Source organism: Lysinibacillus sp. JNUCC 51 (assembly GCF_015999525.1).
GTDB classification, from domain to species: domain Bacteria; phylum Bacillota; class Bacilli; order Bacillales_A; family Planococcaceae; genus Lysinibacillus; species Lysinibacillus xylanilyticus.
In genome coordinates this window covers 4,275,788-4,333,458 of the sequence record NZ_CP065545.1, presented here as the reverse complement: position 1 = coordinate 4,333,458, position 57,671 = coordinate 4,275,788, and the positions used below count along the sequence as shown (strand labels likewise).

The following is a 57,671-nucleotide window of genomic DNA, read 5'->3' as shown; positions in this document are numbered from 1 at the left end:
CACTTACTACAATTGCTTTTGCATAAGGCAAAAAAGCTAATGTCTCAAGCAATTGCTTGATGAATGGCAATAGGAGTGTCGAGAACAACATACCGAACAGCAAAAACGAAAACATAACACTAATTAGCGCATGGAGTGGCTTTATGACTTCTTTTATAAGCAATAATAAAAGCAGCATGACAACAGCTATGATGACAATTTCCATTTACACTACCCAGAAGAGGTCAGCCATTGGAAGAATGTAAGGATTTCATTGAAAAATAGACGTAAAAAACGCAGTAATTCCGCTGTCATATATAAGTAGGCAATGAAAAATAGGAAAAATGAAAATTCTTTTTTTCCTGTTTGATCAAAGAAGACATGAAGAAGCGCAACTACTAGTCCCACTCCAGCGACTCTTAATACGTCTTGTAATTCCATTTCATACGCCCCCTCGTGTACAGCAATATATGTTGCTACCCACAAAAAAAGACCTCCATACTTACGTATAGAGATCTTTGTATTTTTATTTAATTAATGATGCCTCGGCATAATTGGCGTCCGGAATCAGAAAGAAACTAAAGTAGCTTTTCAATGATGCTTTTCACAGTACCTGATTGATTCACTAAATAGCTCTTTTCACCCATCCACATCGATAAATAATCGCCTTTGCCCTGTTTAGCACTTTCTTTACGAATAGTTGTAGTTAGATCATTTTGTAGTGGATAAGGTGCTACAACAGCATCCTTCATACGTTCCGTAAAACCATTCGTTAAACCTCTTGCTGGTTTACCAGAAAAAGCACGAGTAATCGTCGTCTGCTGTTCTTTAGATTCAAGCAAGGCATTTTTATAAAGAGGTGAAATTTCACACTCATCCGCTACTAATAAAGCTGTACCGATTTGAACCGCTTGAGCACCAATTGCTAGAGCTTTGCTTACATCTTCCTTTGTGACAATGCCTCCAGCAGCAATAATCGGAATGGAAATTTGTCCTACTACTTGCTGCAGTAAATCATGCAAATCAATTAATTGCATAGGTTCAGTGAAAGAACCACGATGACCACCAGCTTCACCACCCTGAAGGACAACAGCTTGCATCCCCGCTTGCTCTACACACTTTGCTTCTTCTAATGTAGTAGCTGTACCAATAACATAAACATTGTTGTCCTTTAAACGATCAATGACATCTGCTGAAGGAATACCAAACGTAAAGGAACAAACGGCTACATTTTCATCAAGAACAGCTTGTACTTGTTCTTCAAATACTTCCTTGGACGTGACACTTTGTACAGGTGAAAGTCCAAGCTCATCATAAAACGGTTGTAAAGCCATTCGAGCTTTCTGTAGTACATCAATATCAATACGCGGTTCTTCCTGTACAAATAAATTAACTGCAAATGGCTTTTTCGTTAGCTTTTTAACTTCCTGAATAAAGTTTTTTGTTTGCTCCCCATCTAAATAGCCCGCTCCAATCGAGCCTAAAATGCCTTCCTGTGCACAGGCAGCCACAAATTTTGGCGTAGTTACACCAGCCATTGGTGCCTGTATTATTGGAGAAGTTGTTTCAAAAATTGTTTGTAACATAGCATTCACTCCTTACTATTATTGTAAACAACTCTTCCAAATATGGCCATACACCAAATGATAGAACCATATTTTTATACTAGTAATAACGGCGGTTATTTCACTATCTATTGTCACAAAGTTAGATTTCTTTAGCTTTTTATGTAAAAGTAAAAACCTACCCTTTTGTTAGAAAAGAGTAGGCTGAATGTTTTTATTTATTACGCACGAGAAACGTAAGAAGCTTCTTCTGTATTGATGATTAATTTATCACCTTGGTTTACGAAGAATGGTACTTGTACAATAAGACCTGTTTCAAGTGTTGCTGGTTTTGTACCACCAGAAGCTGTATCACCTTTGATACCAGGTTCTGTTTCTGTTACTTCTAGCTCAACAGTGTTTGGTAATTCAACACCTAGCATTTCACTTTGGTATGATTGAATATGAACTTCCATGTTTTCTGTTAGGAATTTTAATTCATATTCAATTGCAGCTGAAGAAAGTTCAGTTTGCTCATATGATTCTAAATCCATGAAAACATGATCGTCACCTTGTGCATAAAGGTATTGCATTTTACGGTTATCGATTTGTGCTTTTTCAACTTTCTCACCAGCGCGGAAAGTTTTTTCATTTACTGAACCGTTACGTAGGTTACGTAATTTAGAGCGTACGAACGCAGCACCTTTACCTGGTTTAACGTGTTGGAAATCTAACACGCGATATAATTGGCCATCTACAATAATTGTTAGACCAGTACGGAAATCGTTTACTGAAATCATTTGTGTTCCTCCATAGTTTATAAAATAATAAGTTCTTTTGACGAATGAGTTAGTAGTTCATTTCCTGTCTCTGTGATTAAAATATCGTCTTCGATACGAACACCACCGATTCCAGGTACATAAACTCCTGGTTCAATCGTTACGGCCATACCTGGCTCTAGCACCGCTTGTGAACGCATTGATAAGCCAGGGCCTTCATGTACTTCAAGACCAATCCCGTGTCCTAATGAATGACCAAATGCCGCGCCATATCCCTTTTCTGTTAAGTAGTTACGTGCAATCGCATCTGCTTGAATCCCTGTTAAGCCAGGGCCAACCTTTTCAAGTGCTAAAAGCTGGGAAGCAAGTACTGCGTTATACATATCCACTAATTTTTCAGATGGCTCGCCAACTGCCACAGTACGTGTAATATCCGAGATATAGCCATTGTACAGCGCCCCATAGTCTAAAGTGACAAAGTCGCCTTTTTCAATCACTTTATTCGTTGCAACACCATGTGGTAAAGCTGAGCGAAGACCAGACGCAACTATTGTATCAAACGAGGATTGAGTTGCTCCTTGTTTACGCATGAAAAATTCTAATTCATTCGAAACCTCAAGCTCTGTTTTTCCTGGCTTGATGAAGTTTAAGATATGTGTATATGCGTGATCAGCAATTTCACACGCAACCTTAATAATATTAATCTCTTGTTGCGTCTTAATCAAGCGAATTTTTTCAATTAGCCCAGAAATCGGCACTAAATCAGCTTGAATTTTATTTTTATACAGCTCATATGTTCCATAGCTAACAGTATCTTTCTCAAAGCCCAATAATTTGATACCCATGTTTTTTACTTGTGTTGCAATTTCTTCAATAATCGTCGCCTCATGCTTTACAATTCGGAAGTCCTGTACTTGCGCAGCTGCTTGCTCTGTATAACGGAAATCCGTGATAAACACAGCATCATTTTGAGACACAATCGCTACGCCCGCTGTTCCTGTAAAACCAGTCATATAACGACGATTGTACTCGTTCGTAATTAAAATGCCATCCATGTTTTGTTCCTGAAGTGCCTTACGTAGCTTTTGTAATTTCAACATAATCAATTCTCCCTCTCGATAAATGTGCGTAGTGCCAGTTCATAGCCTTTCGTACCTAGTCCACTAATTTGACCAAGGCATGCCGGAGCGAGATAAGAATGATGACGGAAAGCCTCACGTTTATGGATATTTGAAATATGTACTTCTATAACCGGCACAGAAATCCCTGCTATTGCATCATGTAACGCAATGCTTGTATGGGTATATGCACCAGGATTAAAGATTATACCATCATATTTTTCGTCCTCTGCTTCATGCACCCAATCAACAAGTACCCCTTCATGATTAGTTTGACGAAACTCGACAGTGGCGCCTAAAGATGCCGCAAGATTCTGAACATTATTTTTCACATCTTCTAATGTCTCATGACCATATATATGTGGCTCTCGTTTACCTAGTCGATTTAAATTAGGTCCATTCAAACACAATAACTTCACGCATATTCGCCTCTTTCTATGTACTTGCCATTATTTTATCATACAAGGCGCATACAGCAACTAATTTCCTTTTTGTGCTGTGTGCTCCTTTTGATGAAAATTAGCAGTTTCAAGTAAGAAACGTAATAGACAAATAACAATGACTATGAAAGGGATTGATAGTTTTTTAAAAGAAGAAGATTGTAAAGGCAAATCAAGAACAATCCATTCTAACGTGATGGACAAAAAAAGGCCGAGCAAAAAAGAAGATAGCACAGCTGGGATTATATAGACATATCTCAACGTAATATATAACACAAATCCAATAATAAATAAGACTAGGATGAGAAAGCTCCATTGAAATAATTTTGAGCTACCTTCGAATAAATCCCATTTCTTATAAAAACCTATTGGATTCCATTTAATGAGATGAAAGTATTGAAACCCCTTTAAACACAATGCTAAAACAAGTGCACTAACGAGCGATGTTATACTAGCTACTTTCAAGCAAAAGTCCTCCTAACTTGTACCACGAGTCTATTTTCTAATGCTAATCATTTCCTGAACTATACGATTAGTGTAACCATTTAGAAATTTTACTATGCGTAACTCTAGAGGTTTTTCACTAAATTTAGTACAATGGTACAGTTGAAATATAAAAAGAGAGTGGTGTTAGCCTTGAGCAATTCACCTGTTTACGGGGGACAAGCACAATTAGAGGGTGTAATGTTCGGCGGAAAGGAACATACGATTACTGCGATTCGCCGTAACGATGATTCCATTGATTATTATCATTACAAAAAAGTTCAAAATCCTATTTTACAAAAGCTTAAAAAAATTCCATTGGTGCGAGGCGTTGTAGCACTGATTGAATCAGCTGGTTTAGGCTCTCGCCATATGCAGTTTTCAGGTGACCGTTACGACGTTACACCTGGCGAAGAAGAAGAACATAAAGAGGAAGGCTCGAGACTTCAAATGATTTTAGGAGTTGCAGTTGTAGGTATTCTTTCCTTTTTATTTGGTAAATTTGCCTTTACACTAATTCCAGTATTTATTGCGGATTTTTTCTCTAAATGGATAGAGGGCAAAACCGGTCAAATTTTACTTGAAAGTGGCATTAAGCTAATTTTACTACTAACCTATTTATATTTTATTTCTTTAACTCCACTAATTAAACGAGTGTTCCAATATCATGGTGCAGAACATAAAGTTATAAATTGCTATGAAGCTGGTATGGACGTAACAGTAGAAAATGTGCAAGCACAATCACGCTTACACTATCGTTGCGGTAGTAGTTTTATGCTGTTCACTGTATTTGTAGGCATGTTTTTATATTTCTTCGTGCCAACTGATCCACTTTGGTTACGCATCTTGGACCGTATTCTATTAATTCCAGTTGTTCTTGGTATTTCATTCGAAGTGCTTCAAGCGACAAATACATGCCGTAATGTTCCCGTGTTACGCTTCCTTGGCTATCCAGGCTTATGGCTGCAATTACTGACAACACGCGAGCCAAAGGACGACCAAGTAGAAGTAGCCATCGCATCCTTCAATATGTTGCTTCAAGTTGAGCAACAACCAGAAATCGCAGCAACTTTAAATCATGATTAATAAATCAATTATGCCTCGGCATAATTGCGTCCGGAATCTGCTTTGTGCTTAGGCCTGCTGGATGCAGGTCAGTTAGCCGTTATCGCACGGATGCGATGATTTTAGGCTAAAATCCTTTATTAACTCCTTTCCGATTCCGTAACATCCGCCGGAGGCTTTGGGCCAACAAATGTTTTTTGCGCGAAAGCGTAGTGCTAACGTAGCGTCAGCAGCATGATGTTGGTCACTCAGTCGTCGCCACAGGACGTGGCGTTCTTAGACTGAGTTCCTTTATTTCAGCGGATGTTTGAACACACGCTGAAAAAAGTTAAAGAGCAAGTCCAACTAATTGCATCAGTTGGACTTGCCCTTTTTTATAGTTTTTACAATGGCTGTACTGAAACTATTTGCTGTTTTGCTTTCTCGTACTCCGCTTCCAATGTTTTAAATATTTCACGAACCGACTCTCGTTTGACAATATTAGTAATACCATGTCCAGCAGACCAAATATCTCGCCATGCCTTGACATTCACAAGATGTGTTAAATCAATGTCCTCTCTTGGCTTCAATGTCGCTGGATCAATGCCTTCCTTTAATAAGGATGGAATTAACACATTAACATGGACACCGCTAAAAGCATCAGTATATAAAATATCAGAGGTATCACTTTCAATCACCATATTTTTGTACTCTTCAGGTGCATTTCCTTCATCACAAGCTAAAAAACGAGTACCCATATAGGCATAGTCTGCTCCCATTATTTGAGCAGCTAATACGTCTGCACCGCTAGAAATGGAGCCTGATAAAATGATTGTCCCTGTAAAGAATTTCTTTACCGCAGATACAAAGCCAAATGGGTTTAGTTGCCCGCCATGCCCACCAGCTCCTGCACAAACAAGGATTAGTCCGTCTACACCTATGGCAGCAGAGTTTTTAGCATGCTTGACGTTCGCAACATCTGCATAGACCTTCCCTCCATAGCCATGAACAATGTCTATAACTCTCTTTGGATTACCTAATGAAGTAATGACAATTGGTGGCTGGAATTGTTCAATTAACTGTAAATCTTCCTCAAAACGTGTATTCGCTACAGGGTGACATATAAAGTTGACTGCCCATTGCTCAGTAGGTAGCGCCTCTTTTATTTCTTCAAGCCACTCAGCACATGCTGAAGCGGGTCTTGCATTTAATAACGGAAAAGAACCGATAGCCCCTGCTCTACTAGCTTCAATAACCATTTTTGGGTTAGAAACTAAAAACATCGGAGCTACTATAATTGGTAAACTATTCATACACTCTCCCCCTTTATACTTAAATAATTCGAGAGATTTCCTGAAAATCCTACTAAAAAAATCAATTATCCCTCTGCATAATTGCGTCCAGAATCGGCTTTGTGCTTTGGCAGATGTTTCTTGCGCGAAAGCGTAGTGAAACGTAACGACAGCAGCACATGTTTTTTGCGCGAAAGCGTAGTGCAACGTAGCGACAGCAGCACATGTTTTTTGCGCGAAAGCGTAGTGCAACGTAGCGACAGCAGCACATGTTTTTTGCGTGAAAGCGTAGTGCTAACGCAGCGGCAGCAAATTGTTTTTGTCTGTGCAAAAGCGAAACACAGCAAGAGGGTTTCATCTGCGAGAAAGCGAAGCGGCAGCGGCAACAACAAGATGTTGGTCACTCAGTCGTTGCGACAGGACATGGTGCTCTTAAACTGAGTTCCTCTATTTCAGTTGGTGTTTGGACATATACTAAAAAGTAGCTTATATCCTGATTCGTCTCATCACCTATAGAGGTGGGAGAATTCTGTAACTGCCGTTTCACTTACGTTACATAAAACATCTGTAACTGCCGTTTCACTTACGTTACATAAAAACATCTGTAACTGCCCTCTACGCTTTCGCTACAAACGACATTTGCTGAAAGAAGTTAAATTTTAGCTCTCCCCTCGTATCTTACGTTGAAATAACAGGATTGAAATCATGAAAATAAAGACCGTATAACCTAAAACGATAGAGAGCGGGACGAAAAGATCTGAATATGCCCCACTTAATACTGCACGTGCCGCATTAACAGCATGGACAAAGGGCAAAAATTGCGTGATAGATTGAAATGTTCCACCTATTATGTCAGGCTCAAACCAAGTACCGCTAAACCACGTTGATAAATTTACAAATATCGCAAAGATACCTCCTACTTGCTTATCCGTAAAAATTGTTCCAAGTAATAAACCAAATCCTATATACAATAAAGAGATTACAATAAGGACGCCTACCATTAAAAGGACAGATATATTCAAGGACAAGCCTAAAAATACAGCAGCAAGCAAACAAAAAATGATTTGTAATAATGCAATCGGTAGCAGAGGCAGGACATAACCCAAAATATAATCACTTGCTGACATAGGAGAAGCAAAAATCCGCATTAAAAACGATGAGCTTTTATCCTTGCCTAATAACATACCAGAAAAAAGAGTGAGAAATGAGAAACTAAAAACAATAACTCCTGGCGTGAGATTACCAATTTCATATAATGCGAACGGCATATTTTTTTGCATGACAGAAAATAGCCACATAAGAAGCATTGGCAAGCCCATGCCAAAAAGGAGTGTTAATGGATCACGTACTATTTCCTTATGATTTCTTGTTGCAAATACACTTGCTTTCAAAGTGCCCCCTCCTCTGTAAGCTCTAAAAATACATCTTCTAAAGAATTCTTTTTTGTTTCATGTTTTAATTGCTGGACTGTACCAAGAGCGCGTAATCTGCCCCGATGCATAATTCCCACACGATCTGCCAGCACCTCGACTTCTTCTAAGTAGTGAGTCGTTAATACAATCGTTACTTGACCTTTTAATTGATTTAGTATTTTCCATAAATCATGGCGTGCACGTACATCCATACCTAATGTTGGTTCATCTAAAAAGAGTATTTTCGGATTAGACATCATAGCCATCGCAACACTTAATCGACGCTTATAACCGCCCGATAACGTTTTGGCTTTATTAGACTGACGAGGAGTCAAACCAAATAAATTCATTTGTGCGCTTGCTCGTTTATTTGCCTCTGTTTTTGAGCACCCATAAATCCGGCCCATTAATAGCAAATTTTCTAATACCGTCAAATTTGGTGCAACTGCTGTTTCCTGCGGAGAAATGTTTAATTTCTTTTTAGCAGCGACCTGATGATGAACAATACTTTCACCATCCAAAAGTGCATCTCCAGCTGTTGGTGATAAAAGTCCACAAAGCATTTTAATAGTTGTCGTCTTGCCGGCAGCATTTTGACCGAGAAGTGCAAAGAATTCCCCCATTTTTATATTTAAAGATAACTGATCCACTACTACATGTTCCTTATACTGCTTTGTTAAACCGTTAATTTCAATTGTCATATACCTCACCTCTCTTTTGTTAACATTGCATTTATTTTTTCAATATCACGCTTTGAAAGCTTATATTGAAATAGCCAAGTCACGACATATGTTCCTAAGAAACTCGCTAATAACGAACAAACATTAGCCACTGTTTTCGGCATCCATAAAATCATCACTATCGGTATCCAAATAATTGCCGTTACAAAAAAGTGCACAATATACTGCTTCAACATTCCCCATCTTGCCATTTCAAAAAATAATGCAGCTAAAGCGAAAGTTATCCCAATCAAACCAGTCAATAAAACTTGAGTAATAATTGCGAATATTTCTTTTGTAAATAACGCTCGAAATTCAGGAACTACCCAAGCGTAACTCCCTTGCGCTATCCCCTTTGATACAAAAAATTGCACTACTTGCCCAAGTACAACCCCAATGATAAATCCACCTATAATCCGAATTAAAATGTCTTTTCGCATGTTTTTCACCTCAAAACCCTAATTGCTTCTTAATTTTCGTTACATAGCGCCTTGAAGCGTATGTTTTAATCCCGCCTTTTAGCTCAACCCCGATTGTTCCTGTCTTGCTTATATCCATATGTATAATCATATTTCGATTGACAATTTCAGCATTTGAAATACGTACAAACATCTGTGTATTCAGCTTTTCTTCAAGCTCGTACAAGCGAAAGCGTACATTGTATATACTAACCATCGTTTGAACGAAAACTTTCTTTTGTTCCGTATAAATGCGCACAATGTCCCCACAGTTAATAAACTCAACACCTCTATGTGATAAAACCGATAATGTGTTCATTTCAGCGGAAGTGAAACACTGCATGATATTCTCTATTTCATCGGTCATTTTATCTGTGTGAATAATAACTTTCGGCTCTTTGCATACCGGGTCAATCGACACTTCTACCTTCATATCATCACAATCCTTTCTTTCGTTTTTACTATAAAATTTTCATCTAGTTATGTAAATGGATTTTCGATGACTGGTCGTTTAGACGGGATAAGTGGTCGGGACCTAAAAGGTGTGAGAGTTCCGTAGCTGGCGTTTATCTAATGAAGAAAAAAGGTGCATATCGGTCTTTGATAGCGTTGCTTTGAAATAAAGTTTGATCAAAAATTCCACACCACCAGTATTTAAGATAAATAAAAAGAATCCATTTTGAAAAAAAGATTGATCAAAATGGATTCTTATTCAGACGATTTAATTATCAGTTTTATAAAAAGCTTTGATCTTTTTCTACCTGTGCCCTTCACAATCATGCCTTTTAATGGAATATCATATTATTTTTATTATGTGGTTTTGTTAAAGATCATTGCTTAAACCTAATTCAAGATAAGCACCTGTTTGTGGCAAGATAATCTTTATAGTCTATAGGTGGAGTAATTCATTAGAGCGTGATTTCAATATTCGAATTCGTCAATGCGAAGGAATTAATTTAGCGAAAAAGGAAGGGAGATACCGCAGATTAGTTAAAAAGTATCATAAGCATACCGGGATTAATTACGCAGTGATTCGGCTTAAGTCAGTTATTTTGATGTGATTAGAGGAAAAGAGAAACAAAAAAACTTGGATACTTTTACCAAGTTCTTTAATATTGCACAAAAGCAGACACGAATATATAATTATATCACAACCGCTATCTGTCGCGTGCGCATAGTTGCCCTATCTTATATTTTTATGTTATCACGCCGGTAAGCTCTTGTCAAATATTTTTTCTCAATAGAATGGTTAGGAGAGATGTAGAATGAGTTCTTTGGTTCTTAGTTTTCAGGAAATGGATAAAACACAGCTTTTGCTCGTTGGTGGAAAAGGGTCAAATTTAGGTGAATTATCAAAAGTTGAAGGAACACAAGTACCTGAAGGATTTTGTGTTACGACAGAGGGTTATCAAAAAGCCATCGAACAAAACGAAACCTTTCAAGTATTGTTGGATCAACTATCAACGCTAAAAGTAAATGATCATGATCAAATTGGTGAAATCAGCAGGAAGATTCGACAAATCATTTTGGAAGTAGAAATTCCTTCCGATGTTGTAAAAGAAGTTGCTCACTCACTCTCTCAGCTTGGTGATGATCATGCTTACGCAGTGCGTTCTAGTGCGACTGCTGAAGATTTACCACATGCCTCTTTTGCTGGTCAACAAGACACCTATTTAAATATCATAGGCAAGGAATCCATCTTGCAGCATATTCGTAAATGTTGGGCTTCCCTATTTACGGATCGCGCGGTAATCTACCGTATGCAAAATGGATTTGATCACAGTCAAGTGTATTTATCCGTCATCATACAACGGATGGTTTTCCCACAGGCATCAGGGATTTTATTTACCGCTGATCCGATTACTTCTAACCGAAAACTACTATCAATCAATGCCAGTTTTGGACTCGGCGAAGCACTGGTCTCTGGCTTGGTCTCTGCAGATTGTTATAAAGTACAGGAAGAAAAAATCATCGATAAAATGATAGCGGCCAAGAAATTAGCTATCTATGGCCTAAAAGGAGGAGGAACAGAGACACAACAGATCGATCCGGATCAGCAAAAGACACAAACACTTACTGATCAACAGATTTTACAACTAGCACGTATCGGAAGACAGATCGAAGCTTATTTTGGTTGCCCACAAGATATCGAATGGTGTTTGGTGGATGATACATTTTATATTGTTCAGAGTCGCCCAATCACAACTCTTTTCCCCATCCCTAAAGCGGCTGATCAAGAAAACCACGTCTATATATCTGTCGGTCATCAACAAATGATGACAGATCCCATGAAACCGTTGGGATTGTCTTTTTTCCTATTAACAACTTCTGCGCCAATGCGAAAAGCAGGTGGAAGATTGTTTGTTGATGTCACACATCAACTGGCTTCACCGGTCAGTAGAAACAATTTATTAAATGCTATGGGACAACACGATCCGCTCATGAAAGACGCACTTATGAACATCATTGAGCGTGGAGATTTTATTAAATCGTTACCTAATGATAATAAAGCACCGAGTCCCAACAGAGGCAATACAGATACGTTACCACAAATCGAAAACAATCCATCAATCGTTTCTGAATTGATCAAGCGTAATCAAACATCCATAGAAGAGTTAAAACAAAACATCCAAACGAAATCAGGAATAGATTTATTTGATTTTATTCTAGAAGATATTCAGGAATTAAAGAAGATTTTATTTGACCCACAAAGTTCAGCTGTATTTATGTCTGCTATAAATGCTTCAATATGGGTCAATGAAAAAATGTACGAGTGGTTAGGTGAAAAAAATGTAGCAGACACGCTTTCTCAATCTGTACCAAACAATATTACTTCGGAAATGGGTCTAGCACTTTTGGATGTAGCAGATGTGCTCCGTCCTTATCCAGAAGTAATTGCATATTTACAACACACACAAAATGATAACTTTTTGGATGAACTAGTTAAGTTTGATGGCGGACAGGAAGCAAGAGACGCTTTCCATGTTTTTCTCAACAAATACGGAATGCGATGTGCTGGAGAAATCGATATTACGAAAACTCGTTGGAGCGAAAAACCAATTACACTTATCCCTATGATTCTTAATAATATTAAAAACTTGCAGCCTAATGCCAGCAATCGAAAATTTGAGCAAGGGCGACAGGAAGCTTTGAAAAAAGAACAAGAGTTACTAGAGCGTTTGAAGCAATTACCGAATGGTGAGCAAAAAGCCAAAGAAACAAAACGAATGATCGACCTAATCCGGAATTTCATAGGCTACCGTGAATATCCAAAATACGGAATGATTAATCGCTACTTCGTTTATAAGCAGGCTTTACTGAAAGAAGCCGAACAACTTGTTCAAGACAACGTTATTCACGAAGAAGAAGATATATACTATCTCACTTTTGAAGAACTTCGTGAAATCGTACACACAAATAAACTAGATTACCAGATTATCAACGAACGAAAAGACGAATACAAATTATATGAAAAACTTACTCCCCCACGCGTTATCACGTCTGATGGTGAAATTATTGTAGGTGAATACAAACGAGAAAATCTCCCAGCCAAAGCTATTGTAGGGCTACCTGTTTCATCCGGAGTTATAGAGGGGCGTGCTCGTGTCATCTTAAAAATGGAAGATGCTGATTTAGAAGAAGGAGATATATTAGTTACCTCCTTTACTGACCCAAGCTGGACACCATTGTTTGTATCCATAAAAGGTCTAGTCACAGAAGTTGGCGGACTGATGACACATGGAGCAGTTATCGCGCGTGAATATGGCTTACCAGCAGTTGTTGGGGTGGATAATGCCACTGAACTGATAAAAGATGGGCAACGAATTCGCGTACACGGAACAGAAGGGTATATTGAAATATTGTAATAGCTGAATACGTCAAGTAAGAGCCTTTGTCATAATGGACGGCAGTATACGCAACCTGTCATGGATAAAGGGACGCTCCCTTTCTATTCTTTGTTAGGTAATTGATAGTAAATCCATCGCAAAATTTGGGATTTTATTCAATAACGGAAAGTCGATTCTTCCTTACTTTGGGTAAGAATAATCGATATTGAGCTTCTCTCGAATAAGATTTAGGCATTGATCTTCAACCATTGAACGCATTATATAGTACGAAAAAAGGCCAATTTCTCGACTTTAATGCCGAGGAATTGACCTTTTTTTATATTAACGTTGTAAATCCTTATTTAAATACAAGGTAGATCATACACTTATTCGATTACATTCATTTCTAATTTTTTCTGTACAGCTTTAATCATTCGAGCAGATCCATAGCAAGTTTCTCCATTTTCCATTAGAATTTCTTTCTTTTTTAAGTCCACTTCCTGAATATTGTCGATATTTACAACGTAAGAATTATGGCAACGAATGAAGCCTTCATACTCTTTTTCAATGTCTTTCAGCTTCCCATAAAACTCCACTTGACGATTATCCAAATGTAAAACAACTTTATGTAATGGGGAGGATTCAAAAAACATGATATCATCATAGTTGACACTAATAATTTTATCTGCAACTCTTTGAACGAATTTTTTATTGGATGCGTTGTTCATTACTTGCTTTCTTTCATTTGTCACCTTCAAACAGCTAACAATCTTGCTCTGTACAGAATCGACATCATCTTTAATAATAAAATCCATCGCAGCTACTTTATAAATGAAATTTAAATATGTAAGTTCTGAGTGGGTTGTGATAAAAACAATATCACCAATTGGATCAATTTTTCTGATTTCCGAGCCAAGTGTGATACCATTCATCTCATGATTCAAGTCGATATCAAGAAAATATAAACCAGGTCGATTACTCTCCTTTATATAGGCTAATACTTCTTCTGGATCTGCAGTTGTTAGTACCAGTTGCATATCAAGGTTTTCAATCATTATGTAATTTGAAACATACCTGGCTATCTTTTCTCTTTGTTCCTTTTGATCTTCACAAATAAAAACATCAATCATCTCAATCCCTCACTTTAAAATTACAATTTCTTGTTTAAAAAATTCATCCTCTATAACTGTATCCAACTGTGTGTTATTTTCTTGATCAACCATTTTTTTGAGGCTAGTCAGCCCCAATCCTCGATTTTCTCCTTTTGTTGAGAAACCTTTTTCGAAATATTGAAAGAGCTTATGTCCTGTATCTCGAAACGTATTCCAAACGACAAAGGACACGGATTGTTCAAACTCCACAAACCCCACTCGAACCGTACCCTTTTCTACTTCTTCTGCCGCTTCAATGGCATTGTCTAAAATAATTCCGATACAGCGGCACAACAGTACACTATCCATATTCAGATAATGAATTTCGTTAGGACATTCAAAAACCACATCTATCCCTTTTTCCTGTGCTGTAATTAGTTTGGCGGATACCAAACCTTTTACTTCTGGGATTTTAATTTGAGACAATCCCCTCATTTTAAAATCATTGTCACGAATCTGTTGACTTACGCGCATAATATTGTCATTAAAATAGCTTTCTAAAGCATTCATATCCCGATTGGTAATGTATTCTGACATAGAAGACAGGATATTGATGTAATCATGGCGGAAAGTTCGCATTTCATTATAGTTTTTTTCCAGCTGTTCGGTATACATTTGTAGACTGTTTAGCTCAATTTCCTTTTCCCTTATCTCAAACTGCTTTCTGAAGGTATATACTAGAAACGACAAACTAACAGCAAAAATAATAAAATAGATAAATAAGTACATCGTATTCATCAATACAAGCTTATTTTGATTTCCTGTTAATCGTACATAAACAATCATTGTAAAATAAATCGCATATGTAAAAAGACCCAAGAAAGCTGCAATTCGCGTTAAATTCCTATCATCTATATCCTTCACAAAAATTCGGTTAGTAACTTTTTTCCAAAAGGCTATAAATATAAAGCCAATAATCAGTGTAATAAATTGATGGAGTAATGTCGCTGAAGAAATTATTCCGTTTGTTTCTATAAAGGTAGTACTAATCCCAAAGATTTTTACCATAATGAAAGTTGTTATATGATCAATTAGAATCGTAGCAATCATTACTGTTGATGCGTAGTACAATGCAGGTATCCACTTTAGATATGTATATTTAAACATAGCAAGAACAAACGCAAATATTAATAATGAACCAAAAATATCTAAATACGAATATAGCCCAGCCATAATTAAACTAAACAATATGACCGCAATAATATATTCCTTTCGAAAAAAACGTTTACCTATAACGAAACTTACCAAAATACAATAAAATAAAACCTGAATGAATGCTAATATAGCCACTCACTGACCCTCATTTCTATATAGTAACTCCACTACATAGTATACTATAGATAAGTAAATAAAAGGAATCAGGGAAGGCGTGTTAGCGGACGGTTAGGAAATTAAAAGAAAGACAAAACCTGACCAGAATTCAAGCTTATATTGCAGCTCTTAAAGCTATCACTTTTACAAAGTTCTTTCAAAAAATTCATTTAAAACAACAGCTCATTATCAAATGGCGTAGAAGACAATGTCTACTTATAACGATTCTCACCAAATCGTTGGAACTCATTAAAATCTTTTTTTGAGCTTAATAACAACTAATGAAATAATTAGAAGAAACGATGTGTACCCGATTGAAATCAACATATCTTGATTGAATTCAAATGTTTGATTCCAAATTGAAATATACATTTTATTTAAATGATAGAACGGATTCACATAAGATACATATTTAACAAAATTCGGAAGACTATCCACGGGAACAGAAAAGCCGCCAGTGAACATAACAATTTGAAACAAAACAATAGACATAATTAGTGCTGTTTTTACTTCATTGAAGTTTGAATAAATCGCATGAGAATAAACTAACATTATCGCATTAATAAGCAACAAGCTTAAATATGAAACTAAGAAATTAACAACAGAAAGTTGTAAATCATAAATAAATATGCCAATCAATGTTATTAAGACAAATCCTGCAGTTGCAATAATAAATGACTTGGCAATACTGGACATCAGAAGAATCTTAGCTGTTATAGGCGTAATGAAAAGTCTTTTTTCAATTCCTTCAGCACGATTCATTACCTGATCAAAACCAAAGGAAAAAAATACTACTGAAAAACTAATTAGGACAATAAACGATGGTGTATACATTTGAACATAGTTCATTCCTCCGCTATAGGTTGCATTACTGAACATTTGTCCCATTAAAATATATGTTACTGGCGGTACAACAACTGTGAAAACTAAATAAAATAACTCTCTAAAAAACATGATTAAGTCATATTTAATTTGTGTTAATAACATCTTTTCTCCCCCTTATTTAGAAATTTTATCAAGATAAAAGCTATTAATAGACTTATAACCTGATTTCAAAATATTTTCTGGCGTATCATATACTTCGGTTACACCGTCGTTAATAAATAGAACTTTATCACAGTAGAGTTCGATTTCGTCCATGTAATGAGTCGATAAAATCACTGTACTGTCATTTTTTTTTATATATCCTGTGATACTTTCCCATAATATGTTCCGCATATGAGGATCTAGACCGGTAGTCGGTTCATCCAAAATAATCAAACGCGGTTTTGAAGAAAAAGCAATTGCCAGACTAACCTTTTGCTTCCAGCCCCCAGATAAATTATCAAAATACGTATTTAGATGCTCCTGCAATTCAAACTCTTCGATAATTTCATTTAAATCTACTTTACTACCATAATAGGCACGAAAAAGATCTAGTAATTCTTTTACTTTTAATTTTTTATAAAACTGTGTAGGCTGAAGTACAGCAGAAATATTACTTTTGATTTTTTCCAGCTGAGTTTGATCAACTTCCTTTAAGTCATCACCAAAAACAACTACCTTACCGTCATTATAATCTTTAATCGTCATTAAAATTTCCAAAAATGTCGATTTCCCAGCACCATTTTTACCGATAACTCCAATAATTTCACCTTTTTTAGCAGTAAAGTCTATTCCTTTCAGAACAGCTTTTTTCCCATAATTCTTTGTTAATTTTTCTACCTTTACATTGTAATCCTGCATGGTTCACCCTCCTAATTTACATACATACTATAACTCGAGAATTCTACTGTTTTTCATTCCATGCATACAATCTGCTCCTCTATACTTAGATGTCCAAAGTATTAGATTTAGGTGTTCTATTTTTATTCCTAACTGTCAACAAGATTCCCTGTGGCAGCACTTGTTTTACAAGTTCAGCTAATTTGAACAGCCGGACTGCTTCATGATTAGCAAATTACTTTCTCCTTTAGGTGTTCTATGAAACTCTAATAGACCACCTACTTTTCACCAAGTAGGTTCTGAAAGTATTTTCACGTTTCTGTCAGAGCTCCCCGGATAAGCACATACACTTTCCCACCATCTTTCCACCTTATTTATCAGATACTGTCTTCAAAAGAAAGCACTTTGTTTTATTGAGGAAACTCAATCGGATTTAGCCTTATATGTAGTAGTGTTCCCCGGGCAGGTTGTTACTTCCTTCAGAGATTGGAACTTGCACCCTAAAGTTCATGTGCAAGCTACGCACACCACAAAAAAAGCACCAGCAAGATGCTGATACTTTAAGTCTGTTAAATGCATAATCAAATGGTTTTTTTTATTAAATTGATATTAATTCATGCTGCTTATTTATTTTAAAATCTTTTAACGAGCGGACCTTACTAACTATGAAACATCCTGAAGTTTAACTACTGCATATAATCCACACCCACTCCAGCTTCTTTAATCCACCTATCGATTTTCAATGTTCTTTTTCTTTTCGACACAAAAACGCCCCTTTAGATAATCATATCCAAAGGGGCAAAACTTCGCGAGTTTATTTTTAACATCACATCTTTTTTATAAACGGTTTATAGGCCACATTTTAACTGTGCAGCACAGTTTGTACATGTATTACAGCCACCGATTTCTTCTACAGTTCCTTTACGGCATACAGGGCAAGTATTCCCTACATCTGAACCGATAACTGTTGTCGATTCTAACGCTTGAATTGTATCTACTAATACAACCGGACGCTTCGTTGGTACTTCTACTAATTCTTCCTCGAATGATAGTTGATCCATATCATTTTCTTCAGCTTTTAGTGTCAGTACTTGTGAATCACGGCTACCATCTACATAGACCGTACCACCTTTAGCGCCGCCTTTATATAAGCGCTCATATACTTTTTCAACTTGCTGTACTGTATAACCTTTTGGCGCGTTTACAGTTTTTGAAATAGATGAATCAATCCATTTTTGGATGATACATTGTACATCAGCATGTGCTTCTGGTTTTAATTCCATCGCTGTAACGAACCAATTAGGAAGATTATTCTCATCTACTTCCGGATGACGTTCTAAAAATTCTTGTACGATTTCTGCTTTTACCTCGATAAATTTACCTAGGCGACCAGAACGGTAATATGTGAATGAGAAGTATGGCTCAAGACCCGTTGCCACGCCAACCATCGTACCAGTAGAACCAGTTGGAGCTACTGTTAGTAAATGCGAGTTGCGAATACCTGTTGCTAAAATTTGCTCTTTAATGTGTGCAGGCATTTTTTGCATAAAGCCAGTTTCAGTGAATGCTTTACGTAAACGTGCTGTCTCTTCCTCAGTTGCTCCTACAAGGAATGGGAAGCTACCACGTTCTTTTGCAAGTTCTGTTGAAGCTTCATAAGCAGTCTCTGCAATCGTTTTAAAGATTTCATCAACTAGCTCATTACCCGCTTCTGAGCCGTATTCTTTCTCACAATAAATTAGTAAGTCCGCTAAGCCCATTACACCTAAGCCAACACGACGCTCTCCTAGAGCTTGTACACGGTTTTCTTCTAAGAAGTATGGTGTAGCATCAATTACATTATCCTGCATACGAACACCAACACGAACTGTTTCACGGAGTGCTTCGTAATCAATTGTTTGATCTTCTTTATTCGCAAACTGTGCTAAGTTCACAGCTGCTAAGTTACACACAGAATATGGTGCAAGTGGTTGTTCCAATTATTGTTATCCTAAAGGCTTTTTATCCCCTAGTTCTTACAGTTCAATTCCTGTAAGTTCAGCATACATTTTCATTACACACTTTTTTCTTTCTTTAGTTAGGCTAGTATTTATTATATTGTGTAATGTTGCGGTCTCGTGCCCGGATTATAGTCTACTAGGTAGGATCACCGGGTATGCGTTGCCCCTGACTGAAGTTTTACCTTTAGCCTTCGGTTCGGATTAGCAAATAATTAACGAAATCTTTCAATGTAACTAAATATGAACTTCTGAAATTCATCTTCCGTTCTTGTCCCTTTAAGTTGATTACAATCATGACAGCTTATACAAACATTCTGGATACAATGCTTTCCACCTCTACTTAGAGGGGTTATATGTTCAAATACTACTTGTTCCTTTTCAAGTTCAATTTTACAATAGCTACAAAATGGTTCAGATTCATAGAGCTTTTTCAAGTCATTCTCAGATATAGGGTCTGAATTTCTAATAATATCTCCAGCTTTTCCATTTCTTCTTCCAGAGCCATTATTAAAAGATTTCGCTCGATTTTTCCAAAAGTTATTTTTTCCCCAAACCTTCACTCTTTGAGATACACACTCTTTACAATCGTTTCTATAGCCATCTTTACTGTCGGATCGTTTTCCAAAACAACTTAAATTTTTTATCTTATTACACTTCCTACATTGTTTTGTCATGTTATCACCTAACAAATAAGAATCATGTTGAAAGTATCGTTAATTACTATTTCTCAGCCTTCCCGCTTTATCCCGCAATTTTTAACGTGAGGCGAAGTCCACCACACGGATTTGTCGCTACAACGCTTTGACCATAAGCTTTTGCGTTAGTCATGTCATTGGCGTTGTCGATGAAGAAAATACCTGGTTCTGCAGAGTACGTTGCACAAACGTTGATTAAATTCCATAATTCTTTCGCTTTAATCGTGCGGTAAGTGCGTACTTTATAGCCCATTTTCTCCCATTCGCGCACATCTCCAACTTTATGCCACTCACTGTTGTAAATAGCCATTTCTTCTTTTGTATATTCTTCAACAGCTGGGAAACGAAGCTCGAATTCAGCGTCACTTTCAACTGCTTCCATAAATTCTTTTGTTAATGTTACAGAAATATTTGCACCAGTTAAAAACTCTGGATTGTGAACAGTATAAGTACCACCATCACGAAGCTTGTTTTCTGCTTCACGAATAATAGCCATATCAAAGCCGCCTAAGCCTTCGATACCTTTATAGTTTACAATACCTTGATACATAGCTTCCTCTTGGAATGAAAGAGGTTTAAAGTTTAATTTTTCTTTTGCTAGACGAATAATTGTTTTATCCGTTGTATTTTCGATTAAGTATCGTAGAATTCGTGGATTTTGCATTTTTGAAATAATAAATTCCACGATATCAGGATGCCAATCTGCTAACATAATCATTTGTGCTCCCATTTTTTGTTACAGAAAAATATTGAATTTAATTTTTCTGGCATGGTCATTTCTGCCATACTCTTATGCTTTCACATAAGATCAGACTATATCATCAAAGAATATTGTTCTTTGTCTCGTGCCTCATAAGAGCGTCTCCGCCTCATATGATTTACTTCTTTCATACTTTGACAAGCTTAGAAAGTTTCAATAGTCGTTGAACGTTCATCTACGTTTCCATAGATGCTTCGCTGCTGATTGCCCAATCTTTTCTTTTTTCAAGCATTCACGCCTAGCTTTGCAGCTTACGTTGTAGCAAAAAAAGCTCTAAGGGTGTTCCAGCAATTCACGAGATTACGTCGCCGAGTCTTAACGACGCGAGCCACCTTGTTCAACAAGATGAGTCAGCTTGGCAATATCATCTAACCATGATACAGAGCCAGATGATTTACCATTTACACCACGTGCTAAAGTGTTACGTGGACGCAATGTTGAACCATTTGTCCCTACACCACCACCGCGGCTCATAATTTCCATTACTTGCTTACGGTGATCACTGATTCCTTCACGTGAATCTGCTACAAATGGCATTACATAACAGTTGAAGAAGGTTACATCTGTTTCAGAACCTGCCCCGTATATAACTCGTCCAGCTGGAATGAATTTTAATGATACTAACTGCTCATAAAACTTCTCAAACCATTCTTGGCGTTTCTCTTGTGTTTTTTCAACAGAAGCAAGCCCTGTTGCATTTCGTTTTGCGATTTGTTCATAAAATATTTCAAGAGGCTTTTCTAGCACGTCAATCGAACGCGTAATCACACCCGTTTCTTGCTCTTTTGGATCATCTAAAGCACTACGGTAATCTTCCTCAATCAAAATATCTGCTGTTTTTGTAGACATATCAAGCTTTTGAATTGTCCCTAAACCACGTGCAGGGAATTTTGGATCTGCCTTCACTGTTAATACGACGAAATCACCGGCTTTTAATGTTTTCTTCTCCGTATCCTTAAACGAGTAGCGATCGATCATCACGAGCCTTGATACACCTTTATGCTTAATGTGCATATCAGGCGTTACAGGGTGCACCTGTGGAAATTGTTCAATATCTTTGTTTAACTGTTCAAATTTGTTTACTTCGGGTTGATGATTTGTGAGTACCATCGTTTTGCCTCCCTTATTTTCTGCCTTACAAATATAAATACACAATATCATGTGTCGTTAAACACTACATATTGTGTATATTTCTTTAAAAAAGATACTATATATAGTTTTTTAATTCAACTCTTGCAATTTCGAATAGAATCCGAACTGCTTGTTACTACAAGGTTTGAACGAAAAAAAAATATTTTTCTTATACCATTTTTTATTTTTTGAAGTTCCAATCATCACATGCATATTTTTTTTCTTCTAGTGCATGTACATATTCTAATTGCTCCTCAGAAAGTGTAAATGGTTTTAAATCAATTTGCAACGATTTTGCAAAACCATCTCTAAAAGCTGTCACACATTGTTCAATAGTCACAGGTTCTTTAACAAGGTTATTGATAGCAACCGCTTTCTCTGGCATCTTTCTACGCATACGGTCCTTTGCCTCTTCACTTGAAAAATTGAAGACAGACAATAATTTTTCTTGATCTAAATCAAGTAAAATAGCTCCGTGCTGTAGAATAACACCTTTTTGACGAGTTTGTGCACTACCTGCTACTTTTTTACCTTCTACAACAAGCTCATACCAGCTTGGTGCATCAAAGCAAACTGCGCTTTTTGGTTTCTTTAAGTCTGCTCTTTGTTCTTCTGTATCAGGTACACTAAAATAAGCATCCATACCTAGATTATGAAAACCTTGCAATATACCTTCACTTAACACTCTATATGCCTCTGTCACTGATTCAGGCATATCTGGATAGCTTTCTGAAACAATGACGCTATACGTCAACTCATGTTCATGTAAAACAGCTCTACCACCCGTTGGACGACGAACAAAGCCTAGTCCTTGTTCTCTTACCGCTTCTAGATTAATATCTCTTTTTGCTTGTTGAAAATAGCCAATCGAAAGAGTTGCTGGCTCCCATTCATAAAAACGAATGACTGGTGGGATTAAACCTTCACTATGCCAATCAAGTAATGCCTCATCTAAAGCCATATTAAAAGAAGGGCTGCATTTCCCTGAATTTAAAAAATACCAAGTTGTCATATATTCATCTCCTAAAAATATTAAATTAAACTTTGCGAATGTGTGCAAAAATAAGTCTCATCACAATTACGTGAGGTAGATTTCCATTCTGGCTGTGCGCTTTCTTGGTTGCGTCCGATGAAACCAAAGGATTCTCTCAGCCTCATTTTAACACTCTGCGTTTAGTTCTATGCTTTATAAAAGTATCTCCCATCCTAATCCAAGAAAATAGTGGAATGGTTCTGTGACAGTACACTAATATAATCCGTATTAATAAAGATAGATTAATTCTAGCCACAATCTAATTAATTTTATCAAACTCATTGGACTATCGCTAGCGCATCTTTTATAATAATAAAGAAGATAGAAAGGGGTAAGAAATTTTGAACATACTTATCACAATCGGTGTAATTTTAGTAGTCGTAATTGCATATATCGGTATCAATGCCCTACGACTAAAAAAAGCCGTAACAAACCTAACACAAGAACAATTTATTGAAGGCTATCGTAAAGCACAGCTTATCGACGTACGTGAACAAAAAGAATTTGATGCTGGTCACATCCTTGGCGCGCGCAATGTTCCTTCAACAACTCTACGTCAACGTTACAAAGAAATCCGCCCAGATTTACCAGTATATTTATACTGTCAAAATACAGGCCGTAGCTCACGTGCTGCTATGTTTCTTAAAAAACGTGGCTACAACCAAATTTACCAACTTCAAGGCGGCTTCCGTACTTGGACAGGTAAAATAAAGTCCAAAAAACAAATTTAAAAAATCGATAAGACATAAGTGACTAATATTAATAAATCTACTCATGAAAACTAAGTAAATTTATTTATATTTACCTATATTACTTTGTTTTATAAAAAAGAAACCATCTCAAATAACTATGAGATGGTTTACTTTTTGTAAAAAATTCTGAGTTTCTACTATATTATATATATATATTGTATAACGTCTGACAAGGAAGTTAAAGCAACGTGAGGTAATATACTACTCTTATCACAAATCCCTTGCCATAATGCAAGGCGCTTCCCATGCTTGTTTAAATAGTTCACCTTTTTTAACACCTTAAATTAAACATTATCCTTATATTAACATATGTCTAAAAATACTATTTTTCGTTAAATATTTACCTAGACGAACTCCAATCTTCTTTTTTTCTGAAAATAACTGAAATTTACTCTTGAATAATTAAGCAGGCACTGATAGGATGTATAATATCTTAAAATAATGTCATCAAGACATACAATACAAGCTATGAATGCTATGGATAACACTATAGCAGGAGCAGTTCTGGAGAGAGCGCATTTTGCGTCGCCGAAGGGTTCACTATCTCAGGCAAAAGGACAGAGGAGTAATATTAACTTTCAACATGAAAGCTATACCACACGAATGTTTTCTTTTTTTTACGTACAACATCCGTAATTGGTATTTGTTATTCTGTCGTTTACGAGACTAGTGTCACTACTAGTCTCTTTTTTATTTTCCAGTCATAGTTTTTACGTATCTTTGAGGGGGATCAACGTGGAACAACAACAATTAAAACGAGATTTAAAAAATCGCCATGTGCAGCTCATTGCAATTGGCGGAACAATAGGTACTGGCTTATTTTTAGGATCAGGTAAAGCCATTGCTTTAGCCGGACCATCCATAATTTTTGCCTATCTCATTGTCGGAACCGCCTTATTTTTTGTTATGCGGGCATTAGGTGAACTATTATTATCAAATGCTGGCTATACATCATTTACTGATTTTGCATCTGAATACATAGGACCATGGGCAGGTTACATCACTGGCTGGACATACTGGTTCTGCTGGATCATGACTGCTATGGCAGATATTATTGCTGTCGGCGTTTATACACATTATTGGTTTGATATACCTCAATGGGTGCCTGCAATTGGCTGTCTAGTACTGTTATTAATTTTAAATTTACTAACTGTAAAACTATTTGGCGAACTAGAATTTTGGTTTGCACTTATAAAAGTCATCACAATTGTGGCGCTGATTGTTATTGGCCTAATCATGTTATTTACAGGCTTTCAAACGAGCTCTGGCACAGTAACAGTTGAAAATCTTTGGGCACATGGTGGGTTATTCCCGAACGGCCTATACGGATTCCTAATGGCATTCCAAATGGTTGTTTTCGCTTTTGTTGGTGTCGAATTAGTAGGGGTATCTGCTGCAGAAACGGCCGATCCTAAAAAAAATATCCCTTCTGCCATTAACAAAATTCCATTACGCATTTTATTATTCTACGTAGGGGCATTATTTGTTATTTTATGTATTAATCCTTGGTATGAAATGTCTGCCTCAAGTAGCCCATTTGTACAAGTATTTACGCTAGCTGGTATTCCCATTGCTGCAGGTATTATTAATTTTGTCGTACTAACATCTGCCGCTTCAGCTGGTAATAGTGGGTTATTTTCCACAAGCCGTATGCTTTTTAATCTTGGAAACAACAAGCAAGCTTCGCCAAAGTTTGCAAAGCTTAATAAGAACAGTGTTCCAAGTAACGCACTCGTTGTGTCTGCAATTGTAGTTTCCGCCGGTGCTTTACTAAGTAAACTAATGCCTGAAAACGCCTTTAGTGTTGTAACGACAATTAGTGCTATTTGCTTTATTTGGGTGTGGAGTATTATTTTAATCTCTCATATCATTTATAAACGTAAAAATCGTGCACTTCATGAAGCATCGATCTTCAAGGCACCTTTTACTCCGTTTGTGAACTATTTAGTACTCGCCTTCTTTGCATTTCTATTAGTAGTGATGTTCATTTCCGAGGCAACACGTACCGCATTACTGTTAACACCAATTTGGTTTATCATACTAATGATTATTTATAAAATGAAAAGAAAGAACTAATACGGTGAAATGAAATGTCCTGGATAGTGACACTTTACAGAAAGTGATCCTATTCAGGACTTTATTTTTTGCCCGAAAGTGAAACCACAGCAAAATAAACAAAAAAGATGACTTCGTATATTTACGATGGCACTGAAAAAGTCCATATCATCTCACCTTTTTACATTTGGCATTGTGACCCTACTGTTGTTTTCCGAAGCATTCCGCTCGCTTTCCGCGGGCGAGCGCCAAGCCTCCTCCTACGCTTCGCTTCGTGCGGGGTCTCGTCTGTCTCGCTTTCCCGCTGGAGTCGAGCGATGCTTCTCCAAACAACGCAATGTATCAAACTATTATTTTAGTCACGCTTTCCTTTATAATAAAAGAATTAATGTGCAGTTGGTGCCCCCCGATGATTTCAAATCAAGAAACCCTTCATTTAATGAAAAATGCAAAGTATGTCCAATGAGAAAGGGCTGTTATAAAGAAGGCGCAAAAAGTAAAACGTATTCTGTCAAAATAAAGTTGGACACATGACGAACAAGAAGTATTTCAAAATACGGAAGCATTTAAGCAATTATCCGAAAATCGCTACAAAGTAGAAGCGAAGAATAGTGAATTAAAAAACGGACACGGGTACGATACGGCATCGACTGCGGGTTTTTTAGGCATGGAAATACAGGGTGCCACAACGATATTCGCTGTCAATTTGAAACGGATATTAAAGCTACTAAACAAAAATGAATAAGGAATATAGACGGAAATAAGGCACTTCCTGTTCAAAATTGATATGCTCCCCATTAGGTAGACAGATTAAAAAATAAAATCTGTTTATTAAATGGGGAGTTTTTTTATGACGAAACAACTAATAACACCTGAAATGAAATTGTTAGCTCTTCAATATGTAGAGGAAGAGCTTTATTCTATTCGAGAAATTTGTGAAAAGTACGCTATTTCGACTTACACATTTAAAAGCTGGCGTACTAAATTTAAAACCGGGGGAATTGAAGCATTAACGCCAGCTAAGAAAAATAAGTTTTACTCCAAAGAACTAAAAGAACGAGCAGTAGCAGACTACTTAACAAAAAAGTATTCAATGTACGAAATCCTCTCAACATATGAAATTAGCAGTTGGTCGTTGTTCAAATCATGGTTAAAAACCTATACTAGTCATAGTGAATTAAAAGATTCGGGTAAAGGAATGAGCCAAACTATGACTAAAGGAAGAAAAACAACCGTAGTAGAACGCATTGAAATCGTCAAAGCCTGCCTAGCAAACGCGAAGAATTATCAAGAGACAGCAGCACAATATGAGGTATCTTATCAACAGGTGTATCAATGGGTACGTAAGTTTGAACAAGATGGGGAAAAGGCCCTTCAAGATCAACGAGGTCGTACAAAACCAGCAGAAGAACGCACACCAGAAGATGAATTACGCTTAAAAATTCAACAGATGGAGCGCGAAAATGAACGATTACGTGCAGAAAATTTACTACTAAAAAAGTTAGAGGAAATCGAAAGGAGGTATCGTTAAGTAAAGTTCGGATTCAAAGCCTTTATTTCGCGATCCAAGAGCTAGCGAAGCATGAAAACTTATCGATTATTTTATTATGTAAAATCGCCAAGGTATCCCGTGCAGCTTATTACAAATGGCTCAATCGTCAACCCTCAGCACGGGAATTGGAGAACCAACAGCTAATGGCGTCTATCCAACACTTATATACACAAATAGATGGCATTTATGGCTACCGCCGTATCGCAATGACTATTAACCGCCAACGTGAAAAAGAAAACTTAGCGAAAGTGAATAAGAAGCGTATTCATCGTCTAATGCAAATTTGTGGTTTAGAGGCGGTGATTCGCCGTCGTCCGAAAAAGTACCGAAAGGTGAAACCGGATTACGTAGCAGAAAACGTGTTAGCACGTATGTTTACAGCCGAAAAGCCGAATCAGAAATGGTGTACAGATGTGACGGAGTTCAAGTATGGTAACGGTAAGAAGGCTTATTTAAGTGCGATTATCGATCTTTATGATAAGTCCATTGTGAGTTACGTATTAGGTCATTCAAACAATAATGACCTTGTTTTTGAGACGGTAAGACCAGCTATTCGTCAACTGTCAAAAGATGAGTTTCCGCTTTTACATAGTGATCGTGGGTATCAATATACATCTAAAGAATTTAAGCGAATTATGAAGAAGGCAAAACTAACACATAGTATGTCGAGAGTCGGCCGTTGCATCGATAATGGGCCAATTGAAGCGTTTTGGGGGACACTGAAAGTAGAAAAGTATTATTTACATAAGTTTGAGACGTTTGAGGCATTAAAACACGCCATTGATACGTACATCGAATTCTATAACAACGAACGTTATCAAGAAACATTAAACGGCTTGAGTCCTTTAGAATTCAGGACTCAAGCCGCTTAAAGCATTTTTATTATTTCCACTGTCTACTTGACAGGGAGCAGTTCAAATTGAACAAGAAGTGCCTTATTTTTATCTGAAAAAGGTTCGCTATTATAAAAGCGTAAGTTTTTCAGTGACCTCTATATTTACTGAAGTCATCTTTCTTTGATTGATTAAAAAATATTCATATTCCACTCGGTAGCGATATGCTTTAGTAAATTCACTCCGGCTACACTGTTCCCGATGTCATCAATTGCTGGCCCATAGATGCCAATACCACAGCCAGTAGGAAAAGGTGAATCTAAGCCTGCGTGACTTGGTACAGCCGCTAAAATCGCTCCAGAGACACCACTTTTAGCAGGTAACCCTATAAATGCAGCAAATTTACCAGAAGCATTATACATACCGCAAGTAACCATCAATGCTTTCGCTAATTTCGCTACTTGCTTTGGAAAAAGTTGCGTTTTTAATAAAGGATGATAGCCATCATTGGCGATTACTAAACCAATCATTGCTAAATCCGAAACATTTACTTCAATAGCACATTGTTTCAAATAAACTTCCAATGCCTCTTCTACAGGACAGTCTAAGAAGCCAGAATCCATTAAATAATAAGCTAAAGAACGGTTTCGATTAGCAGTTTGCCATTCAGATTGATAAACCTCTTCATTAACCTTTAATTCCTTGCCAACGATTTGTTCTAAAAATTGAAGGATTTTTGTAACCTTTTCTTGCGGAGAATTTCCGTCAAGCATAGAGGATACTGTAATTGCTCCTGCATTAATCATTGGATTAAAAGGTTTTCCAGGCTGATGGCTTTCTAGACGAATGATTGAATTGAAGGTGTCACCTGTAGGTTCAACATCTACTCGTTCTAAAACATAAGGTAATCCCCGCTCCATACATGCTAAAATAAATGTAACTACTTTTGAAACACTTTGCAGAGTAAATAGTTCAGTTGTCTCTCCGGCTTTCATTTCCTCATTATTAGTACCGATAATCGAAATCGCTAATTGATTTGGATCTTTTTCCGCTAAAGCGGGAATATAACTTGCACATTTTCCCTCTTTAGCATAAGGACGAAACTTTTCCACCCATTCTGCCGCAAGGTGATTGTTATTATGATTGATATGATCTGTCGGCATTTTGTGATCTCCTTTCAAAAATACGGCATTTTACACCATAACTACTCAATAAGTACACTTTACTAAAAAAACTTAATAATAGGCAAAAACAGAGCCTCCATAGTTTACCCTATGAAGACTCTATATGGAATAACTTTTTACAGTTTTGGAGGCATAGTACCTTCTGGAATTAACGAAACATAAGTCTCCCCATCCAGACGTTCTTTCCATTCTTTTTTAGCTTCTTCAATAAGTGCTGGATTGTCAATTAAATCAACAGCAGTACAAGCCATAATTTTTGCTGCCTGTAGCATCCCTTTATGTGCTATTGGCATAACCCCCTGTGATACAACTTGCCAAGTATGAAGTGGTGTACCAAGTGCCATACATACCGTTGTACATTGAACAGTTGGGACATTCCAGCTTACATCGCCAACGTCCGTTGATCCACCCAATATAAACTCAGGAAGGACACTTGGGATGTGGTTAGCAATAACTTTACCTTGTAGCTGTGCGACATCATCTTTTTTTAGACCAATTAACGATGTTGCCTGAATTTCAGGAGAAAATGTATTAAAAATCGCTCGGGCATGCTGCTCGTCTTCTATTGTATAAGTTGGCATTCCTAAATCAAGTATTTGTTTTTGCATCGCATCATAAAGTGTTTTATTTGGAATAAGATTTGAAGCAGCTCCCTCGAAGGCAATTTCTAACGATGTTTCAGTCATTAACGTTGCGCCTTTAGCAATGTTTTTAACACGTTGATAAATCTCTTGTACTTGATGCTTTTTAGGCGCTCTAACTAAGTATGTCACCTCTGCATATGGTTGAACAACATTCGGAGATGTTCCTCCTGTGTTGGTAACCGCATAATGCACTCGCGCTTCTGGAATGATATGCTCACGTAAATAGTTTACCCCAACATTCATGAGCTCAACTGCATCTAATGCACTTCTTCCTAGATGTGGTGCTGCTGCTGCATGTGCACTTTTCCCCGTAAACTTAAAAGTTGCCGCATAGTTTGCTAGAGAGCTACAAGTCATAACAGTTGTAAAAGTACCAGGATGCCAAGAAATCGCAATATCGACGTCATCGAAAATACCAGCCTTCGCCATATAAGCTTTACCTGAACCATTTTCCTCTGCAGGACAGCCGTAGAAACGGATTGTAGCTGATTGATTATTTTGCTCTAAGTAATCTTTCACTGCAACAGCCGCTGCAAATGCTCCTGTCCCTAATAAGTTATGACCACAACCATGACCACTTCCTCCGTCTTCTAACGGCTCATGATGAGTAGCCCCACCTTTTTGACTCAATCCAGGAAGTGCATCATATTCACCGAGAAATGCAATAACAGGCTTTCCAGAGCCAAACGTTCCAACTAGTGCTGTATCAAGCCCTGCGATTCCAATTTCAGTTGCAAAGCCCTCTTTTTCTAAAGCCGCCTTCATATATTGAACAGATTTCTTTTCTTGAAAGTGAAGTTCGGGTACCGCCCAAATGGCATCACTTAATTGAATGCTAGCATCTCTTTTTGACTCGACTAATGAAGAAATTTTTCCATGTAAACTCATATTTATTACCTCCAAAGAAATATGTTCCTATTACGAATTTAATAGACTCCCTTTTTGATCATTTAACGTTAAGAGTGAAATAATACAAATAACCGCAAATCCAATTAACATCCAAAAGGCTGCATCAAAGGAACCATTAAAAGCATCTACCATAAAACCGATTGCCATCGGTGTTACAAATCCCGCTAATTGACCGCCTGTATTAGCAATCCCCATTGCTGATCCCGTAATGGAAGAAGGTAATTTTTTTAACACAATGGCAGGTAACATTGTAATGACAAATGCAATAAATAAAGTAACAACAGTTTGATAGCCAATAAACATTGTCACAGACTTAGCTGTAAACATTAAATACAATAAAATACCAATAACTCCACATGAAATTGAACCTAAAATCTTGTCCATTCCTCGTGGCAACTTATCAATGATATAACCACTACCATAGACACCAATAATAGTAGTAATGGCTGGAATTGTTTGCGCCCAACCAATCGACATTAAATCGAGCCCACGATTTTTTTGAAGGTATGTTGGAATCCATGAAACTAATCCCCAGTTCACTGCATATATGCAGAAATAAGCAATAATTAAATTCCACATAAGTGGTGTTTTCAATAGTTCCTTAAAGTTAACTTTAGTAGAAGTATTTTCATTACTATTACTATTTTCCACCGCTTCATCTTGTGGAAGCTTGATATATTTCCAATATAAAAATGCAATAATAGCACCGATAGCACCAATTACAACAAACATCGTGCGCCAACCAATTGTTCCTAACAAATAAGCTGCGAGCAAAGGTACGAATAGCGAAACGATACCTCCAGAGGAAAGCATGATTGACATTGCTCGCCCTCTTTCTTCCTTTGGATATATCGTAGCAATAATTTTGGAGCTAGATGGTTGGAACCCACCTTCCCCAATACCAAATAAAAATCGAATGATAATCATTGCAACTAAAGACCAAGCTAGAGCTGTTAAACCAGTAAATATTGACCACATAATTACTGAAAATAATAAGATTTTTTTAGCACCAAATTTATCAGCAAGCCATCCGCCAGGTATTTGCATAATCGCATAACCTAAAAAGAAAGCGCTTAAAATAATCCCGGTAGAAGAAGCATCTAAATTTAAATCACCAGTAATCGAAACTACTGCATAGTTCATGATGTAACGATCAAGATTTCCTAATGACCATCCTAAAAATAAGAGTGCAAGGATTAAATTTCTAGATTTTTTCGTCATTTCATTTGTTGTCATTAAAATCCCTCCTATGTTTACTACAGTGCTGCAAAATCGATAGTACTAAGATCAAAAGTTCGATTGTAGTCGTAAGATTCAGACAACTAAAACTCTTATTCTTTCCTTTTCGAAATCTTTTGCAAGCCTTTCTATAATATTCTCCATCTCTCCCTATCTATTAAAGTCTCCCCTTCAATATAGCGACATTTTCGTTATATATTCGTATAATAATCGACTTTTTATAAATTGACAATATTTTTTCGAAAATTCCTAATAAATAATCGCATAAAAATGATGTCTAAAATAAACCAAAAAACTAGGAAACTGTTGATTTATCTACATTTTTTAAATACACACCCAAAACGAAAAATTACTTAAAATTTTCTGTCACCTTATGCTTACAGAAACTATTAACCAAACAAAAAATGCCCTCAAAACCATTAATTGGTTCGGGACATTTTGTCTTTTATGAAGTTGACCTAGATCATTAGCTGATATATTTTTATTGGTCTACCACGTGTATGCTGCAATTCTTCTCCACAAATTTCCACTAAGCCCACATTGCATAAATCAGCCACGATGCGCTGCGCATTCCGTTCACTCATTTGAAGCTGTGTGGCTAAATCTTTCGTCGTAAAATGCTTCCAGCTCATTTTTTGAACTAGTGCTTGTATTCTTGTATAGGTTTTAATGCTGACGCTACCTTTTTTTAATTTCTCAAGGATAGTAGGATCTTCAGCTCTATAGGAATATGTTAGCTCCTCGGTATTACCAACAGATTCAATAATTGTACCATCATCTTGAATCATGACAATATCAATCGATTCATTCTCTTTCGTTTGTCTTAAAGCTCTATGGGCATTTAATTCGGCATTAAATACAGTTTGTGCAAAACCTATTCCAGCTGTGACCTTAGCCTCCATTTCAATGGACAACTGATACATTTTTTTCTTAATGAATTGAATTTGCCCTTCGATTGCTCCCCTCGTGCTGAAAATTGTATATCGCCCATTCCCTTCCTCGATTAAGGAGCCATCAATTTGTTCACATAATTGCAGTAAGTTGTCCTTCATGCGTAATTCTAGATATTGAATACGATATCCTTGCTTCATTCTTTCCTTCAATGAATCGAAATCTTTTATTTCGAGCATGACAGCACCAATTTGCGTCTCTTTATAATACGACGTTTTAATTTTTTCGGTAAATAGTTGGACAGTATGGTAAATTTCAGTTTTTGTAGGCGATACCCAATAGGAGGGGACCCCCATCTTCTTCAGTTCTTCATCGACTGAAGGGTAGCATGTTATCGCAAAATCGATTTTCCCTTTCAGCCACAGGTCGTAATGAAAATTAAATAATTCTTTCGGATCGATGGCTACATCAAATTCCTTTAAATACATTTCCCTTACAATTTTCTCTATTTCCGCCAACCCTTCTGATGCAATTTCAACTGGTGATGAGATAATATCAATACTAACTCTCTCTATAAATTTCCCCATATTATAGGACTGCTCTAAAAAGCCTTTATAGATGGCCGCATCAGAAAAGAATATATGTGCCAGTTTATCGTGTGAGACGCTTGTCTGACTAGCAATTTTATAAGGTATGTATCCCGAAAATAACCAAAAATCAACATCTTGATTATGGGTCTCCACAAGATGTTTTGTTTCTGTAGCCATCGAATAAATATACGGAATAAATTCCATATCCTGTTCAATTTCATGTGCTAATTCGATAATTTTTTCAACGGATTTTTCTGGGCCAACAACACCTATTTTATACATTTTTAAGTTCCTACCTTCTATGTCAAACTACTCTTGTTATGACGAAAAATTCTCAATTGTTATACAGATTAACTATAAATAGTATATCGAAGAATTGATATTCTACACAAATGAAAAAGATAAATTTAACCAATAGACTTTTCTCTACAGAAAAACAAAAATAGTCAAGGGAATCTTTGTCGATACTATGGCACTTTAAAGGGGATTCTCATTTCAGGCTATTTGCTCTCGCACAGATAAAACATTACTGAAGTTTTGTTTCATCACTATAATTTAGAGTAATCTGCCAGAAGAGACATGCTATGAAATGTTGATTGGAGTGGAGACTGGGCGACTCCTCGGGGATCAGCGAATAGAGGAACGAAGGCTAAAACCATCACGTCCTGTGATAACGCCTTCGTAACCAACATCGTGTTGGCCCGAGACCCTGCAGCGAGCAACGCGAGTGAAGCGGCTCATCGGACGCCCCTAGGAAGCTCTGCTCTGCGCGAAAGAGAAGCGGCAGCGATAAAAGCGACCAGTCGGAACGGAAATCAACCTCGACTACTCCTTCTTCTATTGGATCTGTATCAAGACAAAGATAATCGCCTCCACCATTTTCAGCAATCGGAATCCATTTTTCATTCCAAAGCGTTGGTTTAACCTCAACACCATACTCTATATCTGGAAGCAAATCATCTGGATCAAACTCCTCCTGTAGAAACTCCCAATTATCAATAATTTCAGATATAGGAGATAGGGTTAAATTTCTAACAAAAGGCTGTACTCCTTGTGACCAAACTTGTCCATTAAATATACGATAAAAACATTTCATCTCTTCAGGAAGAGTAATTCCTAATGTAGTTTCGATTAGTTGAAATTCTTCAACTGTTGCACCTGGCTGAAGGTTTAATAATTCTCTACCATTCATTTCTAACTTCGAATTTTTTTCAATGATACGATTCCATAGAATTTCAACTTCTTTTTTCACTTTTTATCCCTCTTATTTTAATAGTCTCGTTCTAGTTTTCTTGCCTGATGAGTTGCTAAATCCGCATATCTTGTGGGGATTGGTAAACGGCTTTCTTTTTCAATAAAATGCATCGTTATATTAGTTGCCGTATCTAAATCAATCTCGTTACCACACGAAACAAATATCGGTTTAACATCCTTTCTACTTCTTAGAGCACGACCATACACTACCCCATCAATCACAATATCAGTATACGCTCCAGCTATATTTTCCGGCATTATAAAATCTGTGTTCTCTATTTTATAATAAGTTTTGGCAACACCAATTGTAGGTTTTTCCAAGAAGAATGAGGCATGTGTAGCAATGCCCATATGACGACTATGCAAATACCCATTTCCATCAAACATATAAAGGTCTGGATTCGTTCTCAACTTTTTAACAGCCTCTAATACAAGAGGCAATTCACGAAAGGCTAAAAACCCTGAAATATATGGAATTGTAATTTCATTTATGTACTCAATTTGTTCAACTATCTTTTTGGAGTTAAAATCTATAACTTGAATGCAACAAGCTCCATATTCTTTAGTATTTTCACCCCAATAGGCAATATCTACTCCTGCAACGAGTTTAATTTGATCAGCTGAAAAATTGTTTTGTAGTGAAATATGCTTCCTTAATTCATTTTGTTGCGATGTATAATTCAAGATCATTTCTTCCATTTCCATGAAGATATCATCTCCTCTCTATATAAATATACTATCATGATACATAAATAACTATATTTGTTAAGGTAAATATAACAATACAAAGAAAAAATCCAATCTATACACGTGCTGCGAATGATTAGTAGGCACGAAGTAAGTTGGCCTTCTATGATTCATATGATGGTGAAAAGTATCTTCGTATTCACGCTAAGCGCATTTAATGAATAAAATCAAAGAGGCATCTCAACTATGAGTTGCCTCTTTCTAAATTTCAAAATATAATGTTGATGCTCCATCTATTGTTTAGAAAGCATATAAGTTTTATCATAACAATCCACGTATTGCACACGCTCTATTTCCCCTGATAATGAATAATAAAATATCAATCGTTCATAAATCATCTCGGCTAAAAAAGCCGTTTTCGTAGCGTCATGACTAAATGGTATAAGCTTAAATTTATATAAAGCTCCATACATCTTGGGGACTGTTAGATAAAGTTCTTTATTTTTAATAGTAATGGTAAGTACTTTGTCTTCATTTTCTATTACATATTGCCCCACGATAGATTCTTTCTTTATGAATGCTATCGGAACTGCAGGTGCCGGTGAAGATACATTTTTATCAAAAACGATTTTTGCAATCTCTCTACTTAAATGCGTGACAGGTGTAACATTCATATTACTTAAAAAGATAATCGTAACTCTATCATCAATAAATCTAAGGAAATCACTTGAAAAACCGCTAATATCTCCAAAATGATGCATACATTTTTTCCCCATTACTTCAGAGACCATCCAGCCACACGCATAGGACCCCCGATGTGGAGTCAACATTTTCTCTGTTAATTCCTTAGGAAGGATTTTGGAGGATTTTAATGCATGATCCCAAATAAAAAGGTCTTCTGTTGTAGAATATAACCCGTAGGAACCCAATGGAAATGACATATCCGCATACGCTGAATGAATTGGTTCTTCCCAAAATGAATAGCCAGATGCTAAACCTGGAATCACCTTTATTCCATCGTCACAGCCTGTATGATACATACCTAACGGATGGCATATATACTGCTGGATGTAATCTGCATATGACATGTCTGAAACTTTTTCAATAATGGCCGTTAACAACGCATACGCTGAATTTGAATAGCCAAATTCACTACCAGGTTCAAACTCTAATTCCCTTCCCTTAAAGGTATCAATTAGCTGATCTAATGTGGATGGCAGTCTCATTGTGCGAAACCAAAAATCAGGGGCATTTGTATAATTAGGTATTCCAGAGCTATTTGTTAAGCAATGATAGATTGTTATTTGTTGACCATTCGGATAATCATTTAGATATTTTCCTACATAATCGTCAATATTTAATTTTTGCTTTTCATGCAATTGAAAAATAGCCATCGCTGTGAATGCTTTCGTTAATGACCCTATACGAAATTTAGTTGTTGGCACATTTGGAACGCTATGCTCCCAATTCGCCATACCAAATCCCCTGTTTAAAAGAATATTCTCATTCGATGCAATTAATATAGTACCATTCAAATAACCGTTTCGATTATAAGAATCTACCCAATTATTTAACCATTCCTCTAATAGCATGTGAGTTTCTCCTTCTATCTTTATATTAGGTTTTCCTTACCTGATGAGTCGCCTAAACCGCTTAGAATTAAAACGACTATCCTTTTTTATCAATTTCATCATTATGTTGAAGATTCCCTTCCCCTATACAAATAAACTCCAAAGAAAAACCTCCCAATTCATACTCATACTGTGAATTCTGCACAATACAAAAAGATTAGGAGGTGTGAAAATGGTTCATATCTTTCTTTCTATTCTTATATTATTCTCTACTAAGAGTTGGCCATCTTTCGTAGCCATAGAATGAGTATGATTCCCTTCAATAACCTTAATTCGTATAGACATTCCTTCTCCTACATCGGTCTTGATAGAAAACTGACCATTAAAGGCTTGTACCCTCTCTTGCATCCCCCTGATTCCCATTGAATCAGAAACAATAATTTCATCCATTTTACATCCTACACCATCATCAGAATAATTGATTTCAAAACCATCTTCTGTTTCCAATAGATGGATTTCGACAGTATTGGCATGTGAATGCTTCAAGGCATTGTTCATTAACTCTTGAAAAAGCCGATAAATTATCAAGTTTAAACGCTCATCCTCTAAATAAAGACGATCAATTGTATAAATTAAAACAAAATCAGCACGCTTATGAACTTTTTGAATAAACTTCTCAAGCGCTGCATTTAAGCCTAGTGTATCTAATAATGGCGGCTTCAAATTTTCACAGTAGCCTCTTAAATCATTTAACGATGCAATCATATGTTCATGAATCTTAGTAAGGTTCATATGAATATCCGTTGTCCTTTTTGCATGAATAAATACATCCATTTCTCGAGCAATATGTAGCTGTTCCTGTAAAACCGTATCATGAAGCTCTTGAGCTAATTGATATTTTTCTTGTTCAAATCGTAGCCAAAGAAGCTTATTGAGCCATGGTAGCTGACTTTTATCAGCCTCTTTCATATGCTTTAATTGTTCTAATAGATCTTCCACCATTTTCGTATTTTCTATAAAATTATTTAAATATAAAAGCAATAATTCAAGCCATAATAGCTCCTCATCCTTTAGATAAATGGATTTATTATGGTCTACGATTAATACTCTTTTATAATTTACATCTTGGTGGATAAAAGCTATATAAAAATGCTCTGTTTTCTTTATATCCCCCAAGCGGAGATTCTCAAGTAATATCTCGTTCATTTGATTTTGAGTATATTCTTTTGATGTGCTCGTGGAAGTCACTTGATGTGTTTGTAAATCATAGGTTAATACGTGAACATGTTTAATCTCAAGGTGTAAAGCAATTTCTTGAACAAATTTATCAAGCAAATCTTCAATCTTCACAACCCTACCAATACTATCAACTGTCGTATACAATCGATGGATATAATCTCCTTTTGTTGAAAAAAGAATTTTTCGCTTATGATAATCTATTTTCTCTTTAAAGTAAAAAAGTGCTATTGATGAAAAGAAGGCAAAAAAGAATAATTCCGCCATACTTGAAATAGGCATATCAGTAAGCCAATAAAAACCCATTAACAGCCAGATTGTAAAAACAAATGAAAAATTAAAATAATGGCGCAAACGGGTAATAAAGTATTCCATATCAAATATACGTTCAGTGAGCTGTGTAAAAATAAAACTATACGGTATTAACATTAGAAATAATGAACTAATTTCCGCAGAGAGCACTTGCTTATTGAAGATTATTTCTGGCAACGCATATAGAAACAGAAACGGTAGAAATGGGATGATGATACTACTTAATAAGATTTTTAATTGTGGTGTTTTAAATATTAAGTAACTAATTCCCAATATACATAGAATTACAGTTAGCAAAATAAAAAATATCCAAAGGGTTAAACTAGAGAATATAGGATTGATAAAAGGATATATAATACTACAAACGCTTAAAAAAACAGCCATTAGCGGAAGTAAATAAAATACTTTAATATTGTCAATAAAAATCCATTTTAAATTCAAAAACAAAAAGTATTTCCTAAGAAAATGAATTAATAAGACTAAGCAAACTAGCATACTACTACGATTTATTATAATCCCAATACTATCCAATATACCTGCCGCGCCTATACTAACATATGCTAGTGAGACAGTTAGTATAAAAAATATTAGTATATTCACTAAAGGGTTATTCTTTTGATTTAAATACAAGTATAGAGAAATTATAAGAGTAAGAAAAAAATAACAAGTTGGTGCTATTAGTAAATAATAAAATTGTTGGGGAATATCTAGTGGTTTTATGTGTATATGGATTAAACTACTATTCGATTTCTTTATCGTTAAATCATTGGCTGCTCGTAATACGAAATCATACTTTAAATTAGGAATATTATTAATCTCAGTACCATCTACATTTATAATAATATCTCCGGGTTCTATTTGTTGTTTAGTAGCCCAATCTTTATAATAAGAATCTACCACTAACCATTCTCCGTTTTTCTCCTTAAGCTCGATATTTATAAAAGGCTTACTATAAGTTACATAAAGTAAGTAAAGACCCATTATTAAATAAATACTTATAGCAAGCCAAAACCACTTACTTTTACTATTACTTAGTACCAAAGGCGACTGTCTACATATAGCACTTCATCAAAAGATTCCAGAATTGCTTTTTGTTCAAGTTCTGTAACACCAACTAGAGAAGCTTTTTTTTCTTTTAACAAAGTTAGCAACGATGGATTTTGCTCTAAAAATTGAATAATGTTAATCATAAAATCTCCTCATTTCATTAGTTTTTATAGTTACACTTTCTAGGTACACATAACATCGAGCTTCAATTTACATTTACCAATTATTTTACAAGGAATTAATAACCATAAATGTAACTACAACTCCATTATACTACCATTTATGTTTTAATCAACAATATTTTCTATTAAATGCTAAAAAATAATAGATTATGTAGCGTTTTTCACAAAATGTACCAATTTTCGCAATACTTCGTCACATCGCTATTGTAAACTTCTACCGTTAATATGTTCTTTATAAATGAGTTAATGAAATATTCAGAAAAATTTTAACGAATTTAACTTCTTAATTTTTCCTTATAAAATCCTGATAATTATTATTTAAAGTTTCATTAACAAAGTTTTTTCAACAGTAGCATTTGTTGAAAGAACAAAATAACAATAAAAAGGATGATTATATGAAGCAAAAGCTTTCACCTATATCTGCCAAGGAGCGGATTGAAACACTCGATGTATTAAGGGGGTTCGCATTATTAGGAATCATATTAGCAAATATTGTTTGGTTCCTTTATCCAGCCTATATGCAGGAAGATCTAAGTTTTAAAAATGAATGGACTTCTTTTTGGAATCAAGCAGATTATACAGTTCATACTATTCTTTCAATGTTTGTCGATGGGAAATTTGTAATGCTGTTTTCTATGCTGTTCGGTTTTGGAATGGTCATTATGCAGGAAAGAGCCGCTGCAAAGCAACTAAACTTTTGGGGAATTTATTCTAGAAGACTAATTGCGTTATTTATTTTTGGTTGTATCCATGCCTATTTCATATGGTTTGGAGATATTTTAACAGACTATGCAATCTTAGGGTTATTACTCCTTTTCATGCATAAGTTAAAAGCTAATGCTATGTTAATCATTAGCGTAACTTTATATAGCTTATATTTTGGATTTTTAACATTAGGAGCTCTTTCATCCGATTCTACGATGACGTCAATGACAATGTCAGAGGAAAATCGTCAGCTCATGCAATTTACGATAGATGCCCATCAAAATGGAAGTATTCAAGAATTAATGAATGCTAATTATATGGAAAGAACTTTTTATACAATGCGTAATGGCTTATATGTTCTTTCTCTAGGTAACCCTATATTTTATTTATTTACAAATCTTCCATACTTACTAATGTTCTTATTCGGAGCAGCTGTTGCGAAGAAAAAATGGATTCACCGTTTTGAAGAATATCGAAAAGGCTTTTTCATTACGTGGTTGCTAACATTTATTTTTGGTGGAACATTGTGCTGGATCTTACCTTTACTTTCAGAAAATTTTTTAGCTGTTCAATATATTAGCTCACCACTCCTAACAATCTTTTATGCTATTAGCTTGATCTTTATTTATCACACGGTGAAAGGGAAGAAAGTTTTACAGTGGTTAGCGTTCCCTGGCAGAATGGCATTCTCAAACTATATCGGCCAATCTATCATTTGTACATTTTTATTTGGACCATTTGCATTCGGCGTATATGGAAAACTCCACTTAACGACAGCCGTCATCATCGCCATTGTCATTTTTGTCTTCCAAATCATTATTAGTAAGCTATGGTTATCCAAATTCCGCTTCGGACCGTTAGAATATGTTTGGAGGTTATTCACTTATTTAGGTATTAACAAGGAATCTAAAAATGCATAGTTTAAGTGAGGATCAACGGCAATTAAGTGAGTTCTCGATAAATTTTGGATACTTCTCGATAAAATGAACTAAGAGGCTGGGACATAACTAGCTTCATTAGTGAGAAATCCGAATTTGAATTCATTCAAATTCGGATTTCTCTATTTTTTATGTTGTCTCCATATAGCTATTAGCTAATGGCTGTGAATTTTCTTAAATTCACGGCCATTAATGCGAGGCCCATCTCGTTTTCAACCTTCGATTTTCCTCTCACAGAAAATCGAGTGAAACGCAAATTAGCCTTCAAGAATCCAAAAACTGGTTCCACGTCAATTTTGCGTTGACGATAAATGGTACTCGTTTTTTCTTCTGAAAGCTTTACTCTTACATATTCTTTTTGTTGCTCCCACTTCTCATTCACGATTAACTTACGATTATTTCCCCCTTTTGCTTTCGTACATAACGAACGTAGGGGGCATCCGGAACAGTCCTCACATTCGTATATCTTAAATTCACGCGTGAAATCATACTTATCCGTTTTCGTGGAACGATATTTAAATACAAGCTGTTGTTGGTTTGGGCAAGTGTATCGATCATGTTCTTTATCATAATCCCAGTTCTCTGTATTGAATTCGTTTTGCTTATGCTTTTTCTTCTGTTCTTTTACATACATGTTATACGTGATTAAGGCTTCTCGCTTACGGTTCGAAAGGATATCATCATAATTTTGTTCACTGCCATATCCAGCATCTGCGACGATGTGTTTTGGTAACTTAAAATAATGTTGTTCGATTTCATCTAAAAATGGGATTAATGTACGTGTATCCGTTGGATTCGGAAAAATGCTGTAGGCAAGCGCATACTGACCTTCTGTTGCCACTTGTATGTTATAACCTGCCTTCAATTGACCATTTTTCATATAGTCATCTTTCATACGCATAAATGTTGCATCCGGGTCTGTTTTCGAATAACTATTTCGTTCGTCAAAGATTTCGAAGTCTCTTTGATATTTTAGTTTGCGTTCAATATAGTCGATCAATTGTTTGCGAGCCTGCTTTGGGAATTTCCGTTCCGTTCTTAAAGCCTTTCGCTCTGCTACATCCGATGACTCTTCAATTTTTCGATCATATTCAGAAATCACTTCATCAACTTTTTCGACCATTTGAGCGAGGTCTTCCAATGCTAATTCCTTTTCACTTTCCCGTTCAATTTCTGGCATGATTTCTTTTTCAAGCAGCTCATCGTATAGCTGGTTTGACTTTTCAATTAGTCCGTTATGAAATTTCTCAACCGACTTTTTCCACACGAATGTAAATTTGTTCGCATTCGCTTCAATCTTTGTTCCATCAATAAAAATAGCTTCCTGGTCAATTAATTCTCCCTGTACCAGCTGGCAGCGGAATTGAACGAAGCATTGACGAATCAACTCTTTTACCTCTGGTTGGACACGGAATCGGTTGATTGTGCGGTAGGTTGGTTCATGCCCTTGAGCTAACCACATCATCCGAAGACTATCTTTTAAAAGCGCTTCAATTTTGCGCCCTGAGAAGACAGATTGCGTGTAGGCACATAAGATAATTTTAAGCATCATGCGTGGATGGTAGGCAGGACAGCCCTCATTTCGAAGGAATGGTTCAAACGCTTCGGGCGGGATACTTTCGACTAAATGGTGGACATGGAAGGCGATATCATTCTTTTGTAACTTCACTTCAAAATCTAAAGGCAAAACTAATTGATTCATGTTATAATCTTTAAACATAAGGATCCTTCTTTCTGTATAATTTTGTTATGGTGACTTAATTTTATCAGAAGTGGTCCTTATTTTTTATGAAAAAAATTTAAAGCCGGTGAAATTTTACTAATCGTAAAATTTCACCGGCTTTTTAGTTAAGAGGTGGGTTTTGTCCCAGCCTCTTTTGCTTAAATGATTTCGTTAATCGTTCCTTCTTTATTATAATTAATACATCACATCTTAAAGTGAAACGTAGGATAAAGCTCCGTAACAACATTTTTTTTGATAATCAACCATATGAGTTAATTTCATAATTTTAATCCCTTTAGTATCAAGGGTTCTAAAACAATAAAAAACGGGCACCTCCCCAATTCGGTATAATGGTAGCGACTAAACTAAACCATACTGAATGAGGTGAATGCCCTATGACTATTGTAAAACAAATGAGCCTATTTGGCATCCAAGAATTATTGGAAATGGAAAGTTCACGTCGATTTGATGAAATTTTCGCCACTTTCGACGTGCAGCCCGTTTTTCAGCTGTTTTCCAAAAAGACGTTACGTGGTGCCCCACGTGAATTAAATTACGGTGCGATGATACAATCACTCATTATTCGTATTGTCGAACGGATTCCAACAATCAAGGATTTAATCAAGCGTTTAGTCAACGATCCTTTATTTCGATTCGATTGCGGTTTTCTCGTTTCAGACGTGGTTCCATCTGAAGCGTCTTATTCACGTATGATCGATGTCATCAGTCAATCAGATGTTCTCGACCACATGCAAGATACATTGATTCAAACTGCCTTTATAGAAGGCTTTCTTTATGATGAACACCTCGCGATTGATGCCACACATTTTGAGTCACGTGATGCGGCAAAGCCATCGGAGAAAAAAGAGCCTGTACCACCAAAAAAACGTGGACGAAAATCAAAAGAAGAACGCGAGGCTTGGCTTACGGAACAAGCAGAAATCAAAGCCAACCAGTCAGCTTATGAAAAAGAGATCAAGGACCAACTCGATACATCACTAGAAACATTGTGGCAAGATGCGCCCATCGAACCGAATTGGGGCATTAAAAAGAACAGTGATGGCAAAAACACGTTTTGGTTTGGCTTTAAAGGACATCTCGCGGTGGCTACAAAGAGTCAATATATTGTTGGACGCCTCATGACATCTGCCAATTTGTCGGATAGTAAAGCAGCGATTCCTCTTTTAAAGAAAGGAAAAGACCTATTTCTAGAACATTTTACGACCGCTATTTTGGATGCAGGGTATGATTACGAGCCCATTCACAGTCAATTACATACGTATCAAATGCGTGCAGTTATTCCATATAATGTCCGCAATGAAGGAGAGTACCTTGGCTTTGATGAACATTTCAGACCGACCTGTGTACGTGAACACAGCTACTGTTACGACAGCTTTGATGAAAAGTATCGAACACTAAAATTCACCAAACCAAAGGAATGTGTAACCTGTCCGTTACGTAATGATTCCCTCTGTCAGAAGGTTTTCAAAATCAAATCTGACACGGATATACGAAAATTCACGTATCCAGCACGTGGCTCTGAACTTTGGAAACAACTGTATAAAGAGCGCACAGCCGTTGAACGTGTGAATGCCTATTTAAAACAATATTTTCAGTTAAACAACATCCGTCACAGAACAGGAAGAAAAGCCAAACTTCACTTCAACCTAGTGACGTTTATTTATAATGCCTGCAAATTAGCGGTGGATCGTTTGAATGCATTATTACAATCACAAACTCAAGCAGCATAATTTTTAAAAACGTAAATTTTCTTAATAGGAGCAGTCTAAGCTCTTGAAAAAAGTGATTTATGAAATTGATTCTATAAGTAATCGATAAAATTTTCAACAAGTTCATCGTTTTTATTTATCTTACTTATCATCTCTTTTAAATCTTCTAAAAAGCCTTCGAGCAGTTCAAAAGATTCATCATCTATTATTTCCCCATTATATTTTCCTTGTACTAATTCTAAAGTAATTGAGAGATAATCCAGAAAATCGGAAAAAGAGTTTGCAATCGGAAAAAGAGCACCTGTTTCATAAGAGGCCATGACTGGTGAGCCTTCTTTATCAGTTACAACCACGACAGGATCATCGTTTATATCTGCAATAACAAGCCAAAATGGATTCCATTCTGGATTATCTTTTAGATCCGTTCCAATCCAACGAAACCCATCTTGCCTATAGACAAGATTTTCAGGAGACCAAAGACTAAGAGGTGAATTTCCTAAATCAATGCTCGTGCTTTTTAGCTTGTGACCATCATGCCGGATATCACAAATTATTTCACAACGTTCATAAAAAAATTTTAATTCAGGAGAAAGATAAATTTTTTCATCTACCTGTAGTTTTACTAATTCTGAACTATAACGTACTCCACCTTTCTTTACAACTGGGGATTCTTCTTGTGGATATTTATTCATTGTCTGTATAAATTTCAATATCGAGTTATCTATTTGTTTCACAAAAGCCAACCCCCTCGTTTATTATTTACATTGTTCTGTTCAATGTTCTCTATCTGTCTAATTGGTACCATCATAAGCATCCCCATACGATTCGAAATTTTCAGCTAACCAAAACCAATTTTCACCTTTACTAGAGTATAAATGCTCTAACAGTTCCGTAAAGCTTTTAGCAATGATCTGACTATCCCCTGGTGTTGCATGGGTTTCCAAGAAACTATCGTAGCAATAACCAAAATGAGAATTGCTCATGTCGATACTAATGTATTGGTTTATTTGTTCAGATTCAGCAATAAGATACCAGTCATTACTAATATCATCTTCTAGTTCCTCCCAAATAACATCATCCTCTGGGTAAAGTCTTTTACTAGTTGGAATAAACTCATTTGAAGAAACTATTTTAATTCCATAAGGCTTATCTAAAAACATTTGTAAGGAGTCATAATTGCTAAAAAAATAATGCAAATCTTCTGGGAGAGCTAATTCACTTTTGAAGTCTGTGATTTTTTTCACAAGTCTGCAATTACTATCTTGTTCAATTTTATTAATAATCTCTATTATCTTCATACTTACTCCTTTAAACTCAAATTTACTTGCAATTAGCATTTATGTACGTTACATCTAACAACTCTTGTGCTTTCTTAGCTATTATTTTATCCCATTTTCCGTGCTTTTCCAATTGTTCCCTTAAGTCACTTCTGAATTCGTCAAAACCATAGTTAAACCCTTTCAAAAAGGTAAATAAATTAAAAGAAAGAGTAGCAATAAATCCAATTCTACGGATTTATGCTACTCTTTTAGTTAGGTTGAAACAAATGGTTTTTTTTGCAAGTGAGAAAATTCTTAATTAAAAAAGAGATATACAATCTGTAAAATGTTATCACATATCATCAAACGAGTACTACGGTGTCTGTTTTATTATCACTAAGTTTCTACTTCCACTCAGAATTCAATTTTACGAATTATTTTAAATCAACAATTTCCGGAATACGTACATTTCCTTCTTTAGTTAACAGAACACCTTTAATTTTTTCTTTTCTGCAAGCTTCTACAAAAAAATCATCAACAACTATCTCTTCTTTTGATTCTTTCATTCTTACGATATGATATCCATTAAGGGATTCTGGAATAAAAGCAATAAAATTTAAACTAATTGGCCCATCAGATATGGATTTTACTAGTGGTTCATAGTCTGATCTATTATGATCTAAACAAGGAATTAGATTTAAAACATTCATTACAAAGTAAGAATTGTTTATTTCTCCCGTTTCTGTAGATTTTATAATTGAAGGAATAAACTCGCAATCTGAACCTAATCCTTCTATAAGTGTTTTTAGCTTTAAACTTACTAATTTGCCACCGACTGTTGGTAAAATATCATACTGTTCCAAATAGGAATCGAACCTATCTACCACGTAAAAAAGTTTTTCACTCTGAGAATAAGGGATTCCTTTTTCTAAATCAAATCTATTATACTTGTTTTCATCAGAATAAAAGAAATATACATCTCGTTTGTAAGAAGCTAACAATCTGAAATAACTCATCTCAAACTCATCCTTCACATTGTAATTTAGTGTCTATTTTTTGTTCCTTGGGTATTAAAATCTTTGTATCAGACGTGGACAGACACTTAAAGTGATTATGACATTTCCTATTTAACTGGTTGGTAGTAATTCAGAAATTACCATTCAGCAAAATTCTCCTCAACGAAACTTCCGAAAGATCTTGATAATACCTCTTTATCTCCTGAGTCGTGATAGTATATTACGACTTCTCCGTTAGCATTTATTGCTATTGGATTACCTGAGGCATCATCAGAAAAAATTAAGCTTTTGTTAATTTCAGGAGAAAACTCATCTCCTTCAAATGATTCTCTGCACCAATTCGTCAAATTAATAATAGTTTCATTCCCCATGGATGAACCATTAGAAAATGCATGAATTGCTATCCCTGCATAAGAGCCTCCAAATCGCTTAATAAATTCTTTATAATCATCATCTAGTTTTATTTTAAGTTCTTTCTCAGCTTCCGCAATCTCTTTAGTCGTGGCAGATACTCCTTTTTATTCACCCTTGACCCCTCATTACCGAAATTCCCTAAATTTACGTCTTTTTATTCTATGCTAAATTTCCCATCAACCTTATTTATAAAAACTATTACATCTTTTCCCTTAAAAGTAAATGGACTAAACATATTTTTTGTGAACGACTCTTTTTCTTCATAACTTAACTTCTCCCATGCCACATTTTGAACATTTTCTTCTGCTCTTTCTTTAAAAAAGTTATGGTTCTCAATCTTCCGCCATTCACTCCATGTATATTTTCCTTTTTCTTCGATTTCGTATTCTGTTAACAGGTCTACAATATTGTTGCAGATTTTTTGCAATAATAGGACTACCCGCAACATAGAAATTATCTGGATTCTTATGAAATTTTGCCTCAAGTAAAGTTTTATGTAAGTTTAAAATTTCATTCATAATATCCCTCTTTTCAGTCTCAATTAACGAACCATTTTTGTCATAGGCATACTTTTCCCAATTGTCATCATAATAATCAGCCCGAATGACACTCCCTAGACCATCATGCTGGAACGCTGTCCAACGATCGCCTGGACGTTGAATTCTTTGAACCAATCCCCAAGACTTCGCTCATACTAGGTCGACACCCTATATTAAATCCTAAAAATGTGGCGTTTGTTGCACATGCCGTGCACTTAAAAAGCCCTTCTGTCACAGAGGACAAAAAGGGCATACAAAACAAACAACATCATCAAAGGCATTGTACTTTAATTAAACGTCGTTACCATCCGAAAGATTTGCCCGTATTTTCATTATCTCGGTACCGAAAAGGCGCTCTTTTTTTTATATTTTGGGCTTACTCTATATCGGAGAAATTGTAGCGCAAACAATTGATTCTACACAAGATACGTCATTCGTTTTAGATACTTTATATCAATTCTACCGCAAGGCTGCATCTTGCATAGCGATCAAAGTTCTGTGTACACATCATATGCGTATCAAAAATCAGTCAAAGAAAAAGGAATTACCCTAAGCATGTCCCGCAAAGGCACGCCCACTGATAATTCCCCAATTGAAACGTTCTATCTCGACGGAATCTACCGCACGACAAATGGGCATATGATTCAAATCGTCGAAGACTAAATTACCTATAATAACAATATCCGTATTCAAACAAAATTTATATAGTAACTAATTCAGCTTTCTTTTTCTTAAGTGGTGCAAGCTCTGGTAGACGTACCCAACTTAAACCAAGCGTTCCTTCACCTGCATGAACCGCTACACAAGCACTTAGTGGTAATACGGAGAAGTTTATGAGCGGATATTCGTTCTCTAAAGCTTTTTTCCAAGCGGTTGCGCCTTCTTCATCATTACAGTGAATAATTGCAACTTCAGGGATAATACTTTTTTCTAGATCTGTATTTAAAACATTTTGTACATATGTTTTTGCTCTAGTCGTAGCGCGTACTTTTTCTTTCATAACGGGCTTCCCATCTTCAAATGATATGACAACTTTAATATTCAACAAGTTACTTAAAAATGCTTGAGTCCCTGAAACTCGACCACTTTTATGTAATTGTGATAAGTTAGCCGGAATAAATGAAAGTTCACTGTTATCTGCCATCTCATTGATTCTTTCAACAATATAGCCAGGTTCAAAACCTTCACGCTCTAACTGCTGACCGAGTTTAATCATTTTCATCATCGGAAATGATCCGATTTTTGAATCCACTGGATATACTTCAAATTCAGCTTGAGCAGCTGCTGTGAAAGTGCTTTGATAAGTACCCGAAAGATGTTGAGAGGTATGAATTGCAATTGCACATGTATACCCTTGTTCTTTTAATGATTTATATAAGTCTACAACTTCACCAATAGCAGGTTGTGATGTCTTTGGATTTTTTTTAGCATTTCGTAGCTTTTCGTAAAACTGATCATGTGTCATATCAACAGTTTCGCGTAAAGCCCCTTCTTCGAACACTATATTAAGTGGTAATACGTGAATTTGATTGTCCTGTATGAACTTTTCATCTAACAATGCTGCTGTATCTGTAACCCATGCAATTTTCTTTCCCATTTAAAAGTAATCCCCTTCATCTATCGTAGAATATTAATTTTATCTTATGCAACTATACACAGATAAGATCATCATGAATAGTGATATTTATAATACTGTATTTATTTTTTTACAATCTTCGACATTATTTCGACAATAATTGCGATAAAAATAGCATTTTATAACCATACGGTAAGCTATCGAATATTTCATTTCCTAATTGTTGGGCGCATATACGAAGTTATTGGCTGAAAGCAGATAGCAAAAATGGGAAAATCGGCTTGGATTACTGTGATCAACTGTATCGCTTAGAACGGCAATATAAGCATCTCTCACCAGGAAAGCGTCATAAAGCACAGCAAAAGCAATCAAAACCGATTGTCGAAAAGTTTCAGGAATGGGTAGATAAATCGTCATTCTTCGGAAAAAACACCTTGGATAAAGTTTTCAAAAAACATTAAATCGTGTACATGCGTTAAAAGTTTCTCTGTTCGATGGTCGGATTGAATTGATAATAATCCAGCTGAAAATCCGATTCGTCCTAATGTGATTGGCCGAAAGAACTGGCGTTTTTCTATGAGTGAAGCTGGTGCTAAAGCGAATGCACTGCTTGAATCTGGTTGAAGCAGCAAAAGCGAATGGTATCGATTTCTATCAATATTTAGTTAAACTAAGGATGGAGCTGCCAAATTTACCGATCCCTCAGCAATCCCCAATTTTAAATAAATACATGCCTTGGTCGAAAAATGTCCAAGCCACATGTGCAAAATAGCCATCTATTCGAAAAAAATTTCAAATAGATAGACATTCGTAGTGCGGTCCAGAAAGGTGCGCATATTTTTTATATTTCGGGCTTACGATATAAAGATCAAAAGGGCAATAAAATCCTTTTAAATGGATTTATTACCCTTTTTTACTTAACTTCAAATCTTTTAATACATAGAAAAATAGATCACCTATTGTATTTTCTTATCTATGGTAATTCTATTGACGTTGAAACCTTTTGCAAAATATGTTTTATCAGTTTTTTAGAATATTATCTAAACTAATTTTTAATCCATACTTGTCACATTAAAGTTGTATCTTTCATCTTCGCGTGGATCATTAAAACCTTCAAATTCATTTACTTTATCAAGCGAAAACAAAAAACCGAAATTTGGATTAGGGTAATTTAATATCTTCTTACGTGCAAAGCCCTTTATGGATACTAAGTATTTTCCAGAAGGAACATTATATCTAAATCCGGAATATAATGTCTCTCCATCTAACGTTTGGTATGATACTTCATCATTTCCTAAAAATTCATTTTTATCGAATTCATAAAATGAACCAATATCAGCAATCCATAATGTATCTTTAACTTCAATATTGAAGTTATGATATATTAATTTTTCCTCCTATTCATCATCAAACGACTGATTATAGGTATCAAGTTTAATTACATATTCTATTGAGTTTATTGGTAAAAAAGGAATCCAAATACCATCAGCAAGTAAAGTTAAATAACGATCATGATTATCCTGAAAATTTTTCAAAAGTTTTTTTGACCTAACTTTTTCTTTCTTTAAAAAATCCTTTAGGACATCTATTGAAAATAAGCAAATTCCATAACTTCCAGTATCTAAAATTCTATCCATAATAATAACTCCTTTTCTTCTATTTACAAGGAATTTTTCCATTCGAGTGTAATTCTTTTATTTCCTCAATAGCTTCAGCAAGGGTTAAATTTTTGATTAACATCCTAATTATACACGCGTCTCCATGTATGACGGTTTTGACTACTTATTCGATGGTGTATTGGTCTACCTTTGACATCATACTTCCATTTGCTAATGACATCTCCTGGAAAAATTCTCTCAATCTCTTGACCGAGTTCATTGTACTCACCCGTAATTTTAGCTGAAGGTACGAATCCATCATTAAATACTCATGTAACTTGTATATGGTATTTCAGATTTGTTCTCTGAAATAAAATAACTTAAATCATATCACCACTTATTATATAAAAAAAAAGTAGCAATAAAACCCTTCTCGGGATTTAAGCTACTCTTTTTATTTGCTCTATAAACATTACCAACCTAGAATTTTATCAAAAAGTTAGTATCTACATTTTACAACCCATGCTTTATTCTAATTGAGAACATTCATATAACAAATTATTTTTAAAGTCATCTGCTGACACCCTTACAACTTCTGGATTTTCCGGAACTTTAAATACAACCACATACGTTCCATCATCTGACATATTGGGTAATATTTCTTCTAAAAGTGTATTTAAATATATTTTTTGTGGTTTACAGTTTTCCCATTCATCTCCTATACATTTCATAGCATACTCTTTAAATGGCCAAATAGGCATAGAAAGATTTCCCTCTTCATCTGAAGTTGTAACAAACCCATCATTTAATTTCAAAGACCACGCCTCTTCCCAGTCTGCAATACGTTTTACAGAGTAAATATATCTATCTCTAGCTGATTTTTTTATCATAGCTTTAAACTCTGGACTTGATTCAAATCCTCCACTCATATTAAACTCCTCATTTCTTCTTTTTTAATAAACAAGGAGCTTTCTTACTCGCTCCTTCTTTATTTTTTCTTCCTTTGTCGTCAAGTATATGTTGATTTTTATTATCCTGAATTACTTTAAGATCCGAGTGCATATATCTCTACTTCCTTCTGTCATATGCTTCAACAGGCGTTCCAAGGTGATCTGTGATAATATTATATTTCCCATGTTTCGTGAGTTTAGCAGACAGTATGAATGTTTCAGGATCAAATACCCAAGTTACCAGACTTTTAGGAATTCCATCGGAATCATAATTTTCAATGTTAGTAGATGTACTTACTACATTTAGGTCACTAAGTTCTACAAATAGGCGTTCCATCCTTTTTTGGTCAAGATAGCAACAATCTTTGAGAAAAAAGCCTTTGTCATTTAATTTGGTAGAATAGGAACTGATACACCTAATATATTCCAGTTGACTCACAGAATTTTTCAATACATATTTCATCTGCGATACCAATTAAAATTTCACAATTTTCGGCTGTAAAAGGAATATTCTTAGGATCATTAAGTACTTCTGCATAGTATTTCTTCCCCTTACTTACTACCAAATAACTTACATCTTCAATACCATCCTCTGATTCTTCCACATAATCAGAAAATGGTTCATCTTGTAATATACTTGATGCGTCTAAAAATTGTTCCTGAAATTTTATAATACTTTCTTTATCCATTTCTCTCAATATTTCTCTTAATTTATCCGCATTCTGGTTTGCTTTCAAAATAATATCCCAAAACCAATCATTTACATTGTCACTAACTTCTTTTGGTAAAATAATATCAGAATTATCCATCAAATCCACCCTCTCATGATTTTATTTAATAAATGTTGCTATTTTTTACAAACATAATTACCATTTACATCCCATTCATGATTTTTCGCAAGTTTCTCTGATAGTCTAGTGAATGGTGCTAAAACTTCTGCAGGGGTCATATCTTTGAATAATATATCTTTAGTGTAAGGAATTTTCATTTATCCTTTAGTATCAATATCTTTATATGCTTTAGTAGCTTTTTTCAAAATTTCATCTGCCTACCAGTAAATGTTCTACCGCGATAAGGTATTCCTTCTTCTATAAGGTTTCTATGCAATTTTTTGTGAAGATCCTGGTTCCAGCTCCTTCATTTGGATACTATGCAATCGAATAAGAGGGTTACTTTACTCAATCTACAATCGCATTTGAATAAAGTAACCGGCAGGTGCGCATTTTACACTCTAATAGCTAGGTTGTTCAAGAGTATTGCCAGAAACCAGCAATGACCTCTCCTGTTTCATTATGCCTATATAGATATAATGCACCGTACATAAACACATACTCCATATTATCACAATAGCCTTCCTCCTCTATTTGCAGAAAAAAGGAATAATTATTATTTTCCAACTCTTTATAATAATAACTTTTGGGTTGAATAAGACGTGGTTCTCCCAAAACTTTAATAAACAAAAAATTATTCCCTTGTTTTTTCCAATAATCGCTTATTGAGTTCATACCTAAATCTAAAATACTTTTATCAGTATTGCTTCCAATTTCGGAGTATTTATGCTCTATAACCCTTACTTCAATTGAAGGATAAATATTATTTTCCAATAAAGTATCAAAATTCTTATGAATAATAATAGAAAGCATAACATCCTCCTTTTCTGGATGAACTAGAGTTGCATAAAACCTGTAATCATCAGGTATTTGTTCTTCAATCAATTTTGGAGGATTACCACCTATTCTACCTCTCACATGATAATCAAAAGGAATACATTGAGCAAACAATTAAAATCCACCCTTCCATTTACTAGTTTTTAAGGACATTTTATATAACCTTGTCCCTTAGCAAAATTAATTGCATCCTCCCTAAGTTTCATCGTTAATTCATTAGCATATCGCTTCGCATTTACAGGTTCCCAACCTCTTTTCAACAATCCTTCATCTTTTCCAAATGTCTCTTAGACTCACTTCTTAATTCGTCGTCATAACCATAGGTCACTCGAACACCCTTTAACTCGTTTATTACAACCATATCCAAAAGGTTAATAGATTTAATAAAAAGAAAGAGTAGCAATACATCCAGATTCTTGGAATTTACGCTACTCTTTTGATTATGTTTTGAAATAAATATTTTTTTGTAATTATAGCCTCCATTTGCTGTTAATACCCAGCCTCGGATGAATCAGAGGTAATTAATACACAGGAAACAATACCATTTAGTAATAAATTTTAGTTAATTTCCTTAAAAACTAATGAATTTAAACTATATTGTTCTAAAGAATTTTTAATCATATTCGATATAAATATACTTCTTTCGCAATCTACACACCCATACTCAAGACTCTCCAACCTTTTTTTATCAAATATAGGCATGTAAAAATTATAATCCTTTTCTAATTCATCATATGCATTAAATTTGGATTCTTCCCAATTAATACAATTAATAGTATTAGTAAAGTTAATTATTTTATAGTTATGTGGTATCTGAATCCCCTTCGAGTCTAAAAGATTAAATACAATCCATTGAACATCATCATTAATACCTACTATTTCTTGCCATGTTTTAATAAATTTCCCACTCACCAAATAAATCCCCTTAGTGAAAATGATATCTTGTTTAAAAAATAAGTCTGTATCGCCATAAACAATAATATCAAAATAACTAATTTTTGCATCTAATGATACTCCATAATTTATCATCCATTTATTATTATTTGGATCATCAATGTTAAAAATCAAATCTTCATCAGAAATTGAAACATCAAAACTCTCAATTATATGGTATTTTATTTTCATCCGCATCTAATTTCTCCTGACATTAAACCTTTTCGTAAGTCATCCATTAAATCATTTACCCTATTTTTGTTAAACAAATCTCCTGCATTCAGAGCTTTACCTTCTTTCAATATTCTATCAAGTTCCTTTCCAACATACTCATTATATTTTAAGTGTACTTGATTATAGCCATTGTGCAAAGATCTATTAGGGTCCATTAATGTCCCATCTTCATTATATATCCACTGGCGACTTCCGCCCTCTGCGTCCACTGCCTGAATCAGCCTATCCTTCTCATCGTACTGAGAGGATACAGTACTGCCATCTGCAAGAGTATTCGTTGTTGGATTTACCCAAATGGTTTATTATTATAATAAATTAAAAAAGAACGAATCCCTTTTTAAACTGTACCCTATAAGATAGACACTTTGAAAAAAGTCTATCCTATAGGGTACTTTTGTTTATAATGAGAAAAAAGATGTTGAGGTAGAGTGAAATGACCAAAAGATATTTTACGAAAATAGAACTAGAACAACTAAAATGTAATCCAAATGTGCATGCAGTTAGTGAAAAAGCTATCACATATACTGACGAATTTAAACGTCATTTTATTGCGGAAAATGAAAAAGGTAAATTCCCAAGAGAAATTTTTGAAAATGCGGGTTTAGATGTTGAATTAATCGGTATAAAACGTATAGAATCTTCAGGCAAACGTTGGCGAGCTTCTTATCGTAAAACAGGTGTAGAAGGTTTACAAGATACACGTAAAACAAATTCAGGTAGACCATCTGAAAAAGAATTAACACTAGAAGAAAAATTGAAGCGATTAGAAGCGAGAAATCGATTACTTGAAGCAGAGAATGAATTGTTAAAAAAGGTCGATCTACTCGAAAGGCAGATGTTGAAGAAGAAATAAAAATCGCTACAACACTAAAATTTGAACTCATCTATCACACGATAAAAAAGTATAAATTAAAGCGTTTAGTCAGCTATCTATGTGATGTGATGGATGTATCTCGGTCTGGCTATTACAATTATTTTTCAGAAAAATCAGCGCAGAAGCGTATGGCACAAGAACAAGGAGATGAAGTGGTAAAGGAAATCATTTTAAAGGCGTATCATTTCCGAGGGCGAAAAAAAGGAGCACGTCAAATTAAAATGACGTTAGAAAATCAATATGGAATTACGTACAATCTGAAACGTATTCGCCGCGTGATGAAAAAATATCAGATTATCTGCCCGATTCGAAAAGCGAATCCAGCTCGACGTATGGCAAAAGCAACAAAAGAACATCGTACGTGCCCAAATGAATTACAACGCAACTTTAAACAGGGTGTGGCCGGAAAAGTGTTACTGACGGATATCACCTATTTAACGTATGGAAGCAGTAAACGCGCTTATTTATCAACGATTAAAGACGCTGAAACGAATGAAATTTTAGCGTATGAAGTGTCGTCTTCATTAAGTATTGATATTGCCCTCAATACACTTCATCAATTGAAGAAACACCGCCATTTAACAGAAGATGCATTTATTCATTCAGATCAAGGATTCCATTATACGAATCCGCAATTCCAGAAACTTGTGAAGAAAATGGGACTAGGGCAATCGATGTCACGCCGAGGAAACTGTTGGGATAACGCCCCCCAAGAATCCTTCTTCGGTCATTTTAAAGATGAAACCAACCTGAAAGCGTGCGAAACATTAGAAGAAGTAAAACGAGAAGTGAAAAGTTATATGATGTATTACAACCATTATAGAGGGCAATGGAACTTGAAAAAGCTGCCGCCTGCAAAATACAGACAGCAGCTTCAAAAGATTGCCTAGCTTTTTTTCAAAATGTCCTTTACAAAGGGTACACTTTATTTTTAATTGGAATTCGTTTTTTTATACTAAAACTATTTAATTTCAACTAGTTGTAAAGGCCTTGCTTACCCCTTTTTTAAAGTCAACATTACGGAAATGCAATATAAGGCTCCAAACAGATTTTCTCAAATATCAGTTTAATTTTCCTTTATTATATCTATAAATACTCTGGACGTTGCAAACTGCCCTCTTTTATAAAAGTTACTCCATTAACTTTATTTTCTTTACACAAATTCACAAAAAATTCATCCACAATAATCAAATGCTTAGATTCTTCCATTCTGACGATATGATGCACACCGAGAGAATCAGGAATATATACAACATAGTTAATACTAATCGGACCATCAGGTATTGATTTTATCGATGGTTTATACTCAGATTTTTCTTTATTAAGACAAACTACAGAGTTCGAAACGATCATTGCAAAGAAATCATTATTGTGATCTTTTGTTTCTGTTGATTTTATTTCAACTGGAATAAAGACACAATCATTTTCACAATGTTGTTCAATTATTTTTTTAAATTTTGCACTTACTAAAGGTGGACCTACTGTTGGTAATATATCATATGAAGATAGATAAGTATCAAATTTATCCACAACGTATATTAGATTACCTTTTATTTGACATCGATTTCCTTTTTCCAATTCTCGTCTATCGTAACCATTCTCGTCGCTATAAAAGAAGAAAACATCTCTTTTATAAAAACATGATAATTTATAATACATAATCATACCCCTATCCTTTACAGTGCAGTTTGACTTTC

The 57,671-nt window shown here is 35.5% G+C and carries 48 protein-coding genes, 8 pseudogenes and 1 riboswitch (1 of these 57 cut by a window edge); of the genes and pseudogenes, 12 read left to right on the top strand and 44 right to left on the bottom strand.

Annotation, left to right across the window (positions count from 1 at the left end):
- The 7 genes from JNUCC51_RS20900 to JNUCC51_RS20870 form a co-directional block, all read right to left on the bottom strand.
- Positions 1 to 205, bottom strand: partial view of a hypothetical protein gene (locus JNUCC51_RS20900; RefSeq protein WP_100544812.1) — the 5' portion only. 173 nt of this gene lie to the left of the window's left edge; the window shows 205 of its 378 coding nt (coding positions 1–205); it begins with the start codon at positions 203 to 205; its stop codon lies off the left edge, out of view.
- 5 nt (positions 206 to 210) lie between these two features.
- On the bottom strand, positions 211 to 420 hold the full coding sequence (locus JNUCC51_RS20895) for a hypothetical protein (protein WP_012295089.1): 210 nt from the start codon (positions 418 to 420) through the stop codon (positions 211 to 213).
- 137 nt (positions 421 to 557) lie between these two features.
- Positions 558 to 1,565, bottom strand: a complete 1,008-nt coding sequence (locus JNUCC51_RS20890; protein ID WP_337989584.1) for an NAD(P)H-dependent flavin oxidoreductase — start codon at positions 1,563 to 1,565, stop codon at positions 558 to 560.
- 200 nt (positions 1,566 to 1,765) lie between these two features.
- Positions 1,766 to 2,323 (bottom strand): elongation factor P, encoded by a 558-nt coding sequence (efp, locus tag JNUCC51_RS20885; protein WP_337989583.1) that lies wholly within the window; start codon positions 2,321 to 2,323, stop codon positions 1,766 to 1,768.
- Positions 2,324 to 2,340: 17 nt separating this feature from the next.
- Complete coding sequence (locus JNUCC51_RS20880; RefSeq protein WP_337989582.1) at positions 2,341 to 3,402, bottom strand: M24 family metallopeptidase; 1,062 nt, start codon at positions 3,400 to 3,402, stop codon at positions 2,341 to 2,343.
- 2 nt (positions 3,403 to 3,404) lie between these two features.
- Complete coding sequence (aroQ, locus tag JNUCC51_RS20875) at positions 3,405 to 3,839, bottom strand: type II 3-dehydroquinate dehydratase (protein WP_337989581.1); 435 nt, start codon at positions 3,837 to 3,839, stop codon at positions 3,405 to 3,407.
- A 60-nt stretch (positions 3,840 to 3,899) separates the two neighbouring features.
- Entirely contained in the window at positions 3,900 to 4,325 is a 426-nt protein-coding gene (locus JNUCC51_RS20870) for a hypothetical protein (RefSeq protein ID WP_337989580.1), read from the bottom strand.
- A gap of 132 nt (positions 4,326 to 4,457) precedes the next feature.
- On the opposite strand from JNUCC51_RS20870, the gene JNUCC51_RS20865 reads away from it, so the two are divergent.
- On the top strand, positions 4,458 to 5,429 hold the full coding sequence (locus JNUCC51_RS20865; RefSeq protein WP_443136960.1) for a DUF1385 domain-containing protein: 972 nt from the start codon (positions 4,458 to 4,460) through the stop codon (positions 5,427 to 5,429).
- A 362-nt stretch (positions 5,430 to 5,791) separates the two neighbouring features.
- Here the strand turns inward: JNUCC51_RS20865 and JNUCC51_RS20860 are convergent, their stop codons facing one another.
- The 5 genes from JNUCC51_RS20860 to JNUCC51_RS20840 all read right to left on the bottom strand — a co-directional run bounded on the left by JNUCC51_RS20860 (position 5,792) and on the right by JNUCC51_RS20840 (position 9,701).
- A complete protein-coding gene (locus JNUCC51_RS20860) occupies positions 5,792 to 6,700 on the bottom strand; it encodes an NAD(P)H-dependent flavin oxidoreductase (protein ID WP_337989578.1) in 909 nt (302 codons plus the stop codon).
- A 638-nt stretch (positions 6,701 to 7,338) separates the two neighbouring features.
- On the bottom strand, positions 7,339 to 8,070 hold the full coding sequence (locus JNUCC51_RS20855) for an ABC transporter permease (protein WP_337989577.1): 732 nt from the start codon (positions 8,068 to 8,070) through the stop codon (positions 7,339 to 7,341).
- Positions 8,067 to 8,792, bottom strand: a complete 726-nt coding sequence (locus tag JNUCC51_RS20850; RefSeq protein ID WP_337989576.1) for an ABC transporter ATP-binding protein — start codon at positions 8,790 to 8,792, stop codon at positions 8,067 to 8,069. Before JNUCC51_RS20850 ends, JNUCC51_RS20855 begins: the two co-directional genes overlap by 4 nt.
- 5 nt (positions 8,793 to 8,797) lie before the next feature.
- Positions 8,798 to 9,250 carry a DUF3021 domain-containing protein gene (locus tag JNUCC51_RS20845; protein WP_337989575.1) on the bottom strand — a complete coding sequence of 151 codons (453 nt, stop codon included), beginning with the start codon at positions 9,248 to 9,250 and terminating at the stop codon, positions 8,798 to 8,800.
- Positions 9,251 to 9,260: 10 nt separating this feature from the next.
- Positions 9,261 to 9,701, bottom strand: coding sequence for a LytTR family DNA-binding domain-containing protein (locus JNUCC51_RS20840; RefSeq protein WP_337989574.1), 441 nt, complete (start codon positions 9,699 to 9,701; stop codon positions 9,261 to 9,263).
- Between the two features lie 469 nt (positions 9,702 to 10,170).
- Between JNUCC51_RS20840 and JNUCC51_RS20835 the strand changes: the two are divergent.
- Positions 10,171 to 10,299, top strand: a pseudogene (locus tag JNUCC51_RS20835) (recombinase family protein); the annotation flags it as partial.
- A 234-nt stretch (positions 10,300 to 10,533) separates the two neighbouring features.
- Positions 10,534 to 13,134 carry a phosphoenolpyruvate synthase gene (ppsA, locus tag JNUCC51_RS20830; RefSeq protein WP_337989573.1) on the top strand — a complete coding sequence of 867 codons (2,601 nt, stop codon included), beginning with the start codon at positions 10,534 to 10,536 and terminating at the stop codon, positions 13,132 to 13,134.
- 347 nt (positions 13,135 to 13,481) lie between these two features.
- On the opposite strand, the gene JNUCC51_RS20825 is transcribed toward ppsA, so the two are convergent.
- The 9 genes and pseudogenes from JNUCC51_RS20825 to JNUCC51_RS20785 all read right to left on the bottom strand — a co-directional run bounded on the left by JNUCC51_RS20825 (position 13,482) and on the right by JNUCC51_RS20785 (position 22,859).
- Positions 13,482 to 14,225, bottom strand: a complete 744-nt coding sequence (locus tag JNUCC51_RS20825) for a LytR/AlgR family response regulator transcription factor (RefSeq protein WP_337989572.1) — start codon at positions 14,223 to 14,225, stop codon at positions 13,482 to 13,484.
- Positions 14,226 to 14,234: 9 nt separating this feature from the next.
- Positions 14,235 to 15,536 (bottom strand): sensor histidine kinase, encoded by a 1,302-nt coding sequence (locus tag JNUCC51_RS20820; protein ID WP_337989571.1) that lies wholly within the window; start codon positions 15,534 to 15,536, stop codon positions 14,235 to 14,237.
- A 270-nt stretch (positions 15,537 to 15,806) separates the two neighbouring features.
- Positions 15,807 to 16,544, bottom strand: a complete 738-nt coding sequence (locus JNUCC51_RS20815; RefSeq protein WP_337989570.1) for an ABC transporter permease — start codon at positions 16,542 to 16,544, stop codon at positions 15,807 to 15,809.
- A 12-nt stretch (positions 16,545 to 16,556) separates the two neighbouring features.
- Complete coding sequence (locus JNUCC51_RS20810; RefSeq protein WP_337989569.1) at positions 16,557 to 17,282, bottom strand: ABC transporter ATP-binding protein; 726 nt, start codon at positions 17,280 to 17,282, stop codon at positions 16,557 to 16,559.
- A gap of 827 nt (positions 17,283 to 18,109) precedes the next feature.
- Positions 18,110 to 19,237: pseudogene (locus JNUCC51_RS20805) on the bottom strand (hypothetical protein); the annotation flags it as partial.
- Between the two features lie 236 nt (positions 19,238 to 19,473).
- Complete coding sequence (locus tag JNUCC51_RS20800) at positions 19,474 to 19,935, bottom strand: HNH endonuclease (protein WP_337989568.1); 462 nt, start codon at positions 19,933 to 19,935, stop codon at positions 19,474 to 19,476.
- 100 nt (positions 19,936 to 20,035) lie between these two features.
- Positions 20,036 to 20,683 (bottom strand): annotated as a pseudogene (locus tag JNUCC51_RS20795) (hypothetical protein); the annotation flags it as partial.
- Positions 20,684 to 21,034: 351 nt separating this feature from the next.
- Positions 21,035 to 21,826, bottom strand: a pseudogene (locus JNUCC51_RS20790) (ribonucleotide reductase N-terminal alpha domain-containing protein); the annotation flags it as partial.
- Between the two features lie 202 nt (positions 21,827 to 22,028).
- On the bottom strand, positions 22,029 to 22,859 hold the full coding sequence (locus JNUCC51_RS20785) for a lipoate--protein ligase family protein (protein ID WP_337989567.1): 831 nt from the start codon (positions 22,857 to 22,859) through the stop codon (positions 22,029 to 22,031).
- Between the two features lie 362 nt (positions 22,860 to 23,221).
- On the opposite strand from JNUCC51_RS20785, the gene JNUCC51_RS20780 reads away from it, so the two are divergent.
- The 4 genes and pseudogenes from JNUCC51_RS20780 (at position 23,222) to JNUCC51_RS20765 (ending at position 28,111) form a co-directional block, all read left to right on the top strand.
- A complete protein-coding gene (locus JNUCC51_RS20780; protein WP_134019984.1) occupies positions 23,222 to 23,611 on the top strand; it encodes a rhodanese-like domain-containing protein in 390 nt (129 codons plus the stop codon).
- A gap of 515 nt (positions 23,612 to 24,126) precedes the next feature.
- Positions 24,127 to 24,203, top strand: a riboswitch (glycine riboswitch).
- Between the two features lie 164 nt (positions 24,204 to 24,367).
- Complete coding sequence (locus JNUCC51_RS20775) at positions 24,368 to 25,708, top strand: amino acid permease (protein ID WP_337989566.1); 1,341 nt, start codon at positions 24,368 to 24,370, stop codon at positions 25,706 to 25,708.
- A gap of 420 nt (positions 25,709 to 26,128) precedes the next feature.
- Positions 26,129 to 26,432, top strand: a pseudogene (locus JNUCC51_RS20770) (transposase); the annotation flags it as partial.
- A 105-nt stretch (positions 26,433 to 26,537) separates the two neighbouring features.
- A protein-coding gene (locus JNUCC51_RS20765) for an IS3 family transposase (protein WP_337988355.1) occupies positions 26,538 to 28,111 on the top strand; the annotation gives its coding sequence in 2 pieces (ribosomal slippage) (positions 26,538 to 27,180 and positions 27,180 to 28,111; 1,575 coding nt in all).
- A 152-nt stretch (positions 28,112 to 28,263) separates the two neighbouring features.
- Here the strand turns inward: JNUCC51_RS20765 and JNUCC51_RS20760 are convergent.
- From JNUCC51_RS20760 to comX, 9 genes are all read right to left on the bottom strand, one after another.
- The gene (locus JNUCC51_RS20760) at positions 28,264 to 29,235 is read right to left on the bottom strand and encodes a glutaminase (protein ID WP_337989565.1); all 972 of its coding nucleotides are present in this window, start codon (positions 29,233 to 29,235) and stop codon (positions 28,264 to 28,266) included.
- 137 nt (positions 29,236 to 29,372) lie between these two features.
- Positions 29,373 to 30,788: a M20 family metallopeptidase gene (locus JNUCC51_RS20755; RefSeq protein ID WP_337989564.1), complete on the bottom strand. Its 1,416-nt coding sequence runs from the start codon at positions 30,786 to 30,788 to the stop codon at positions 29,373 to 29,375.
- Positions 30,789 to 30,818: 30 nt separating this feature from the next.
- Positions 30,819 to 32,045 carry an MFS transporter gene (locus tag JNUCC51_RS20750; RefSeq protein ID WP_337989563.1) on the bottom strand — a complete coding sequence of 409 codons (1,227 nt, stop codon included), beginning with the start codon at positions 32,043 to 32,045 and terminating at the stop codon, positions 30,819 to 30,821.
- A 461-nt stretch (positions 32,046 to 32,506) separates the two neighbouring features.
- Positions 32,507 to 33,811, bottom strand: coding sequence for a hypothetical protein (locus JNUCC51_RS20745; protein ID WP_337989562.1), 1,305 nt, complete (start codon positions 33,809 to 33,811; stop codon positions 32,507 to 32,509).
- A gap of 376 nt (positions 33,812 to 34,187) precedes the next feature.
- Positions 34,188 to 34,721: an SMI1/KNR4 family protein gene (locus JNUCC51_RS20740; RefSeq protein ID WP_443137013.1), complete on the bottom strand. Its 534-nt coding sequence runs from the start codon at positions 34,719 to 34,721 to the stop codon at positions 34,188 to 34,190.
- 77 nt (positions 34,722 to 34,798) lie between these two features.
- Positions 34,799 to 35,488, bottom strand: coding sequence for an endonuclease V (locus JNUCC51_RS20735; RefSeq protein WP_337989560.1), 690 nt, complete (start codon positions 35,486 to 35,488; stop codon positions 34,799 to 34,801).
- A gap of 275 nt (positions 35,489 to 35,763) precedes the next feature.
- A complete protein-coding gene (locus tag JNUCC51_RS20730) occupies positions 35,764 to 37,062 on the bottom strand; it encodes a serine hydrolase domain-containing protein (RefSeq protein ID WP_337989559.1) in 1,299 nt (432 codons plus the stop codon).
- A 216-nt stretch (positions 37,063 to 37,278) separates the two neighbouring features.
- A complete protein-coding gene (locus JNUCC51_RS20725) occupies positions 37,279 to 39,489 on the bottom strand; it encodes a sensor histidine kinase (protein ID WP_337989558.1) in 2,211 nt (736 codons plus the stop codon).
- Positions 39,490 to 39,620: 131 nt separating this feature from the next.
- Positions 39,621 to 39,779, bottom strand: a complete 159-nt coding sequence (gene comX / locus JNUCC51_RS20720) for a competence pheromone ComX (protein ID WP_337989557.1) — start codon at positions 39,777 to 39,779, stop codon at positions 39,621 to 39,623.
- 434 nt (positions 39,780 to 40,213) lie between these two features.
- On the opposite strand from comX, the gene JNUCC51_RS20715 reads away from it, so the two are divergent.
- The gene (locus JNUCC51_RS20715) at positions 40,214 to 41,443 is read left to right on the top strand and encodes a DUF418 domain-containing protein (protein WP_337989556.1); all 1,230 of its coding nucleotides are present in this window, start codon (positions 40,214 to 40,216) and stop codon (positions 41,441 to 41,443) included.
- 178 nt (positions 41,444 to 41,621) lie between these two features.
- Here JNUCC51_RS20715 and JNUCC51_RS20710 read toward each other — a convergent pair.
- Positions 41,622 to 43,181 (bottom strand): annotated as a pseudogene (locus JNUCC51_RS20710) (IS1182 family transposase); the annotation flags it as partial.
- A 398-nt stretch (positions 43,182 to 43,579) separates the two neighbouring features.
- Between JNUCC51_RS20710 and JNUCC51_RS20705 the strand changes: the two are divergent.
- Positions 43,580 to 44,935 (top strand): transposase, encoded by a 1,356-nt coding sequence (locus JNUCC51_RS20705; RefSeq protein WP_337989555.1) that lies wholly within the window; start codon positions 43,580 to 43,582, stop codon positions 44,933 to 44,935.
- A 71-nt stretch (positions 44,936 to 45,006) separates the two neighbouring features.
- Here JNUCC51_RS20705 and JNUCC51_RS20700 read toward each other — a convergent pair whose 3' ends face one another.
- From JNUCC51_RS20700 to JNUCC51_RS20680, 5 genes are all read right to left on the bottom strand, one after another.
- Positions 45,007 to 45,648, bottom strand: a complete 642-nt coding sequence (locus JNUCC51_RS20700; protein WP_337989554.1) for a hypothetical protein — start codon at positions 45,646 to 45,648, stop codon at positions 45,007 to 45,009.
- 57 nt (positions 45,649 to 45,705) lie between these two features.
- The gene (locus tag JNUCC51_RS20695) at positions 45,706 to 46,212 is read right to left on the bottom strand and encodes an SMI1/KNR4 family protein (RefSeq protein ID WP_337989553.1); all 507 of its coding nucleotides are present in this window, start codon (positions 46,210 to 46,212) and stop codon (positions 45,706 to 45,708) included.
- Between the two features lie 395 nt (positions 46,213 to 46,607).
- Entirely contained in the window at positions 46,608 to 47,189 is a 582-nt protein-coding gene (locus JNUCC51_RS20690; RefSeq protein WP_337989552.1) for an imm11 family protein, read from the bottom strand.
- Positions 47,190 to 47,326: 137 nt separating this feature from the next.
- Complete coding sequence (locus JNUCC51_RS20685) at positions 47,327 to 47,653, bottom strand: SMI1/KNR4 family protein (protein ID WP_337992272.1); 327 nt, start codon at positions 47,651 to 47,653, stop codon at positions 47,327 to 47,329.
- Positions 47,654 to 47,950: 297 nt separating this feature from the next.
- Positions 47,951 to 48,277 carry a hypothetical protein gene (locus tag JNUCC51_RS20680; protein WP_337989551.1) on the bottom strand — a complete coding sequence of 109 codons (327 nt, stop codon included), beginning with the start codon at positions 48,275 to 48,277 and terminating at the stop codon, positions 47,951 to 47,953.
- A gap of 244 nt (positions 48,278 to 48,521) precedes the next feature.
- On the opposite strand from JNUCC51_RS20680, the pseudogene JNUCC51_RS20675 reads away from it, so the two are divergent.
- Positions 48,522 to 48,748 (top strand): annotated as a pseudogene (locus tag JNUCC51_RS20675) (IS3 family transposase); the annotation flags it as partial.
- Positions 48,749 to 48,842: 94 nt separating this feature from the next.
- Here JNUCC51_RS20675 and JNUCC51_RS20670 read toward each other — a convergent pair.
- A complete protein-coding gene (locus JNUCC51_RS20670; RefSeq protein ID WP_337989550.1) occupies positions 48,843 to 49,739 on the bottom strand; it encodes a DegV family protein in 897 nt (298 codons plus the stop codon).
- A gap of 167 nt (positions 49,740 to 49,906) precedes the next feature.
- Between JNUCC51_RS20670 and JNUCC51_RS24875 the strand changes: the two are divergent.
- A pseudogene (locus JNUCC51_RS24875) lies at positions 49,907 to 50,490 on the top strand (IS66 family transposase); the annotation flags it as partial.
- Positions 50,491 to 51,115: 625 nt separating this feature from the next.
- Here the strand turns inward: JNUCC51_RS24875 and JNUCC51_RS20655 are convergent.
- From JNUCC51_RS20655 to JNUCC51_RS20630, 6 genes are all read right to left on the bottom strand, one after another.
- Positions 51,116 to 51,355 carry a hypothetical protein gene (locus tag JNUCC51_RS20655; protein WP_337989549.1) on the bottom strand — a complete coding sequence of 80 codons (240 nt, stop codon included), beginning with the start codon at positions 51,353 to 51,355 and terminating at the stop codon, positions 51,116 to 51,118.
- A gap of 488 nt (positions 51,356 to 51,843) precedes the next feature.
- A complete protein-coding gene (locus JNUCC51_RS20650) occupies positions 51,844 to 52,245 on the bottom strand; it encodes a DUF2750 domain-containing protein (RefSeq protein ID WP_053596523.1) in 402 nt (133 codons plus the stop codon).
- 437 nt (positions 52,246 to 52,682) lie between these two features.
- Positions 52,683 to 53,075, bottom strand: a complete 393-nt coding sequence (locus JNUCC51_RS20645; protein ID WP_337989548.1) for a DUF4240 domain-containing protein — start codon at positions 53,073 to 53,075, stop codon at positions 52,683 to 52,685.
- A gap of 438 nt (positions 53,076 to 53,513) precedes the next feature.
- Entirely contained in the window at positions 53,514 to 54,047 is a 534-nt protein-coding gene (locus JNUCC51_RS20640) for a hypothetical protein (RefSeq protein ID WP_337989547.1), read from the bottom strand.
- 444 nt (positions 54,048 to 54,491) lie between these two features.
- Positions 54,492 to 55,064 (bottom strand): hypothetical protein, encoded by a 573-nt coding sequence (locus JNUCC51_RS20635; RefSeq protein WP_337989546.1) that lies wholly within the window; start codon positions 55,062 to 55,064, stop codon positions 54,492 to 54,494.
- Complete coding sequence (locus JNUCC51_RS20630) at positions 55,055 to 55,255, bottom strand: hypothetical protein (RefSeq protein ID WP_337989545.1); 201 nt, start codon at positions 55,253 to 55,255, stop codon at positions 55,055 to 55,057. Before JNUCC51_RS20630 ends, JNUCC51_RS20635 begins: the two co-directional genes overlap by 10 nt.
- Before the next feature lie 278 nt (positions 55,256 to 55,533).
- On the opposite strand from JNUCC51_RS20630, the gene JNUCC51_RS20625 reads away from it, so the two are divergent.
- Positions 55,534 to 56,864, top strand: a protein-coding gene (locus JNUCC51_RS20625; RefSeq protein WP_337988626.1) for an IS3 family transposase whose coding sequence is annotated in 2 segments (ribosomal slippage) — positions 55,534 to 55,915 and positions 55,915 to 56,864 — 1,332 coding nt in all. Because the reading frame shifts where the segments join, the coding sequence is not laid out codon by codon here.
- Between the two features lie 196 nt (positions 56,865 to 57,060).
- Here JNUCC51_RS20625 and JNUCC51_RS20620 read toward each other — a convergent pair.
- Complete coding sequence (locus tag JNUCC51_RS20620) at positions 57,061 to 57,633, bottom strand: imm11 family protein (protein WP_337989544.1); 573 nt, start codon at positions 57,631 to 57,633, stop codon at positions 57,061 to 57,063.
- Positions 57,634 to 57,671: the final 38 nt, after the last annotated feature.

Bases quoted from the DNA above. Each gene is read 5' to 3' on its own strand.
- JNUCC51_RS20860 (WP_337989578.1), bottom strand. From the start codon at position 6,700: ATGAATAGTTTACCAATTATAGTAGCTCCGATGTTTTTAGTTTCTAAC.
- JNUCC51_RS20730 (WP_337989559.1), bottom strand. From the start codon at position 37,062: ATGCTATTAGAGGAATGGTTAAATAATTGGGTAGATTCTTATAATCGA.
- JNUCC51_RS20865 (WP_443136960.1), top strand. From the start codon at position 4,458: ATGGTACAGTTGAAATATAAAAAGAGAGTGGTGTTAGCCTTGAGCAAT.
- JNUCC51_RS20895 (WP_012295089.1), bottom strand. From the start codon at position 420: ATGGAATTACAAGACGTATTAAGAGTCGCTGGAGTGGGACTAGTAGTT.
- JNUCC51_RS20800 (WP_337989568.1), bottom strand. From the start codon at position 19,935: ATGACAAAACAATGTAGGAAGTGTAATAAGATAAAAAATTTAAGTTGT.
- JNUCC51_RS20840 (WP_337989574.1), bottom strand. From the start codon at position 9,701: ATGAAGGTAGAAGTGTCGATTGACCCGGTATGCAAAGAGCCGAAAGTT.
- JNUCC51_RS20635 (WP_337989546.1), bottom strand. From the start codon at position 55,064: ATGCGGATGAAAATAAAATACCATATAATTGAGAGTTTTGATGTTTCA.
- JNUCC51_RS20740 (WP_443137013.1), bottom strand. From the start codon at position 34,721: ATGAATGGTAGAGAATTATTAAACCTTCAGCCAGGTGCAACAGTTGAA.
- JNUCC51_RS20670 (WP_337989550.1), bottom strand. From the start codon at position 49,739: ATGGGAAAGAAAATTGCATGGGTTACAGATACAGCAGCATTGTTAGAT.
- JNUCC51_RS20745 (WP_337989562.1), bottom strand. From the start codon at position 33,811: ATGTATAAAATAGGTGTTGTTGGCCCAGAAAAATCCGTTGAAAAAATT.
- comX (WP_337989557.1), bottom strand. From the start codon at position 39,779: ATGATTAACATTATTCAATTTTTAGAGCAAAATCCATCGTTGCTAACT.
- JNUCC51_RS20890 (WP_337989584.1), bottom strand. From the start codon at position 1,565: ATGTTACAAACAATTTTTGAAACAACTTCTCCAATAATACAGGCACCA.
- JNUCC51_RS20690 (WP_337989552.1), bottom strand. From the start codon at position 47,189: ATGAGTTATTTCAGATTGTTAGCTTCTTACAAACGAGATGTATATTTC.
- JNUCC51_RS20750 (WP_337989563.1), bottom strand. From the start codon at position 32,045: ATGACAACAAATGAAATGACGAAAAAATCTAGAAATTTAATCCTTGCA.
- JNUCC51_RS20815 (WP_337989570.1), bottom strand. From the start codon at position 16,544: ATGTTATTAACACAAATTAAATATGACTTAATCATGTTTTTTAGAGAG.
- JNUCC51_RS20695 (WP_337989553.1), bottom strand. From the start codon at position 46,212: ATGAAGATAATAGAGATTATTAATAAAATTGAACAAGATAGTAATTGC.
- JNUCC51_RS20735 (WP_337989560.1), bottom strand. From the start codon at position 35,488: ATGGAAATGGAAGAAATGATCTTGAATTATACATCGCAACAAAATGAA.
- JNUCC51_RS20650 (WP_053596523.1), bottom strand. From the start codon at position 52,245: ATGAGTGGAGGATTTGAATCAAGTCCAGAGTTTAAAGCTATGATAAAA.
- ppsA (WP_337989573.1), top strand. From the start codon at position 10,534: ATGAGTTCTTTGGTTCTTAGTTTTCAGGAAATGGATAAAACACAGCTT.
- JNUCC51_RS20655 (WP_337989549.1), bottom strand. From the start codon at position 51,355: ATGGATAGAATTTTAGATACTGGAAGTTATGGAATTTGCTTATTTTCA.
- JNUCC51_RS20845 (WP_337989575.1), bottom strand. From the start codon at position 9,250: ATGCGAAAAGACATTTTAATTCGGATTATAGGTGGATTTATCATTGGG.
- JNUCC51_RS20705 (WP_337989555.1), top strand. From the start codon at position 43,580: ATGACTATTGTAAAACAAATGAGCCTATTTGGCATCCAAGAATTATTG.
- JNUCC51_RS20755 (WP_337989564.1), bottom strand. From the start codon at position 30,788: ATGAGTTTACATGGAAAAATTTCTTCATTAGTCGAGTCAAAAAGAGAT.
- JNUCC51_RS20850 (WP_337989576.1), bottom strand. From the start codon at position 8,792: ATGACAATTGAAATTAACGGTTTAACAAAGCAGTATAAGGAACATGTA.
- JNUCC51_RS20825 (WP_337989572.1), bottom strand. From the start codon at position 14,225: ATGATTGATGTTTTTATTTGTGAAGATCAAAAGGAACAAAGAGAAAAG.
- efp (WP_337989583.1), bottom strand. From the start codon at position 2,323: ATGATTTCAGTAAACGATTTCCGTACTGGTCTAACAATTATTGTAGAT.
- JNUCC51_RS20630 (WP_337989545.1), bottom strand. From the start codon at position 55,255: ATGGACCCTAATAGATCTTTGCACAATGGCTATAATCAAGTACACTTA.
- JNUCC51_RS20645 (WP_337989548.1), bottom strand. From the start codon at position 53,075: ATGGATAATTCTGATATTATTTTACCAAAAGAAGTTAGTGACAATGTA.
- JNUCC51_RS20880 (WP_337989582.1), bottom strand. From the start codon at position 3,402: ATGTTGAAATTACAAAAGCTACGTAAGGCACTTCAGGAACAAAACATG.
- JNUCC51_RS20620 (WP_337989544.1), bottom strand. From the start codon at position 57,633: ATGTATTATAAATTATCATGTTTTTATAAAAGAGATGTTTTCTTCTTT.
- JNUCC51_RS20785 (WP_337989567.1), bottom strand. From the start codon at position 22,859: ATGACAACTTGGTATTTTTTAAATTCAGGGAAATGCAGCCCTTCTTTT.
- JNUCC51_RS20810 (WP_337989569.1), bottom strand. From the start codon at position 17,282: ATGCAGGATTACAATGTAAAGGTAGAAAAATTAACAAAGAATTATGGG.
- JNUCC51_RS20760 (WP_337989565.1), bottom strand. From the start codon at position 29,235: ATGCCGACAGATCATATCAATCATAATAACAATCACCTTGCGGCAGAA.
- JNUCC51_RS20715 (WP_337989556.1), top strand. From the start codon at position 40,214: ATGAAGCAAAAGCTTTCACCTATATCTGCCAAGGAGCGGATTGAAACA.